General features: G+C 62.6%; 47 protein-coding genes and 1 pseudogene (1 of these 48 running past the window's edge). 19 read left to right on the top strand and 29 right to left on the bottom strand.

What is annotated here, in order from left to right; genetic code table 11:
* Nucleotides 1-197: 197 nt before the first annotated feature.
* Nucleotides 198-1,409 (top strand): DUF2865 domain-containing protein, encoded by a 1,212-nt coding sequence (locus tag AC1RZR_RS20270; RefSeq protein WP_481825749.1) that lies wholly within the window; start codon nt 198-200, stop codon nt 1,407-1,409.
* Here the strand turns inward: AC1RZR_RS20270 and gltX are convergent.
* The 4 genes from gltX to AC1RZR_RS20250 all read right to left on the bottom strand — a co-directional run bounded on the left by gltX (nt 1,327) and on the right by AC1RZR_RS20250 (nt 7,683).
* Nucleotides 1,327-2,700 (bottom strand): glutamate--tRNA ligase, encoded by a 1,374-nt coding sequence (gene gltX, locus AC1RZR_RS20265; RefSeq protein ID WP_477277286.1) that lies wholly within the window; start codon nt 2,698-2,700, stop codon nt 1,327-1,329. The two genes, AC1RZR_RS20270 and gltX, sit on opposite strands and share 83 nt — an antisense overlap.
* 162 nt (nt 2,701-2,862) lie before the next feature.
* On the bottom strand, nt 2,863-4,668 hold the full coding sequence (locus AC1RZR_RS20260; RefSeq protein WP_481825748.1) for an ABC transporter ATP-binding protein: 1,806 nt from the start codon (nt 4,666-4,668) through the stop codon (nt 2,863-2,865).
* A gap of 505 nt (nt 4,669-5,173) precedes the next feature.
* A complete protein-coding gene (locus AC1RZR_RS20255) occupies nt 5,174-6,850 on the bottom strand; it encodes an NAD+ synthase (RefSeq protein WP_481825747.1) in 1,677 nt (558 codons plus the stop codon).
* Between the two features lie 116 nt (nt 6,851-6,966).
* A complete protein-coding gene (locus tag AC1RZR_RS20250; RefSeq protein WP_481825746.1) occupies nt 6,967-7,683 on the bottom strand; it encodes a DNA-3-methyladenine glycosylase I in 717 nt (238 codons plus the stop codon).
* A 95-nt stretch (nt 7,684-7,778) separates the two neighbouring features.
* Between AC1RZR_RS20250 and AC1RZR_RS20245 the strand changes: the two genes are divergently transcribed.
* Together AC1RZR_RS20245 and AC1RZR_RS20240 are read left to right on the top strand one after the other, a co-directional pair.
* On the top strand, nt 7,779-8,339 hold the full coding sequence (locus tag AC1RZR_RS20245; protein ID WP_481825745.1) for a DUF1003 domain-containing protein: 561 nt from the start codon (nt 7,779-7,781) through the stop codon (nt 8,337-8,339).
* Entirely contained in the window at nt 8,339-8,926 is a 588-nt protein-coding gene (locus AC1RZR_RS20240; RefSeq protein ID WP_481825744.1) for a DedA family protein, read from the top strand. Before AC1RZR_RS20245 ends, AC1RZR_RS20240 begins: the two co-directional genes overlap by 1 nt.
* Nucleotides 8,927-8,986: 60 nt before the next feature.
* Here the strand turns inward: AC1RZR_RS20240 and AC1RZR_RS20235 are convergent, their stop codons facing one another.
* From AC1RZR_RS20235 to AC1RZR_RS20225, 3 genes are all read right to left on the bottom strand, one after another.
* On the bottom strand, nt 8,987-9,574 hold the full coding sequence (locus AC1RZR_RS20235; RefSeq protein ID WP_481825743.1) for a hemerythrin domain-containing protein: 588 nt from the start codon (nt 9,572-9,574) through the stop codon (nt 8,987-8,989).
* Nucleotides 9,575-9,642: 68 nt separating this feature from the next.
* Complete coding sequence (locus AC1RZR_RS20230) at nt 9,643-10,002, bottom strand: diacylglycerol kinase (RefSeq protein ID WP_095085124.1); 360 nt, start codon at nt 10,000-10,002, stop codon at nt 9,643-9,645.
* 80 nt (nt 10,003-10,082) lie between these two features.
* Complete coding sequence (locus AC1RZR_RS20225) at nt 10,083-10,499, bottom strand: GFA family protein (RefSeq protein ID WP_481825742.1); 417 nt, start codon at nt 10,497-10,499, stop codon at nt 10,083-10,085.
* Between the two features lie 443 nt (nt 10,500-10,942).
* On the opposite strand from AC1RZR_RS20225, the gene AC1RZR_RS20220 reads away from it, so the two are divergent.
* Complete coding sequence (locus tag AC1RZR_RS20220; protein ID WP_481825741.1) at nt 10,943-12,013, top strand: GGDEF domain-containing protein; 1,071 nt, start codon at nt 10,943-10,945, stop codon at nt 12,011-12,013.
* A 188-nt stretch (nt 12,014-12,201) separates the two neighbouring features.
* Here the strand turns inward: AC1RZR_RS20220 and AC1RZR_RS20215 are convergent, their stop codons facing one another.
* From AC1RZR_RS20215 to AC1RZR_RS20205, 3 genes are all read right to left on the bottom strand, one after another.
* On the bottom strand, nt 12,202-13,575 hold the full coding sequence (locus AC1RZR_RS20215; protein ID WP_481825740.1) for a class II 3-deoxy-7-phosphoheptulonate synthase: 1,374 nt from the start codon (nt 13,573-13,575) through the stop codon (nt 12,202-12,204).
* 216 nt (nt 13,576-13,791) lie between these two features.
* Entirely contained in the window at nt 13,792-17,283 is a 3,492-nt protein-coding gene (gene mfd / locus AC1RZR_RS20210) for a transcription-repair coupling factor (RefSeq protein WP_481825739.1), read from the bottom strand.
* Between the two features lie 71 nt (nt 17,284-17,354).
* Nucleotides 17,355-17,642, bottom strand: coding sequence for a succinate dehydrogenase assembly factor 2 (locus tag AC1RZR_RS20205; RefSeq protein WP_477277307.1), 288 nt, complete (start codon nt 17,640-17,642; stop codon nt 17,355-17,357).
* Between the two features lie 92 nt (nt 17,643-17,734).
* Here AC1RZR_RS20205 and recG point away from each other — a divergent pair, with 92 nt between their 5' ends.
* The gene (gene recG, locus AC1RZR_RS20200) at nt 17,735-19,843 is read left to right on the top strand and encodes an ATP-dependent DNA helicase RecG (RefSeq protein ID WP_477277309.1); all 2,109 of its coding nucleotides are present in this window, start codon (nt 17,735-17,737) and stop codon (nt 19,841-19,843) included.
* On the opposite strand, the gene AC1RZR_RS20195 is transcribed toward recG, so the two are convergent.
* Together AC1RZR_RS20195 and glmS are read right to left on the bottom strand one after the other, a co-directional pair.
* Nucleotides 19,795-20,550: a DUF502 domain-containing protein gene (locus tag AC1RZR_RS20195; protein WP_477277311.1), complete on the bottom strand. Its 756-nt coding sequence runs from the start codon at nt 20,548-20,550 to the stop codon at nt 19,795-19,797. The genes recG and AC1RZR_RS20195 overlap by 49 nt on opposite strands.
* A gap of 171 nt (nt 20,551-20,721) precedes the next feature.
* On the bottom strand, nt 20,722-22,545 hold the full coding sequence (glmS, locus tag AC1RZR_RS20190; protein WP_481825738.1) for a glutamine--fructose-6-phosphate transaminase (isomerizing): 1,824 nt from the start codon (nt 22,543-22,545) through the stop codon (nt 20,722-20,724).
* Between the two features lie 209 nt (nt 22,546-22,754).
* Here glmS and AC1RZR_RS20185 point away from each other — a divergent pair.
* Nucleotides 22,755-23,068 (top strand): annotated as a pseudogene (locus AC1RZR_RS20185) (ADP-ribosylation/crystallin J1).
* Here the strand turns inward: AC1RZR_RS20185 and glmU are convergent.
* Entirely contained in the window at nt 23,065-24,441 is a 1,377-nt protein-coding gene (glmU, locus tag AC1RZR_RS20180) for a bifunctional UDP-N-acetylglucosamine diphosphorylase/glucosamine-1-phosphate N-acetyltransferase GlmU (protein WP_481825737.1), read from the bottom strand. The pseudogene AC1RZR_RS20185 and the gene glmU overlap by 4 nt on opposite strands.
* Before the next feature lie 153 nt (nt 24,442-24,594).
* Nucleotides 24,595-25,341 carry a cytochrome c biogenesis CcdA family protein gene (locus AC1RZR_RS20175; RefSeq protein ID WP_481825736.1) on the bottom strand — a complete coding sequence of 249 codons (747 nt, stop codon included), beginning with the start codon at nt 25,339-25,341 and terminating at the stop codon, nt 24,595-24,597.
* Between the two features lie 181 nt (nt 25,342-25,522).
* Here AC1RZR_RS20175 and AC1RZR_RS20170 point away from each other — a divergent pair, with 181 nt between their 5' ends.
* The 8 genes from AC1RZR_RS20170 (at nt 25,523) to rpmG (ending at nt 34,583) form a co-directional block, all read left to right on the top strand.
* Entirely contained in the window at nt 25,523-25,900 is a 378-nt protein-coding gene (locus AC1RZR_RS20170; protein WP_477277318.1) for a COG4315 family predicted lipoprotein, read from the top strand.
* Nucleotides 25,901-26,265: 365 nt separating this feature from the next.
* Entirely contained in the window at nt 26,266-28,902 is a 2,637-nt protein-coding gene (gene topA / locus AC1RZR_RS20165) for a type I DNA topoisomerase (protein WP_481825735.1), read from the top strand.
* A 6-nt stretch (nt 28,903-28,908) separates the two neighbouring features.
* Nucleotides 28,909-31,215: a ribonuclease R gene (gene rnr, locus AC1RZR_RS20160; RefSeq protein WP_481825734.1), complete on the top strand. Its 2,307-nt coding sequence runs from the start codon at nt 28,909-28,911 to the stop codon at nt 31,213-31,215.
* Nucleotides 31,215-31,661 (top strand): DUF983 domain-containing protein, encoded by a 447-nt coding sequence (locus tag AC1RZR_RS20155; protein WP_481825733.1) that lies wholly within the window; start codon nt 31,215-31,217, stop codon nt 31,659-31,661. The genes rnr and AC1RZR_RS20155 overlap by 1 nt, the downstream gene beginning before the upstream one ends.
* Nucleotides 31,662-31,746: 85 nt before the next feature.
* The gene (locus AC1RZR_RS20150; protein WP_481825732.1) at nt 31,747-32,487 is read left to right on the top strand and encodes an NUDIX hydrolase; all 741 of its coding nucleotides are present in this window, start codon (nt 31,747-31,749) and stop codon (nt 32,485-32,487) included.
* A gap of 23 nt (nt 32,488-32,510) precedes the next feature.
* Nucleotides 32,511-33,689 (top strand): MFS transporter, encoded by a 1,179-nt coding sequence (locus AC1RZR_RS20145; RefSeq protein ID WP_481825731.1) that lies wholly within the window; start codon nt 32,511-32,513, stop codon nt 33,687-33,689.
* Between the two features lie 113 nt (nt 33,690-33,802).
* On the top strand, nt 33,803-34,261 hold the full coding sequence (locus AC1RZR_RS20140; RefSeq protein WP_481825730.1) for a YqfO family protein: 459 nt from the start codon (nt 33,803-33,805) through the stop codon (nt 34,259-34,261).
* Between the two features lie 154 nt (nt 34,262-34,415).
* Nucleotides 34,416-34,583 (top strand): 50S ribosomal protein L33, encoded by a 168-nt coding sequence (gene rpmG, locus AC1RZR_RS20135; RefSeq protein ID WP_006201775.1) that lies wholly within the window; start codon nt 34,416-34,418, stop codon nt 34,581-34,583.
* 72 nt (nt 34,584-34,655) lie between these two features.
* Here rpmG and AC1RZR_RS20130 read toward each other — a convergent pair whose 3' ends face one another.
* The 9 genes from AC1RZR_RS20130 to AC1RZR_RS20090 form a co-directional block, all read right to left on the bottom strand.
* The gene (locus tag AC1RZR_RS20130; protein WP_481825729.1) at nt 34,656-35,723 is read right to left on the bottom strand and encodes an ABC transporter ATP-binding protein; all 1,068 of its coding nucleotides are present in this window, start codon (nt 35,721-35,723) and stop codon (nt 34,656-34,658) included.
* Between the two features lie 4 nt (nt 35,724-35,727).
* Nucleotides 35,728-36,576 (bottom strand): carbohydrate ABC transporter permease, encoded by an 849-nt coding sequence (locus AC1RZR_RS20125; RefSeq protein ID WP_477277334.1) that lies wholly within the window; start codon nt 36,574-36,576, stop codon nt 35,728-35,730.
* Entirely contained in the window at nt 36,576-37,499 is a 924-nt protein-coding gene (locus AC1RZR_RS20120) for a carbohydrate ABC transporter permease (protein WP_477277336.1), read from the bottom strand. Before AC1RZR_RS20120 ends, AC1RZR_RS20125 begins: the two co-directional genes overlap by 1 nt.
* 236 nt (nt 37,500-37,735) lie before the next feature.
* Nucleotides 37,736-39,013 carry an ABC transporter substrate-binding protein gene (locus tag AC1RZR_RS20115; protein ID WP_481825728.1) on the bottom strand — a complete coding sequence of 426 codons (1,278 nt, stop codon included), beginning with the start codon at nt 39,011-39,013 and terminating at the stop codon, nt 37,736-37,738.
* Between the two features lie 29 nt (nt 39,014-39,042).
* Nucleotides 39,043-40,230, bottom strand: a complete 1,188-nt coding sequence (locus AC1RZR_RS20110) for a PLP-dependent transferase (protein WP_477277340.1) — start codon at nt 40,228-40,230, stop codon at nt 39,043-39,045.
* Complete coding sequence (locus AC1RZR_RS20105) at nt 40,227-40,961, bottom strand: FadR/GntR family transcriptional regulator (protein ID WP_477277342.1); 735 nt, start codon at nt 40,959-40,961, stop codon at nt 40,227-40,229. Before AC1RZR_RS20105 ends, AC1RZR_RS20110 begins: the two co-directional genes overlap by 4 nt.
* Before the next feature lie 131 nt (nt 40,962-41,092).
* Nucleotides 41,093-42,574 carry an FAD-dependent monooxygenase gene (locus tag AC1RZR_RS20100; protein ID WP_477277343.1) on the bottom strand — a complete coding sequence of 494 codons (1,482 nt, stop codon included), beginning with the start codon at nt 42,572-42,574 and terminating at the stop codon, nt 41,093-41,095.
* Between the two features lie 554 nt (nt 42,575-43,128).
* Complete coding sequence (locus tag AC1RZR_RS20095; protein ID WP_477277345.1) at nt 43,129-44,502, bottom strand: PleD family two-component system response regulator; 1,374 nt, start codon at nt 44,500-44,502, stop codon at nt 43,129-43,131.
* A 33-nt stretch (nt 44,503-44,535) separates the two neighbouring features.
* The gene (locus tag AC1RZR_RS20090) at nt 44,536-44,892 is read right to left on the bottom strand and encodes a response regulator (protein WP_281035958.1); all 357 of its coding nucleotides are present in this window, start codon (nt 44,890-44,892) and stop codon (nt 44,536-44,538) included.
* A gap of 239 nt (nt 44,893-45,131) precedes the next feature.
* On the opposite strand from AC1RZR_RS20090, the gene AC1RZR_RS20085 reads away from it, so the two are divergent.
* Nucleotides 45,132-45,431 carry a DUF3572 domain-containing protein gene (locus AC1RZR_RS20085; RefSeq protein WP_481825727.1) on the top strand — a complete coding sequence of 100 codons (300 nt, stop codon included), beginning with the start codon at nt 45,132-45,134 and terminating at the stop codon, nt 45,429-45,431.
* Complete coding sequence (locus AC1RZR_RS20080; RefSeq protein ID WP_477277350.1) at nt 45,428-46,081, top strand: hypothetical protein; 654 nt, start codon at nt 45,428-45,430, stop codon at nt 46,079-46,081. Before AC1RZR_RS20085 ends, AC1RZR_RS20080 begins: the two co-directional genes overlap by 4 nt.
* Nucleotides 46,082-46,091: 10 nt before the next feature.
* On the opposite strand, the gene AC1RZR_RS20075 is transcribed toward AC1RZR_RS20080, so the two are convergent.
* Nucleotides 46,092-47,624: a hypothetical protein gene (locus AC1RZR_RS20075; protein WP_481825726.1), complete on the bottom strand. Its 1,533-nt coding sequence runs from the start codon at nt 47,622-47,624 to the stop codon at nt 46,092-46,094.
* A 184-nt stretch (nt 47,625-47,808) separates the two neighbouring features.
* Nucleotides 47,809-48,384 carry a GNAT family N-acetyltransferase gene (locus tag AC1RZR_RS20070; protein ID WP_481825725.1) on the bottom strand — a complete coding sequence of 192 codons (576 nt, stop codon included), beginning with the start codon at nt 48,382-48,384 and terminating at the stop codon, nt 47,809-47,811.
* A gap of 65 nt (nt 48,385-48,449) precedes the next feature.
* Here AC1RZR_RS20070 and AC1RZR_RS20065 point away from each other — a divergent pair, with 65 nt between their 5' ends.
* Nucleotides 48,450-49,778, top strand: coding sequence for a DNA polymerase IV (locus AC1RZR_RS20065; RefSeq protein ID WP_481825724.1), 1,329 nt, complete (start codon nt 48,450-48,452; stop codon nt 49,776-49,778).
* Nucleotides 49,779-49,914: 136 nt separating this feature from the next.
* Here AC1RZR_RS20065 and AC1RZR_RS20060 read toward each other — a convergent pair whose 3' ends face one another.
* Entirely contained in the window at nt 49,915-50,421 is a 507-nt protein-coding gene (locus AC1RZR_RS20060) for a hypothetical protein (RefSeq protein WP_481825723.1), read from the bottom strand.
* A gap of 201 nt (nt 50,422-50,622) precedes the next feature.
* On the opposite strand from AC1RZR_RS20060, the gene AC1RZR_RS20055 reads away from it, so the two are divergent.
* Both AC1RZR_RS20055 and AC1RZR_RS20050 read left to right on the top strand, forming a co-directional pair.
* Nucleotides 50,623-51,504, top strand: a complete 882-nt coding sequence (locus AC1RZR_RS20055) for a DMT family transporter (RefSeq protein WP_481825722.1) — start codon at nt 50,623-50,625, stop codon at nt 51,502-51,504.
* A gap of 140 nt (nt 51,505-51,644) precedes the next feature.
* A complete protein-coding gene (locus tag AC1RZR_RS20050) occupies nt 51,645-52,106 on the top strand; it encodes a hypothetical protein (protein WP_481825721.1) in 462 nt (153 codons plus the stop codon).
* A gap of 42 nt (nt 52,107-52,148) precedes the next feature.
* Here AC1RZR_RS20050 and AC1RZR_RS20045 read toward each other — a convergent pair whose 3' ends face one another.
* The 3 genes from AC1RZR_RS20045 to AC1RZR_RS20035 form a co-directional block, all read right to left on the bottom strand.
* Nucleotides 52,149-52,952 (bottom strand): potassium channel family protein, encoded by an 804-nt coding sequence (locus tag AC1RZR_RS20045; protein WP_481825720.1) that lies wholly within the window; start codon nt 52,950-52,952, stop codon nt 52,149-52,151.
* Nucleotides 52,953-53,019: 67 nt separating this feature from the next.
* Nucleotides 53,020-56,547: a DNA polymerase III subunit alpha gene (gene dnaE, locus AC1RZR_RS20040; protein ID WP_481825719.1), complete on the bottom strand. Its 3,528-nt coding sequence runs from the start codon at nt 56,545-56,547 to the stop codon at nt 53,020-53,022.
* Between the two features lie 113 nt (nt 56,548-56,660).
* Nucleotides 56,661-57,457, bottom strand: the final stretch of a protein-coding gene (locus AC1RZR_RS20035; protein WP_481825718.1) for an acetyl-CoA carboxylase biotin carboxylase subunit. The gene runs 1,216 nt beyond the window's last position; 797 of the gene's 2,013 nt are visible here — the last part of the coding sequence; its start codon lies beyond the right edge, outside the window; the stop codon is at nt 56,661-56,663.

Below are 57,457 nucleotides of genomic sequence, written 5' to 3'. Positions count from 1 at the left end.
TTGCTGGATTCCAGGCACTTTTTCCGAGCGAATACGCTTTTTTCATGCAGCGTCAGGATCCCGCTGCCGCGGGATCTGTCTGAACAGCCGCGCCGGCGCATCTTTGGACGAAGACCATCTTTGGTTGTAGATTGAGGGACGGTTAACCGCGAATCCGATAGCATCGCGCGGCAGGCAAGCAAGCGGGGTTTCGGGCAATGACGGGCGGAAGGTCGAAGCTGACGCACCTGGCTGGCCTGCTTGGCGCGCTCGTGCTTTCAGCCGTCGCCGTTACCGAGCCACAAGCCGCTTCGCGGGTCTGCCGGCAATTGGAAGCCGATCTTGCGGCTGCGTCCAATGGTGGCGGCGGTGGCCCGGCATTGATCCGGAAATACGACGCAGCGATCGAAAGACAGCGTGGGCAAATCTCGAAGGCCCGTAGCCAGTCCAGCAGTGCCGGTTGCGGCTTTTCACTGTTCGGCCGCAACGTCAGGGAATGCGCTGGGCTCAACGCCACCATCGATCGCATGAATGCCAACCTCGATGCCTTGCAAAGGAAACGCGAGCGGCTGGCCGACGGCGGATCACGACGCGACCGTGGCCGCATCCTGGCGGCGCTCGACGCCAAGGGCTGCCGTGACAATGCGGTTGCTCCACGCCGCGCGCCTCTGCAGGAAGCGAACCGCGAAGAAGGCAACACGAACCTGTTCGACCAACTTTTCGGCGGCAACAGCCGGCAGCCAGATACGGTCGACACGCTGGACCAGCCCGATGATTCCGGCGAGGAGCGCAACGTCAGCCGGGTGCTCAACCAGCCCGGCGTGCCGGATTTTCCGAGCGTCGGCGGTGAGTTCCACACCACATGCGTGCGCACCTGCGACGGCTACTTCTTCCCGATGTCGAACTCGGCTTCCACGAGCGATTTCGAACGCGATCAGAAGAATTGCGAATCGAGCTGCCCCGGCACCGAGATGCAGGTTTTCTACTCACGCGGCATGGACGACGATTCGGCTGCCATGACATCGTCGGTCACCGGCAGGCCCTACAGTGAATTGCCGACCGCCTATCTCTACAAGCAGTCCAACATGTCGCGGCCGCCGGCTTGCGGCTGCAACGCAGCGCAGAATTTCCAGGTCATTGCCGGCAACCCGCCAAATCCCGAGCAGTCGCAGCCCGAAACGGATGCGGCACCGCTCATTCCGGTGCCGGTTTCGAAGCCCGATCCGGGTACCGATCCGGAAACCCTGGCCAATATGGAAGGCGGCCTCAACCGCGAGGTGATCAAACGGCTTTCCGTCAAGCCGGTGACGTCGCCGGTCTCCGCCTTGCCGCCGGAGCAGCGCAGGGTCAGGGTCGTCGGGCCATCGTTCCTTCCCGACCCATCAGCGGCAATAGATCTGCAAGCTCCGGCCCCGAAGGCAGTCCGGTAAGGGCGAGCCTGAGCGGCATGAACAACGCCTTGCCCTTGCGGCCCGTCGCTTCCCTGACCTTACCAGTCCAGTCCTTCCAGATCGTCCCGCTCCAGGGTTCATCCGGCAGCAGGTCGAAGGCCTGACCAAGGAAATCGCGATCGCCATCGGAAAATTCCGCCTTCTCTTGCGGACCTTCGCGCAGGATACGCCACCAGTTCACCGCATCGGCCAGCCTGTCGAGATTGCCACGCACCGCCAGCCAGAACGGTTCGGCCTGCTCACCCGAGACACCAAGCACGATCAGCCGGTCCTGCGCCTCGGTGAAGGGCATATGGTGCAGCAGCGTCCGGTTAAGCACGAACAGTTCGTCTGGATCGAACTTGGCCGCGGATTTCGAGGTCGCCGCCGGATCGAAGCGTTCGGCGAGTTCGCCCATTGTCGGCACCGCCGCTACATTCTCCGAGGTACCGACCAGCACGGCAAGCGAAGCGACCGCCATCGGCTCGATGCCGTCCTCGCGCAGGCTTTCGATGGAGAGCGCGCCGGTGCGCTTCGACAGCCCCTCGCCCGATGCCGTGGTCAACAGATTGTGGTGGCCGAACACTGGCGGCTCGGCAGCCAGCGCCTGGAACAGGGCGATCTGCACACCGGTGTTGGTGACATGGTCGTCGCCGCGGATGACATGGCTGACGCCCATCTCGATGTCGTCGACCACCGAAGGCAGCGTATAGAGATAGGTGCCGTCCTCGCGCACCAGAACCGGGTCGGAAAGCGAGGCAAGATCGACGGTTTCCTCGCCGCGCACCAGATCGTTCCAGTGGATCTCGGTGCGTTCGGGCTGCAGCGGATCACTGGAGAAATTGGGTAACAGGAAGCGCCAGTGCGGCCGGCGGCCATCGGCCTGGTATTCGGCGATCTGCTCCGGCGAAAGCGCCAGCGCCTCGCGGCCATAGACCGGCGGCAGGCCGCGCGTGCGGCGCACCTTGCGCCTGAGATCGAGTTCCTCCGGCGTTTCGTAACAGGCGTAGACAACGCCGGCCGCCTTCAGCCTCTCGACCGCCGCGTCATAAATCTCGAAGCGCCTCGACTGGTACTCGGTGGCGTCCGGAAAGATGCCGAGCCAATGCAGGTCGTAGAGGATGGCGTCGGAGAATTCCTGCTTCGAGCGGGCAATGTCGGTGTCGTCGAAACGCTGGATGAAGCGGCCCTTGTTGTTCATGGCGAACAGCCAGTTGAACAAAGCGGTGCGCGCATTGCCGATATGTATGCGGCCGGTTGGCGACGGGGCGAAACGAACGGTAACTGTCATGAACGGGCGTACCGGATGCTTTTGTGATTGACAAGACGCGCCCCCGCGCTGTGCGGCAGACATAGAACAGGACGCCCGCAATGAAAAGACCGGGGCGGCGCCCCTTCATTCGGGGCATGCCGGGCCGCGCCCAAATGGACGCGGCCCGGCAATGGAGTTCGGTCAGATCACCAGGCCCTTGGTCAGTTCCAGTGCCTGGCGTTCGAACAGGCGGCGGTAGATGCCGCCCTTCAGCCGGATCAGATCGTCATGCGAGCCTTCCTCGACGATGTTGCCGCGATCGAAGACCAGCAGCCGGTCAAGCGCCCGTACCGTCGAAAGCCGGTGTGCGATGACCAGCGTTGTGCGGCCGACCATCAGCCGTTCCATCGCCTGCTGGATCAGCACCTCCGATTCCGAATCGAGGCTCGACGTCGCCTCGTCGAGGATCAGGATGCGCGCATCGGCAAGGAAAGCGCGCGCGATCGCCACCCGCTGACGTTCGCCGCCCGACAGCTTTACACCGCGCTCGCCGACCAGCGTGCCGTAACCCTTCGGCAGGTTGGCTATGAAGTCGTGCGCGCTTGCCAGCCGCGCCGCGTGCTCGATCTCATCTTGCGTCGCTGTTGGCCGGGCATAGGCAATGTTCTCGGCCAGCGACCGGTGGAACAGGATCGGCTCCTGCTGGACGATCGCGATCTGCCCACGCAGCGACGCTTGCGCCACCTTCGAGATGTCCTGGCCGTCGACCAGGATTTTTCCCGCATTCACGTCATAAAGTCGCTGGATCAGCTTGACGAAGGTCGTCTTGCCCGAACCCGAATGGCCGACGAGCCCAACCCGTTCACCCGGCGAGATATCGACCGAAAAGTCACGGTAGAGCGGCGATCGGTGGTTGCCGTAGTGGAAAGTGACGTTGTCGAAGCGGATAGCCCCCTGCGTGATCCGGATCGGCTTCGCGCCAGGACAGTCCTCTATGCCAAGTGGTTCGGACTGGAAATCGACCAGTTCCTCCATGTCGTTGATCGAGCGCTGCAGGTTGCGGATATGGGTGCCGATATCCCTGAGATAACCCTGCAGCACGAAAAACGAGGTCAGCACGAAGGCGACGTCGCCGGCGCTTGCTTGCCCCCAAGACCACAGCATCAGCGCCAGGCCGATCACAGCAGCTCTCATGACCAGCAGCAGCGCCCCTTGCGTGGTGCCGTTGATGGTGCCGCGCACCCAGGTGCGCCGCGTGCGCGCACGCCATTTGGCCACGATCCTGGCGAGGCGGCGCTCCTCGCGCTCCTCGGCGCCAAAGCCTTTGACCACGGCATTGCAGCTCACCGCGTCGGCCAGCGAGCCACCCAGGCGCGTGTCCCAGGTGTTGGCGAGCCGTGCCGCCGGCGCGACATAGCCAAGCGACAGCATTGCCGTCACCGTGATGAAAAGGACCGAACCGACGGCAACGACCGCGCCCATGAGCGGCCAGAACCAGCCAAGCAGCAGGGTCGAGCCGACCAGCATGACGACGGACGGCAGCAGCGCGATGAGGATCGTGTCGTTGAGCAGGTCGAGCGCCCACATGCCGCGCGTCACCTTGCGCACCGTCGAGCCGGCAAAGCTGTTGGCATGCCAGTCGGTGGAAAAACGCTGGACGCGATGGAAGGCGTCGGCGGCGATATCAGCCATCATCTTCAGCGTCAGCTCGACGATCGCCATGAAGGCAAGATTGCGCAGCACGACGCCGGTCAGCGCCAGGGCCATCAGTATCGAAAACGCCGTCATTGCGGCATTCCAGGCAATCGCGTCGGCGCCGGCGCTGCTGGCGACGGCATCGACCAGCCGGCCGGAATAGAGCGGCGTCAAAACGTCGGCCAGCGTCGACAGCAGGAAGCCGCCCATGATGAGGGAAAGCCGCCACGGCTGGCGCCGCCAATGGGTGAGCGTGAAGCCAAGAACGCTGCGAAAGGCGCTCGCGCGCAAATCGATTCGAAAACGAGCCATGATGTCATTCGGGCGCAAACGAGCCCGATCCCAGTAAGGTCGAAAATTGAAGAAGCCGCGTAAGGGGCCAATGATTGCCCAGAATGCGGAGGTGGCATATTTGGCGTCTCGCCCGTAATCGGGCGGCGACCGGCATCGGCATAAGCCTGTGCTCAACCCGGCGTCAGTGCGAGGACAAACCCCTCGCAGGACACAAGATGAGACCTAGGCTTCGCGGCCTCGCATTACCATTTGAAATACTGCCATTCGGACCTCCCGCAAATGAATCGCGGAACGGTTGTTATAGAGACGCCTCGGCGCATCGCCAAGGCGAGCTCTCGCCAAATGTCTATCTGGTCAAGGAACTGAGGTTATTTTGCAACAACGGGCTCCACGAGCCGCGCCACGAGAGAGGCCGTCTGGTCGGCAATCACGATCGTCACGTCGGTGCGGACTTGAACTTGACGTTCCCTTGAAATGGCTGACAAACCTCCACGCCCCAAGGTTCATAAATAAAATCAGCCCGTTAACCGCGATCCCTGAAACGGTTGGTGATGGGATAGCGACGGTCGCGACCGAAGTTCTTTTTGGTGATCTTCACCCCGGGTGCAGCCTGCCGGCGCTTGTATTCGGCTATGTAGAGCAGGTGCTCGATGCGTGTCACCGTCGCCCGGTCGTGACCACGAGCGACGATGTCGTCGACCCCCATCTCGTTCTCGACCAGGCATTCGAGGATGTCGTCCAGGACCGGATAGGGCGGCAGCGAATCCTGGTCGGTCTGGTTCTCACGCAACTCCGCCGACGGCGCCTTGTCGATGATGTTCTTCGGGATCACCTCGCCCGAGGGCCCGAGCGCGCCCGATGGCACATGGCTGTTGCGCCAACGCGACAGCGCGTAGACTTGCATCTTGTAGAGGTCTTTGATCGGATTGAAGCCGCCGTTCATGTCACCGTAGAGCGTGGCGTAGCCGACCGACATCTCGCTCTTATTGCCCGTCGTGACGACCATCGAGCCAAATTTGTTCGAGATCGCCATCAGGATGGTGCCGCGCGCTCGGCTCTGCAAATTCTCTTCGGTAATGCCTTCCTTGGTGCCCTCGAAAAGCTGCGTCAGCGTGTGCAGAAAACCTTCGACAGGCTCGAAGATCGGCACGATGTCATAGCGGCAGCCGAGCGCACGGGCGCAGTCCTCAGCATCCTTCAGCGAGTCCTTCGAGGTGTAGCGGTAGGGCATCATCACCGCGCGCAGGCGTTCCTCGCCAAGCGCATCGACGGCAAGCGCCGCGCAGATCGCCGAGTCGATGCCACCGGAAAGGCCAAGCACGACGTTCTTGAAACCGTTCTTGTTGACGTAGTCGCGCAAGCCAAGCATGCAGGCGCGGTAGTCGGCCTCCTCCCTGTCCGGGATCTTCGACATCGGCCCTTCCGAGCAGATCCAGCCGCCATCCGTTCGCTTCCAGGTGGTGACGTCGACCGCGTCCTCGAACTGGCTCATCTGGAAGGCCAGCGTCTTGTCGTAACCTATGGCAAACGACGCGCCGTCGAAGATCAGCTCGTCCTGGCCGCCGAGTTGGTTGGCATAGATCATCGGCAGTCCGCATTCGATGACCTGGCGGATGACGACCTGGTGGCGGACATCGATCTTGGCGCGATAATAGGGCGAGCCGTTCGGCACCAGCAGGATTTCCGCTCCGCTTTCCGCCAGCGTCTCGCAGACGCCGACATCGCCCCATATGTCCTCGCAGATCGGAATCCCAATCCGCACGCCGCGGAAATTAACCGGCCCCTGGATCTCTGGTCCGGCCTGGAAGACGCGCTTCTCGTCGAACTCGCCGTAATTCGGCAAATCGAGCTTGTAGCGCTCGGCGATGATCTTGCCGCCATCGGCGAAGATGATCGAATTATGCGTGCCGCTCTTGCGCTTCAGCGGCGTGCCGATGATGACGCCCGGGCCGCCATCGGCGGTGTCGGCGGCAAAATCCTGCGCAGCCTTTTCGCAGGCCTTCAGGAACGCCGGCTTCAGGACCAGATCTTCCGGCGGATAGCCGGCGAGGAAAAGCTCGGTGTAGAGCACGAGATCGGCGGCCTGGCGGGTGGCATCCGCCCTCGCCTCGCGCGCCTTGGCGAGGTTGCCGGCAATGTCGCCGACAGTCGGATTGAGCTGGGCGACGGCGATGCGCAGGATATCGAGTTTCTTGGTCATGCCTGCGGGTTTAGCGCGGCAAAATTCGCCGGGCAATGGCGTTCGTTTGGACCAATCCAGACCGAATGACATACCTCATTCGTGAAGATGTCAGATCGTGGCTGGGCGACCGACGATCAGTCGTCGCCCATATATTCGCGCAACGCTTCCGGCGAGTTGTTCTCGCCAATCGACATCGCCAGGATGCGCGAGATATGCCGGCGCGGCAGGCCGGTCTCCGCCGCCCATTGATTGATCTGCTTCTGGATCTTGTCGAGATCCTTCTTCGAGGTCGGGCTTTCGGCGATGTCGAGGCCGGCCTCGCGCAGTGCGGCCGCCATATCACCCGAAATGACGAAAGCATCCCAGCCCAGCCAGCGCAGGAAATACTGGCCGGTGTTGCCGCCGAGCCGGCTGCCGTGCTTGCCGAGATAGGCCATCAGGCCGACTTGGTCGTCCGCCGGCCAGCCCGCAAGAAATTTGCCGAAGCTGCTGTGTTCCTTCGACACGCGGTCGACGAAGGCAGCATTGTCGCGCACCGATTTGATCTTCTGCGGATTGCGCACTATGCGCTTGTCGGCCGTCAGATCGTGCCAGAAATCGTCGGGTTGGAACAGCAGCCGCTTCGGCTCGAAGTGGAGGAAAGCTTCCTCGAAGCCTGGCCATTTCTGTTCGATGACGCGCCAGACGAAACCGGCGGCAAAGACGCGCTCGGCCATGACAGACAGAATACGATCGTCGGCGATGTCAGCCACGGCGGCATTGTCTGGCGCCGGCCCCAAAAGCGACGAAAGCTCCGCCTCGCCGCCCTTGCGTTTGGCGGCTCGGGCGCGGATTTTCGCGAAGTCTGGCATTTTGCTTTCATCTCCGTGCCGCGCTTTTGACGGAACGGCATCTTCCTATATGGAGACGAGGCTGCCAAGCCGAGGCTTTTGGTATGGAGACATCCATGAACAAGACAGTGCCGGAACTGGCCAACCGCTGGCTAAGGCGAACGCCGGAAAATCTGACCGAACTCGAAAGGCGGGTGCTGCAAAGCGCTGTCGATCGCAAGCCGGTATCGCAGAACATCAATGAGAGACTTGCCGGCCTTCAGGGCGCGGGCGATCGTATCGCCGATGCCATTGCGCGCGTCGGCGGTTCGTGGACGTTCATCCTGTCCTTCATCGCTTTCCTGATCCTCTGGATCGGCGCCAACTGGTGGCTGCTGGGGCAAGAGTCGTTCGATCCCTACCCCTTCATCTTCCTCAACCTCGTGCTGTCGATGATCGCCGCCCTGCAGGCGCCGGTGATCATGATGTCTCAGAATCGCCAGGCCGCGCGCGACCGCATCGACGCTACGCACGACTACGAGGTCAACCTCAAGGCCGAGATCGAGATCATGGCCTTGCATGAAAAACTGGACGAACTGCGCCACAGCCAGATAATTGGCATGCGCGATGAGATCGCGCAGTTGGCCGAACAGCTGAAGCGGATCGATGAACGGCTCGCTTCGCAGACCGCGCCCTGATGACGAATGCGATCCATCACTTCATCGAACAATACGGCCTGCTTGCCGTCTTTCTCGGCTGTGTCGCCGAGGGCGAAAGTGCCGCCATCCTCGGTGGCTTCTTCGCGCACCAGCAAGTCTTCGTGCCGTGGCACGCCTTCCTCGCGGCCGCGCTTGGCGCCTTCGTCGGTGACACCTTCTTCTTCATTCTTGGACGAAGCTTTGCCGACCATCCCTATGTCGTCAGGTTGCGCGCGCGGCCCGGTTTTCGCCGCGCCTATCGCCTGCTCAACACCCATCCCAACATTTTTGTGCTGTCCAACCGCTACGTCTACGGCATGCGCCTCGTCGGCGGCATCGCGGCCGGCCTCTCGCGCATCACGGTGCAGCGTTTCGTCATCCTCAACGCCATTTCATCGGTGATCTGGGCGGTGCTGTTCGGCACCATCGGTTACGTCTTCGGGTTGGGCGCCGAACACATCATCGGACAGGCACTGGCTCACCATGAGCGGTTGCTGATCGCGCTTGCCATTGGCTTGACGGTGGCAATCCTTGCCTGGTTCGTCGCCCGGCATGTCGCGAAAAAAGAACGGGCCAGGGAAAGCTGAGGTCTTTAGTTTCATGCATGTCGTTGCCCCAAACCGCTACGCACTTTTGGGCAACATGCATCAGTCGATGCCGAGCGCCCGATCACCCCGATCGAGGATCAGCGGGATGATCAAATCTTCCTCGTCGGCAAGATGCCGGGTCAGCATGGCGATCAGCCGGCTGTTTTCGTCGGCATAGGCGTCGGCGGCGAAGCGCTGTCTGTCCTTGCTCTCCTGGAGCGTCTTGATGAAGGCGTTGGCAGCCTCGGCATTGCGCTCCAGTCCTTCATGAATGGTGTGATGGTCGGCATCGAGAATCTCGAACCCGCGCTTCAGCCGGGGCTCGGCTTCGGCGAAGACCGGGAAATATTGGTAATCCTCGACATTGTGGTGGCCATCGAGATTGCCGAGAAAATGGTTGAGACGCGGCGCGAACCAGCGCGCGAAGTCGGGCGCCGTCAGCCTGCCCTCGCGGTAGTTGCCAATGCCGTTGGTCAGCATGCCGCCGAGTTCTCGAAACATGTCGTGCCGCTGCAGCCACATATTGGCAACGCCATGGATGTTGGCGTGGCCCTGCCAGTTTTCACGCGGGTATTTCTCGGCCAGCCAGCGCAGATCGTCTGGCAGGCCGGCTCGCTCAAGCAGGGGAAAATCGGCGGCATCCGACATGAAATTCTCCTCAGCCCATGATCCCATCGGGATCAGGTCGTGGTGACCGTCATGTAGGTGCTCGGATTCTAGATCGGTAGTCCAGTGATCCGCTCGATGATGGCGATACCCCAGACGCCGGCGACGATGATCACCGAAATCAGCACCGCCAGCGAACCGCAGTCCTTGGCCAGCTGGATATCGACATTGAACTCACGGCTGAAGGCATCGCAGGCCGCCTCGATGCCGGTATTCAGCACTTCGACCATGATCAGCAGCAGCACCGCGCCGATCAGCAAGGCATAGCCGCGCCACGAGATCGAAACGAACCAGCCGAGCGGCAAGGCGAGCGCGAGCAGCATCAGTTCCTGCTGGAAAGCCTTCTCGCTGACGGCCAGCTTGCGAAAAGCCCGCACCGAATTGAAAAAAGCGTCGATCAGCCGCTGCATGCCAAACCCCTTTCGAATCACCGGGACGGGATAATGCAATGGCTGGCCAGATCAATGAAATAAGGTGACTTGTCCAAGATTCATTCAGCGACAGGTATGGACGGTGTCGACTTTTCAAACTGCGGCAGCCCGTCGTCGATCGAATAATAGTCGCCCTTGTCAGCGACGAAGATATGGCATTCGCCCTCAAGGCCCGTCGGACTGTCGAACGATCCGGCCATGACCGAAATGTAGTCCTGGTCTCGTGGCTTCCAGAACAGCACCGACCCGCATGCCTTGCAAAAACCGCGCCTCGCGAAGGAAGACGCTTCGTACCAGGTAATGCTTTCCCCGCCCTCGATCGCGATGTCGGCGTTTGCGACATTGGTCGCGGCGTAGAAATGTCCGCTCTGCTTCCTGCATTGCGAGCAATGACAATAGACGACGCCGCGCAGCGCTCCTCGTGTTCTGAAGCGGACCGCTCCGCACAGACATGATCCCAGGTGACTGTCACTCACTTCGGTCCTCCTTGAAGAAACTCTGCCTGGCATCGAGCATCTTTGTCAGGATTCCAGCTTTGCAACGGCCGCACGCAAGCAAATGCGACATTTGCTGGTGTGGCGAAACCGAAATTCAGTTTCATTGTTAGCAGCATGATGCGCGAGTTCCGCATTCAAAGCCACCAAACCGGCGTCATCTCGGTTGAACTGGCGTTCATCCCGGATTGTTGGTGCGTAGATTGATGCTTCTACAGCCTCAGAGAGAGAAAAAACTGTGGGACCTCAGGGAATTAAGGAAACTTTAGCGCTCCCGCATTTATGGTCATGGCGAGCGAACGTCGCAGGTGGGGACGCGTCTGTTCGCAAGTTGTTCTGGATCATCGGGTTGCCTTCCCCCGGCCGGCGACAAATGGAACCTGCAAGTTCTGCTGCGGGGATCCGAGGGGAAGAGTGATCACGACATGCAGCCCGCAGCCGTCCCGACCGAACGAAGCGCCGATATAGCTGCCACTGTTGTCGCCACAATGCGCCAGTTGGGCGTGCTCGGCCTGCCGCGCAACTACGAGATTTTCTATGAGGCACTGAGCGGCACCAATCGCGAACTCAGCCTCGCGGTCGTTTCGCTGAGCAACCGGCCGACACAGGATGAACTGGACCAGATCGGCCGCGCCTTCTTTGCCCATAACCACGGTCCCGGCATCGTCGAGCATGCCAGAGACGTCATTGCCAGGGAGCTCGAAGAGGTCGCCTCGCTGTTGAGGAGTGAGCGCAGCCACATCGAAAAATACGGCAGGATCCTCGATGAGACATCGAATGGCCTCAGCAACCGCAGCCTGCTCTCGCAGGATCTTTTGCAGAAGATCGCCAACGCCATGGCGACTGCCACCAATTCGACGATCGATCACGGCCGGCAGGTGGCCTCGACGCTGAGCGACAAGACGGCCGAGCTCGAGAGCGTCAAGTCGAAGCTCGAGGAATACAAGCGGCTGGCCGACACCGATCCGTTGACCCATATCTGGAATCGCCGCGCTTTCGACAAGGAAATCACCCGGATCTACAACAGCAACAAGGGCATCCTGTTCAACGCCCTGATCCTTGCTGACATCGATCGCTTCAAGGACATCAACGATCGCTACGGTCACCCGGTCGGCGACAAGATCATCCAGATTATTGCCGACATTTTCCAGACCAGCATTCGCGGCGACATGTTTGTCGCCCGCACCGGCGGCGAAGAGTTCGCACTGATCATCGAGGGCGCCAGCGAGGACGCAACCTACGAGATTGCCGAGCGTATTCGCGCCCTGATCGAGCAGACGCCGTTCACCAGCAGCCAGACCGGCGCGAACTACGGCACAGTCACCGTCTCGATGGGCATCTGCATGGCATCCGAGGCGGAAGGCCCCGAGGACCTCTACACCAAGGCCGACCGGGCGCTCTATCGCTCCAAGGTCAGCGGGCGCAACCGGGTGACCAAGCATTCGACGATGGCCGGCCGCGCCGGCAAGAGCTGGCTGCTCTACAAGAAGGACTGAGCGTCCCCTCGTCCATCGCCGCCACGGATTGTTTTGCACCCACGGAAAAGCGCATTGAGCTTTCGAGGACGGCGTTTGCCGATCCCCGTCTCGTTGGCCTGCGCCGGGAACGCAGTCACTCAACTGGCTGAAAAAAAGCGCCGGATCTCTCTAGCGCTTTTTCTGTCGACGTCAGGCCGAAATCAAGCTCAGCCGTTAACGGCCTGCTTGTGCTGCACCGGGTGGCTCTTCTTCAACAGGTCCGAGACCAGGAAGGCCAGTTCGATCGCCTGGTCGGCGTTGAGGCGTGGGTCGCAATGGGTGTGGTAGCGGTCCTGCAACTCCTCGGCGGTGATGGCGCGCGCGCCACCGGTGCATTCTGTCACGTTCTTGCCGGTCATCTCGACATGGATGCCGCCCGGATGCGTGCCTTCGGCACGGTGCACCTCGAAGAAGGTCTGCACTTCCTTCAGGATGCGGTCGAACGGCCGAGTCTTGTAGCCGGCGGCTTCGATCGTGTTGCCGTGCATCGGGTCGGACGACCACACCACGCTGCTGCCTTCCTTCTGCACCGCGCGCACCAGCTTCGGCAGATGGTCGGCGACCTTGTCGGAGCCGAAGCGTGCGATCAGCGTCAGCCGGCCCGGCTCGTTTTCGGGGTTGAGCAGGTCGATCAGTTCCAGCAACCCATCCGGCGTCAGCGACGGGCCGCATTTCAGGCCAAGCGGGTTCTTGATGCCGCGGCAATATTCGACATGCGCATGGTCGGGTTGGCGGGTGCGATCGCCGATCCAGATCATATGACCTGACGTGGCGTACCAGTCGCCGGAGGTCGAATCGACGCGGGTCAACGCCTCCTCGTAGCCGAGCAGCAGCGCCTCGTGGCTGGTGTAGAAATCGGTCTCGCGCAGCGCGTAATTGGTTTCCGAGGTGATGCCGACGGCCTTCATGAAGTCCATAGTCTCGGTGATGCGGTTGGCGAGCTCACCGTACTTCTCGCCTTGCGGGCTGTCGGACACGAAGCCGAGCATCCAGCTATGCACATTCTCCAGGCTGGCATAGCCGCCCTGTGCGAAGGCGCGCAGTAGGTTGAGCGTTGCCGCCGACTGGCGGTACGCCATTTCCTGGCGGGCAGGATCCGGAATGCGCGACTTGGCATCGAACTCGATGCCGTTGATGATGTCGCCGCGATAGCTGGGCAGCGTCACATCGCCCTTGGTCTCGTTATCGGACGAGCGCGGCTTGGCGAACTGGCCGGCAACACGGCCGACCTTCACCACCGGCTGCGCGCCGGCGAAGGTCAGCACCACCGACATCTGAAGGAAGACGCGGAAGAAGTCGCGGATGTTGTCCGCGCCATGTTCGGCAAAACTTTCGGCGCAATCGCCGCCCTGCAGAAGGAATGCGTCACCGGCAGCGACCGCTGCAAGCTGCTTCTTCAGCTTGCGCGCCTCACCTGCAAAAACCAGCGGCGGAAAGGTTGCGAGCTGGGCTTCCGTGTTCTTCAGCGCGGCAAGGTCCGGATATGCAGGAACCTGCTTGATCGGCTTTGCTCTCCACGAATTCGGCGACCATTTTGTCATCGCTGCACCCAACGCTCTTTCCGAGCAATCCCAGGAAAAGTGTGAAACGGTTTTCCGTCCGGAATCGCGTCAATAAATCAGGCGCGCGCCATCGCCCGCCAATCCGCCCCAAATGGGGATCGCGGCTCCATACACCAAGCCGATTTCCTATTCTAGACCGGATTTGGCCGCGTGGCGAATGGCGGAGCCCGGCCAGCCGGTGTCCCTATCCCCGCCCTAAGCCGCCACCAGCCGCGCCAACTGCGTCATGACGACCGCCGAACCCGCCAGCCGCTTCTCGGCCGTCGGCCAGTCGCGCACGAACACGACGCTGTGGTCGGGTCTGATCTTGGCCAGCGAACCCTGCTCGCCGATGAATTGGACCAGGCCGACCGGGTTGGAGAATTCGCGTTTGCGGAAATGGATGACGACGCCCTTCGGACCGGCGTCGAGCTTTTCCACATTGGCCCTGCGGCAGAGCGCTTTGATGAAGACGATCTTCAAGAGATGCTTCACCTCGTCCGGTAGCGGGCCGAAGCGGTCGATCAGTTCGGCTCCGAAAGCGTCGATTTCCTCGGTGTTTTCGAGGTCGCCGAGGCGGCGATAGAGCGCCAGCCTGAGCTGCAGGTCCGGAACATAGCTTTCCGGGATCATCACCGCCGTGCCGACGGCGATCTGCGGCGACCAGCCGCCATCCTGCACTTCGCCGGAATCCTTCACCTCGGCGACGGCCTCTTCCAGCATTTGCTGGTAAAGCTCGAAACCGACCTCCTTGATGTGGCCGGACTGCTCTTCACCCAGAAGATTGCCGGCGCCTCTGATATCGAGGTCGTGGCTGGCCAGCTGGAAGCCGGCGCCCAGCGTGTCGAGCGACTGCAGCACCTTCAGCCGGCGCTCGGCTGTGTCGGTCAGCTTGCGGTTGGCCGGAAGCGTGAACAGCGCGTAGGCGCGCACCTTCGAGCGGCCGACGCGGCCGCGCAGCTGGTAGAGTTGCGACAGGCCGAACATGTCGGCGCGATGGATGATCAGCGTGTTGGCGGTCGGGATGTCGAGGCCGGATTCGACGATGGTTGTCGACAGAAGCACATCGTACTGGCCGTCGTAGAACGCATTCATGATGTCATCGAGTTCGCCCGGCGGCATCTGGCCATGGGCCACGGCTACTTTCAGCTCCGGCACGGATTCTCTCAGGAAATCCTGGATTTCCGCCAGATCGCTGATACGCGGAACGACGTAGAAGGAGTGACCGCCGCGATAGCGTTCCCTGAGCAGCGTTTCACGAATCACCAGCGGATCGAAGGGCGAGATAAAGGTGCGCACCGCCATGCGGTCGACCGGCGGCGTGGCAATCAGCGACAGCTCGCGCACCCCGGTCAGCGCCAGTTGCAGCGTGCGCGGGATCGGCGTCGCCGACAGCGTCAGCACGTGCACATCGGTCTTCAGATCCTTCAGCCGTTCCTTGTGCTTGACGCCAAAGTGCTGTTCCTCGTCGATGATCAAAAGACCAAGGCTCTTGAACGAGATCGAGGCACCAAGCAGCGCATGGGTGCCGACGACGATATCGACATGCCCCTCGGCGATGCCTTTCTTGGTCTCGGCCAGTTCCTTGGCACCGACCAGCCGCGACGCCTGGGCAACCCGGATCGGCAGGCCGGAAAAGCGTTGCGAAAAGGTCTTAAAATGCTGGCGCGACAACAATGTTGTCGGCACCACCACCGCCACCTGAAAGCCTTCCATAGCCGCGATGAAGGCCGCCCGCAGCGCCACTTCGGTCTTGCCGAAGCCGACATCGCCGCAGATCAGCCGGTCCATCGGCTTGCCGGCGGCAAGGTCGTCCCGAACCGAGTCGATCGCCGTCTGCTGGTCGTCGGTCTCCTCATAGGGGAAGCGGGCCGCGAACTCGCCATAGAGACCTTCCGCCGGCACCAGCGCCGGTGCGGCGCGCATCTGCCGTTCGGCGGCGATGCGGATCAATTGCCCGGCCATGTCGAGCAGGCGTTTCTTCAGCCGCGCCTTGCGCGACTGCCAGGCGCCGCCGCCAAGCTTGTCCAGCGTCGCCTCTGCCGAATCCGAGCCGTAGCGCGACAGGAGCTCGATGTTCTCGACCGGCAGGAACAGTCGGTCATCGCCGGCATAGTGGATTTCGAGGCAGTCATGCGGTGCGCCAACCGCTTCGATGGTGCGCAGGCCAATGAATCGGCCGATGCCGTGGTCGGCGTGGACGACAATGTCGCCGGCTGACAGTGCGGAAGCTTCGGCAATGAAGTCGGAAGCCCGTTTCTTGCGCTTCGAACGCCGGATCAGCCGGTCACCGAGAATGTCCTGTTCGGCGACGACGACCAGTCCTTCGGTCTCGAAACCGGATTCCAGCGGCAGCACGGCAAGAGCCGCCTGCCCCGGCTCGAGCTGTTCGGCTTCCGCCAGCGTGGCAACCTGCTTGAGATTGCCGAGGTGGTGCTCGCTGAGGATCTGGCCAAGCCGGTCGAGCGAGCCTTCGGTCCAACCGGCAATGACGACCCGACGGCGCGCAGCGCGCTCGTCGGCGATGTGTTTGACGACGATATCGAAGACATTGATGCTGGGGTCGGCGCGTTCCCCAGCGAAGCTGCGGCCATGGCGCGAACCGGCGTGGTAGACCTTTTTCGCCCCAGCGTCAGGCGCATCGAAGGGCGTAAAGTCGATCGCCTCGCGCGGTCCGAGCGAGGCAATCAGGTTTTCCGGCGAGAGATAGAGCAGGTCCGGCGGCACCGGCTTGTAGGGCACGGCATCCTTCAGCGCGCTGTCGGCCTGCTTTTTGCGAGCCTCGTAGTGATCGAGGATCAGCGTGTGGCGTTCGGCGAGCGCCTCATGCGCCAGATGATCAAACACAACAGGCGTGTCAGGCAAATAGTCGAACACGGTTTCCAGCCGCTCGTAGAAGAACGGCAGCCAGTGCTCCATGCCGGCGAACCGCCTGCCCTCGCTGACCGCAGCATAGAGCCCGTCGTCGCGCTGCGGTGCGCCAAAGGCTTCGATATAGGAGCGGCGGAAGCGGCTGATGGTTTCCGGCGTCAGCGCCACCTCGCTCATCGCCTGCAGCGCCATCGACTTGCGCTGGCCGGTGGTGCGCTGGGTGCCTGCGTCAAAGACCCGGATCGATTCAAGCGTGTCGCCAAAGAAGTCGAGCCTGAGCGCTTCGGTCCAGCCGGGGGCGAAGAGGTCGAGGATGCCGCCGCGCACGGCGAACTCACCGATGCCGCGCACGGTCGGCACGCGCTCGAAACCGGACGTTTCCAGCCGCGATATGAGCACATTCATGTCGATCTGGTTGCCGGGCCTGGCATGAAAGGTCTGTGCCTCGACCAGTTCCGCCGGCGGAATACGCTGCAGCAGCGCATTGGCGGTGGTGAGGATGACGGCGCGGTGTGGCTTCTTCGCCAGCGCGATCATGGCGGTCAGCGCATCGAGGCGCTTGGCGGCGGCATCCGAGCCGGGCGAGACGCGGTCATAGGGCAAGCAATCCCAGGCCGGCAGTTCCAAGACGGGAAGGCCGGGGGCCGCAAAGGACAATGCTTCGATGATCGCCGGCAGGCGCTGGCCGTCACGCGCCACGAACAGCACCGGCTTGTCGGGTGCGATCTCGAGTGCCGCCTGCACCAGCGCAAAGGCTTCGTAGCCGTCGGCGACGCCGTCGACGATGAACTGGCCGGCGCGGCCTTTCGGCAGGCCGATTTTGGGAATGAGGCTCATGAAATCACTGTCTTGTCTGTCGCATTTCCGGATGGAAAACCGCTTCGCACTTTTCCTGGAATTGCATGTGTTCAGAATGTCATGGAGTGGCGAAAAGCCAGGATCTTTTGCAGGACGGCACAATCGACATCCCGGGGAACCGGACGTTCGCCGGTGACCATGGGCAGGAATTCGGTGTCGGGAATGTCGAGGAGCCGCTCATATTGGTCGATTTCCTCGCCGGTCAAGGCGCCGATCTGGGCGTCGGCGAAGGTGCCGAGGATCAGGTCCATCTCGCGCATGCCGCGATGCCAGGAACGAAACAAAAGCTTGCGGCGGTGGGCGTCGAGCCCCTCGCTTGATCGTGTCGTTCCGGTCATTGTGCCGCGTCCTTACTTGCTGCGGCGCATATAGCGTGGATAGAAGGGGCTGTCAGCCTTGCGCTGCAGCCGTCGCGACATAAGCTGACATCATGCGTCCTTCCATCCTCGATCCGCTGTTTGTCCCGATCACCTCGCTGGCCGGCGTCGGACCGAAGGTCGGCACCCTGATCGAGAAAGTGGTTGCGGCCGATCTCGGTGATCGCGCAGCACGCGCCGGCGACCTTCTGTTCGTGCTGCCGCATACCGTCATCGACCGCCGCAACCGGCCGGGCATCGCGCTCGCACCCGAGGGCGCGATCGTCACACTCGAGGTGCGCATCGACCGCCACCAGCCGCCGCCGCGCGGCAACAGGTCGGTGCCCTACCGGGTCTACGCCCATGACGACACCGGCGAGATCGCACTGACCTTCTTCCATGCCCATGCTTCCTATCTCGAAAAGGCAATGCCCGAAGGCGAAGATGTCGTGGTCTCGGGCCGCATGGAATGGTTCAACGGCCGCCCGACCATGGTCCACCCCGACCACATCGCGCTGGCCAGCGAAGCGGAAAACCTGCCGCTCGTCGAACCGGTCTATCCGCTCACCGCCGGGCTCTCGGGCAAGGTGCTGCGCCGGGCGATCGGCCAGGCACTGGCGCGCTTGCCCGTATTGGCCGAATGGCAGGACGGCGCCTTCATGCGCCGGCACAGTTTTGCCCCCTTTGGCGATGCGCTCGCCCGCATCCACAATCCGGCCGACCCGATCGATGTCGCCATCGATGGCGCCGCGTGGCGACGCCTTGCCTATGACGAATTGCTGGCGGGCCAGGTCTCGCTGGCGCTGGTGCGGGCAAAAATCCGCCGCCTGTCCGGCCGTCCTCTGGTCGGCGACGGCAGCATCGTCGAGAAACTGCGCGCCGCACTCCCCTATTCGCTGACCGCCAGCCAGGAATTCGCGCTCGCCGAAATCAATGCCGATCTCGCCGATCCCGAGCGCATGCTCCGGCTCCTGCAAGGCGATGTCGGCTCCGGCAAGACGGTCGTCGCGCTGCTGGCCATGGCGCGTGCGGTCGAGGCCGGCGGCCAGGCAGCACTGATGGCGCCGACCGAAATCCTGGCGCGCCAGCATTTGGCGACGATCGCGCCGCTTGCCGCCAAAGTCGGGCTGCGTATCGCTATCCTCACGGGGCGCGAGAAAGGTCGCGAGCGCACCGAGACGCTGGCCGGCCTGGCGAGCGGCGAGATCGACATCGTCGTCGGCACCCACGCGCTGTTCCAGGAGACGGTCACATTCCACGATCTGGTCTTCGCCGTCATCGACGAGCAGCATCGCTTCGGCGTCCATCAGCGGCTTGCCATCACCGCCAAGGGCGATGCGCCTGACATGCTGGTGATGACGGCCACGCCGATCCCGCGCACGCTGGTATTGACCGCCTTCGGCGACATGGATGTGTCGAAGCTGACGGAAAAACCGGCCGGCCGGCAACCGATCCGCACCGTAACGCTGCCGCTCGAGCGACTCGATGAACTGGTCGGCCGCATGGTCGACGCGGTTGCCGGCGGCCAGAAGATCTACTGGATCTGTCCGCTGGTCGAGGAATCCGAAGAGATCAAGCTGATGTCGGCCGAGGACCGTTTTGCCTCTCTCAAACCGTTGTTCGGGGACCGCATCGGTCTCGTCCACGGCCGCATGAAGGGCGCCGACAAGGACGAGGCGATGCGCGCCTTCAAGCAGGGCGAGACACGCATCCTGATCGCCACCACGGTGATCGAGGTCGGCGTCGACGTGCCAGATGCCACCGTCATGGTCATCGAGCATGCCGAGCGCTTTGGCCTCGCCCAGTTGCACCAGTTGCGCGGCCGCGTCGGGCGCGGTGACATCAAGTCCTCCTGCGTGCTGCTCTACAAGGACCCGCTCGGCGAGACCGCAAAGCGCCGGCTGTCGGTGATGCGCGAGACCGAGGACGGTTTCCTGATCGCCGAAGAGGACCTGAAGCTGCGCGGCGAAGGCGAACTGCTGGGCACCCGCCAGTCCGGCACGCCTGGTTTCCAGGTGGCGCGTATCGAGGCGCATGCCGACCTTTTGGAGGCTGCCCGCGATGATGCCAGGCTGATCCTGTCACGCGACCCTGAGCTGCAATCCGAGCGGGGCGAGGCGTTGCGCCTGTTGCTTTATTTGTTCGGCCGCGACGAAGCCGTCCGGCTCCTGCGCGCCGGCTGAGCCAGGGCGGCAACCGACGGGTTGGCAAGCTCTCCATTAATCGGCTCGCCGTTCACGACGACCATTTGCTTGACCTCGGGCGCCACCAGTCCGGCCGAGACGATCAGCTTGGCGCCATCTTCGATCGTCATGTCGAGCAGCACGATGTCGGACTTCGGCACATACATCAGGAATCCGGTGGTCGGATTGGGCGTGCAGGGCATGAACACGGCGATCAGCGGATCGCCTTCCTGATCGAGCTTCTGGTTGATCTCGGTTTCCTTCTCGCTGGCGACGAAAACCAGAGACCACACGCCCTTGCGCGGATATTCGACCAGCCCGACCTGACGAAACATGTCGCCCTTGTTCGACAGCACGGTCTCGAAAATCTGCTTCAGCGAGCCATAGATGCCGCGCACCAGCGGCATGCGGCCAAGCAGCCGCTCGCCAAAGTTGACGATGGCGCGGCCGACAATGTTGGCCGTCAGAAAACCGATCAACGTGATCAGGATCAGCGCGACGATCAGCCCGAACCCCGGGACCGGAAACGGCAGGTAGCTGTCCGGACTGTAGCGGGCTGGAATATAGGGCTTTACCCACGAATCGACCCAGCCGATGAACGACCAGGCAATGTAAGCAGTGATCGCCAGCGGAGCGCAGACGACGAAGCCCGTGAGGAAATAGTTCCTCAGCCGGGTCATGCCGGAGGTCTTGGGAGCGTCGGACATGGTTCACCGGGCCGCGGGTTGCAGCGCAACATTAGAGCATGATCCCGAAAAGTGGGAACCGGTTTTCAGAAAAAGATCATGCTCAAAAAGAAAAACAGCCGCTGTGATGCAAATGCCATCACTCGGTCTGAACCGGAAGGCGCTTTGGAACTGCGAAGTTTTTGGAGGCGCCTATTCCACCGTCACCGATTTCGCCAGATTGCGCGGCTGGTCGACATCGGTGCCCATGAACACGGCGGTGAAATAGGCAAGCATCTGGATCGGCAGCGCATAGATGATCGGCGAAATGATTTCCGGCACGTCCGGCAGCACGATCGTCTCCATCGTCTTGACGCTCGTAAGTGCCGCACCCTTGCTGTCGGTGATCAGGATGATCTTGCCGCCGCGCGCCGCCACTTCCTGCATGTTCGACACAGTCTTTTCGAAAATGCGGTCATGCGGCGCGATGACGATGACAGGCATGTTCTCGTCGATCAGGGCGATCGGGCCGTGCTTCAGTTCGCCCGCGGCATAGCCCTCGGCGTGGATATAGGAGATTTCCTTGAGTTTCAGCGCGCCTTCCATGGCCAGCGGGAAATTGGTGTCGCGGCCGAGATAAAGCACGTTCTTGTAGTGGGCGAGGTCGCGCGCGATCTTTTCGATCTGATGGTCGAGCTTCAGCACCTGGTTGGCATAGCGCGGCGCTTCCGACAGCTCGCGCACAAATGTCTTTTCCTGCTCGCGTGAAATCGTGCCGCGCGCCACGCCGGCGCGCACGGCAAGCGATGCCAGCACCGAAAGCTGGCATGTGAAGGCCTTGGTCGAGGCGACACCGATCTCCGGGCCGGCGAGCGTCGGCAGCACCACGTCGGATTCGCGCGCCATAGTCGATTCGCGCACATTGACGACCGCGCCGATCTTCATCCCCGCTTTGCGGCAGTAGCGCAACGACGCCAGTGTGTCGGCGGTCTCGCCCGATTGCGAGATGAAGAAGGCAGCATCGTTCTTCGACAGCGGCATTTCGCGGTAGCGGAACTCCGAGGCGACATCGATGTCGACCGGCAGACGGGCGTAGCGCTCGAACCAGTACTTGCCGATCAGGCCGGCGAGATAGGCGGTGCCGCAGGCCGAAATCGCCAGCCGGTCGATCTTGGCGAAATCGAAAGGCAGGTCGAGCGGCTTGGACACGCCGCCGACAAAGTCGAGATAGTTCGCCAGCGTGTGCGAGATCACCTCGGGCTGTTCATGGATTTCCTTCTCCATGAAATGGCGCCGGTTGCCCTTGTCGACCATGAAGCTGGTCGACAGCGACTGCTGACGCTTGCGATCGACTTGTCTGCCGTCAATGTCGAAGATCGTAACGCCTGCGCGGCGCACCACCGCCCAGTCGCCATCTTCGAGATAGGTGATCGAATTGGTGAACGGCGCGAGCGCGATGGCATCGGAGCCCAAGAACATCTCGCCATCGCCATGGCCAACAGCCAGCGGCGGGCCGTTGCGGGCGCCGACGATCAGGTCCTCGTCACCCCTGAACATGATGGCCAGCGCGAAGGCGCCTTCCAATCGCTTCAGCGCCTGGTGCGCGGCCTCGACCGGCTGCAACCCCTTTGCCAGTTCTCGCGCCACCAGATGGGCGACGACCTCGGTGTCGGTCTGCGATGAAAAAGAATAGCCATCGCGGATCAGCTCGTCGCGCAGTTCGGCGAAATTCTCGATGATGCCGTTGTGGACGATGGCGACGCCGTCGGAAAAATGCGGATGCGCATTGGTCTCGTTGGGCACACCATGCGTTGCCCAGCGCGTGTGGCCGATGCCGATCGTGCCGTCGAGCGGATCGTCCTTGAGCCGGCGCTCAAGGTTGATCAGCTTGCCTTCGGCTCGGCGGCGGGCAAGCTGCCCATGTTCGATGGTGGCGACGCCAGCCGAGTCATAGCCGCGATATTCGAGCCGCTTCAGCGCGTCGACGATGAGCGGCGCAACCTGCGAGTGGCCGACAATTCCAACGATACCGCACATGCAGACAGCCCCCAATTCCCCATGGAAAACCAGCACTATTTAGGGATGGCCGGTCCGCCGCGAAAGTCACGTTGCATTTCGTCCCTTGTAACGGAACGCTTCTGCACGCATGCACCATGACAGACCGCTCTTGCAATCCGGTTACTGCAATCATTCGGTTTTTGAGCCATTCGGTTTCCGTTCGGGAAATGTTTGGCTAAGCTCCGACCATGAACGAAACCATATCAACCATTACACTCTGGCGCCCGGTCGGGCCCGAAGAACTGAAGCTCATCTAGGCTCCGGGATACGCGGGCATTTCCGGCGCGCCTGCCCGAACAGCCGATTTTCCATCCGGTCCGCCGTGCAGATCGCGCGCGACTGGACCGTGCGGGCGACCCGCTACAGGGTCGAGCACGCAGGCAGCAAGGCACATCTGGAATACTGGATACCCGCCGAAGACCTCGATGATTTCAACAAGGCCATCGTCGGCAAGATCGAGGTGACCGCCCCATCGACAAGGACATGGCCGGCTAACCGCTAATGGTCGGCGCCTGCAGCCTTCTTCTTCGCGGCCGCGGCCGAAGCAAAACGCTCGCGCAGTTCCTTGGCCTTGCCCGGGATCGTCTTCTGGCGGGCGCGGCCGAAGGCCAGCGCGTCGTCCGGCACGCTTTCGGTGATGACGCTGCCGGAGGCGATATAGCCGCGCTTGCCGATGCTGACAGGCGCCACCAGCGAGGAATTCGAGCCGACAAAGGCGCCCTCGCCGATGTCGGTGAAGAATTTCGAGTAGCCGTCGTAATTGCAGGTGATCGCGCCGGCGCCGATATTGGCGCCCGCGCCAACGCGGGCATCGCCGATATAGGTCAGGTGGTTGACCTTGGCGCCCTCCTCGATGGTCGCCTGCTTGACTTCGCAGAAATTGCCGACCTTGGCCTTGTTCTTCAGGTCAGCACCCGGCCGCAGCCGAGCGAATGGCCCGACCTCGCAATTCGAGGCGATCGTGGCGCCTTCGAAATGGCTGAAGGCATGGATCTTGGCACCGGTGGCGATTTTCACGCCTGGGCCGAACCAGACATTGGGTTCGACGATCGTGTCGGCGCCAATCTCGGTATCGTGCGAGAAATACACGGTTTCCGGCGCAATCAGCGTCACGCCCGACAGCATCGCGTCATGGCGGCGGCGCGCCTGCCAGATGCCCTCGGCCTGCGCCAGTTCGGCGCGGTTGTTGATACCGAGCGCGCTCTCGAAGCTGGCTTCGGTGGCAACGACATCGAGACCCTGCGCGCTGGCAATCTCGACGATGTCGGTAAGATAATACTCGCCCTTGGCATTGTTGTTGCCGACAGCGTCGAGCAGCGCCAGCGCCCGGCTGCCGGCCACTGCCATCATGCCGGCATTGCAGAAGCCGATCTTCCTTTCGTCCGCACTGCAGTCCTTCTCCTCGCGGACTGCGATCAGCTTGCCGCCCTTTTCGATGAGCCTGCCATAACCGGTCGGATTGGGTGGGCGGAAACCGATGACCACGACGGCCGCACCTTCGGCCAGTTTCAGCCGCGCCACTGTGAGCGCGTCGGCGTCGATCAAAGGCGTGTCGCCAAACATCACCAGGACATCGTTGTAACCCTTTGATATCGCATCGCGTGCTGCGAGCACGGCATGCGCGGTGCCGAGGCGCATTTCCTGCACGAAGGTCTCGGCCTTCGGCGCGAATTTTGCCGCGGCCTTGCGCATCTCGTCGGCGCCATGGCCGATCACCAGCGCCTGGCTGCTGGCACCCGCGGCCTCCGCCGCCTTCACCACATGAGCGACCATCGGCAGACCGGCTATCTGGTGCAGCACCTTCGGGATCGCGCTCTTCATGCGCGTGCCTTCGCCGGCGGCGAGAATGACGGACAGGCAGGATCTCTGGCTCATGGACGGACAACCATATGAAAAGGGTTGGGAATCAAAACAGGATAGCAGTGGCGCCATGCTGCACCAATGCGGTTAAATTCCGGTCAGATCGTAAAGCAGCTAGCTCTTAATCAGCGGCCCACGGCGCGCGCATTTCGCATTTGGGCAAAGAGATTACCCCAGCCGCCCCAGCCCCGGAAAATTCTCCAGCAGCCAGTAGGATGCGGACTGTACGCCACCGGTGAGGAAAAACACGCCTGCGACGACCAGCAGTGCACCGATGGCCTGTTCGACACGACCGAGATGGACGCGGAATTTCGAGAGAAAGCGCATGAAGGCGCCGGAAAACAGCGCCGCGATCAGGAACGGAATGCCCAGCCCAAGCGAATATGCGGCGAGCAGCAGCGCGCCCTCGCCCACGGTTTCGCGGCCGCCAGCAAGCGTCAGGATCGGCCCCAGCACCGGGCCGATGCACGGCGTCCAGCCGAAGGCGAAGGCCAGGCCCATGACGTAGGCAGCAACGGCGCTGGCGGGTTTTCCCTGCGGCTGAAAGCGCGCCTCGCGCGACAGCAATGGGATGCGTATGATGCCCAGGAAATTCAGGCCCATAAGAATGATGAATGCTCCGGCGATGAAGGCCAGTTCTTCCTGCCAGCTTCTCAGGAACTGGCAAATCGTTGAAGCGCCGGCACCCAGCCCGACAAAAACGGTCGTGAAGCCAAGCACGAAGGCAAGCGACGAATAGAGCAGCGCGCCGCGTGCCCCGGCCTTTGCCGTCACACCAGTCTCGCCACGGAAATCGTCGACCGATACGCCGGCCATGTAACAGAGGTAAGGCGGCACCAGCGGCAGCACACAAGGCGACAGGAACGAGATCGCTCCCGCCCCGATCGCGCTGACATAGCCGATATCCAATGCCATTCCTGATGCTCCGACGTATTGGCGCTGATATAGCGACGCGCAGGCCTGTCTGCCAATCACCATTGCGTGGCAAGTCGTCGCCCTGGCCAAGAAAATTGCGGGAAGAACCGGCCGCTCAGATGCGTTGACACAGAGAGGCCGCGATTTTCCGCGCGCTTCTCGATCACTCAGGGAGATTTCCATGAAAACGATCACAGTCGGGTTGGCCGCGCTTTTGCTGAGCACCGCCGCATCCTTCGCCGCCGATGCGTGGAAGGAAGCCGAGGTCAATGGCACCAAGATCTACACCGACGCCAACGGGATGACGCTATATACTTATGACAAGGATGAGAAGGGCAAGACCAACTGCTACGACAAATGTGCCACCAACTGGCCGCCGCTGAAAGCCGAGGCCGGCGCCAAGGCGGACGACGAGTGGAGCATCGTCGACCGTACCGACGGCACCAAGATGTGGGCCTATGACGGCAAGCCGGTCTACACCTTCATCAAGGACAAGAAGGCCGGCGATGTGACCGGCGACGGTGTCGGCGAGGTCTGGCACATCGTCAAGGCCGACTAAGTTTCTCGATCCGAGTCCTGCCGCTGGCGGGACTTGGCTGGCCGCCGGATATCCTTCCAAGCGCCCGGCAGCCAGCATCAATCAGCCTGTCACGACGTCGACCCCCGCGATATCCCAGCTTTTCGTCAACTCGGTGGAAAAATGAATCGGGTCGTTTCCACTGGCTCGGGACCGCCATCTCCCGAAGCCAAAATTCTGTGATTTTCTCCATACACTCTAAGAGTGTATTGCTGCGGACAGCCCTGCAATTTGGGCGCTTCCCCTTGACCGGATGCAAAAGCGCGGCCATGTGAGCGGCAACTAGAACGAGATTTCGTCGCGCGCAGCGGAATTCTTCTGCCGCATCACAGCTGATATGAGACCTCATGGACGTCGTCGTCGTCGAATCGCCGGCCAAGGCGAAGACAATCAACAAATACCTCGGCAAGAACTACAAAGTTCTGGCCTCGTTCGGCCATGTCCGCGATTTGCCGGCCAAGGATGGATCGGTGCGGCCGGACGAGGATTTCGCCATGTCCTGGGCGGTCGACACCGCCTCGGGCAAGCGGCTTGCCGACATCGCCAAGGCAGTCAAGGATGCCGACGGCCTGATCCTCGCCACCGATCCGGATCGTGAAGGCGAAGCGATTTCCTGGCACGTGCTGGAAGTGCTGAAGCAGAAGCGCGCGCTGAAGGACAAGCCGGTCAGCCGCGTCGTCTTCAACGCCATCACCAAGTCGTCGGTGTTGGAGGCGATGGCCAATCCGCGCCAGATCGATGCGCCGCTGGTCGATGCTTATCTCGCCCGCCGGGCGCTCGACTATCTCGTCGGCTTCACGCTGTCGCCGGTTCTGTGGCGCAAGCTGCCAGGCGCCCGTTCGGCCGGCCGCGTCCAGTCTGTCGCATTGCGTCTGGTCTGCGATCGAGAGTCCGAGATCGAGCGCTTCATCCGCGAGGAATACTGGCAGATCGCCGCCCTCCTCGGCACGCCGCGCAACGAGAATTTCGAAGCGAAGCTGACCGCCTTCGACCGCAAGAGGCTGCAAAAGCTCGACATTTCCAACAAGGCGCAGGCCGACGACATCAAGTCGATGCTCGAAGGCGCGACCTTCAAGGCGGTGTCGGTGGAAGCCAAGCCCACCAAGCGCAATCCCGGTCCGCCCTTCACCACCTCGACGCTGCAGCAAGCCGCCTCATCGGGCCTTGGCTTCTCGGCCAGCCGCACCATGCAGGTCGCGCAGCGCCTTTATGAAGGCATGGAGATCGGCGGCGAAACCACAGGCCTGATCACCTATATGCGAACCGACGGCGTGCAGATGGCGCCCGAGGCGATTTCGGCCGCCCGGGACGCCATCGCCAAGGAATTCGGCCCCAAGTACCTGCCGGAAAAGCCGCGCCAATATACCGCCAAGGCCAAGAACGCGCAGGAAGCACACGAAGCGATCCGTCCGACGGACTTCATGCGCACCCCCGCATCGGTCAGGCAATATCTCGATTCCGACCAGATGAGGCTCTATGAACTGATCTGGAAGCGCGCCATCGCCAGCCAGATGCAGCCGGCCGAGATCGAACGCACAACAGCCGAGATCGAGGCGGTCAATGGCGCCCGCACCGCCGAGCTTCGCGCCATCGGTTCGGTCGTTCGCTTCGACGGCTTCATCGCCGCCTACACCGACCAGAAGGACGACGATTCGGAAGACGAGGAAAATCGTCGTCTGCCCGAGATCCGCGCCGGCGAGCAGCTTGCCCGCCAGGCGATCAACGCCACCCAGCACACCACCGAGCCGCCGCCGCGTTACTCCGAAGCCTCGCTGATCAAGAAGCTGGAAGAGCTCGGCATCGGCCGGCCGTCGACCTACACGGCGATCCTGAAGACGCTCGAGGACCGCGATTACGTCACCATCGACAAGCGCCGGCTGGTGCCGCAGGCCAAGGGTCGATTGCTGTCGGCCTTCCTCGAAAGCTTCTTCAAGCGCTATGTCGAATACGACTTCACCGCGTCTCTCGAGGAAAAGCTCGACGAGATCTCGGACGGCAAGCTCGCCTGGAAGGACGTGTTGCGCGATTTCTGGAAGGACTTTTCCGGCGCCGTCGCCGACATCAAGGAGTTGCGCGTCACCGACGTGCTCGATGCGCTCAACGAGGAACTGGCACCGCTGGTGTTCCCCGCGCGAGAAGACGGCTCCAACCCCCGCATCTGCCCGAAATGCGGCACCGGCAATCTGTCGCTGAAGCTCGGCAAGTTCGGCGCCTTTGTCGGCTGCTCGAACTATCCCGAATGCTCCTTCACCCGCCAGCTCGGCGACGCCGCCAATCCCAATGGCGAGAACGGCAATGGCGAGGACGGCACCAAGGTCATTGGCAAGGATCCCTATACGTCTGAGGAAATCACGCTGCGCAGCGGCCGCTTCGGCCCCTATCTGCAGCGTGGCGATGGCAAGGAAGCCAAGCGTTCCAGCCTGCCCAAGGGCTGGACGGCCGAAACCGTCGACCACGAGAAGGCGCTCGCCCTGCTGTCGCTGCCGCGTGATGTCGGCCAGCATCCCGAATCCGGCAAGATGATCTCCGCCGGGCTCGGGCGCTACGGCCCGTTCGTGCTGCATGACGGCACCTACGCCAATCTCGACAGCATCGAGGACGTGTTCTCGATTGGGCTCAACCGCGCCGTGTCGGTGATCGCCGAGAAGCAGTTGAAGGGCAAGGGCGGCCGCAATGGCGGCACACCGGCAGCTCTCAAGGAGCTTGGTGATCATCCAGACGGCGGCGGCAAGATTGTCGTGCGTGACGGCAAATACGGGCCTTACGTGAATTTCGGCAAGGTCAATGCCACCCTGCCCAAGGGCAAGGATCCGCAATCGGTGACGGTCGAGGACGCGCTGGCGCTGATTGCCGAGAAGGAAGCCAAGGGCGGCGGCGGCAAGAAGCCGTTCCGCAAGGCGGCAGCGGCCAACGCCCCGGCAACCAAGAAAACAACAGCCAAGAAAACGGCGGCCAAGAAGCCGGCCGCGAAGAAAAAAGGGTAGGACAGCGTGGCGCGCAGGATCACCGGTAGAAGCCACGGCGATCCGCGCACCGCCGACACGAGGGCCAAGGTCAAGGACGACTATAGGCCGTCCCGTGACGAAATCCTGCGCTACATCGCCGAAAATCCCGATCGCGCCGGCAAACGCGACATCGCCAAGGCGTTCGCGCTGCGCGGCGACGACCGCATCTGGCTGAAGGATATCTTGCGCGACCTGCAGGACGAAGGCGTCCTGACCAAGGAGCGCAAGCAACTGGCCCGCGTCGGCGCCCTGCCCCACGTCGCCGTGCTCGACATTTTTGGCCGCGACGGCGACGGCATTTTGCTGGCGCATCCGGCGGAAGCCGTCAGTACGGGAGAGCCGCCGGTTGTCTCCATTCGGATCTCGCGCAGCGGCAATGGCCCGGCACCTGGCATCGGCGACCGCGTGCTGGCCAAAACCTTCCCGACCAACGAAGCGACGGGCCCCGCCTACACCGGGCGGGTGATGAAGATCTTCGAGAAGCGCAGCGATGCGGTTCTCGGCGTCTTTCGCATCCTGCAGGACGGCACCTTCCGTATCGAGCCGGTGGAACGGCGCCAGCCCGAATTGATCGTCGACAAGGAGTTCCAGAACGGCGCCAGGAATGGCGACCTGGTCGAGGTCGAGCCCGCGCGCGCCTCCCGCTATGGGCTGCCAAGAGCCAAGGTGCTCAACGTGCTGGGTTCGCTGACCAGCGAAAAGGCGGTCTCGATGATCGCCATCCATGCCCACGACATTCCGCATATCTTTCCGGCCGATGTCATCGCCGAATCCGAAGCGGTCAAGCCGGCGACGATGGATCACCGCGAGGACTGGCGCGACCTTCCGCTGGTCACCATCGATCCGGCCGACGCCAAGGACCATGACGACGCTGTCTTCGCCACACCAGACCTTGACGAGAATAACCCGGGCGGCGTGGTCGCCACGGTGGCCATCGCCGATGTCGCCGCCTATGTCCGCTATGGCACGGCACTCGACCGCGAAGCGCTGAAACGCGGCAATTCGGTTTACTTCCCGGATCGCGTCGTGCCGATGCTGCCCGAGCGCATCTCCAACGATCTCTGCTCGCTGCGCGAAGGCCAGGACCGGCCGGCGCTGGCCGTGCGCATGGTTTTTTCGGCCGATGGCCGCAAACTCCGGCACTCCTTCCACCGCGTCATGATGAAGTCGGCGGCGAAACTTGCCTACCAACAGGCGCAGGCCGCGATCGACGGCGTGCCGGACGACAAGACCGGTCCGATCCTCGACACCGTGCTGAAGCCGCTGTGGGACGCCTATGCGATCCTGAAGCGTGGCCGCGACGGCCGCCAGCCGCTCGAACTCGACCTGCCGGAGCGCAAGATCCTGCTCAAACCGGATGGCACCGTCGATCGCGTGATCGTGCCGGACCGGCTCGATGCTCACAAGCTGATCGAAGAATTCATGATCCAGGCCAATGTCGCAGCCGCCGAGACGCTGGAGGCGAAGAAGCAGGCTCTGGTCTACCGCGTCCATGACGCGCCTTCGCTGGCCAAGCAGGAATCGCTGCGCGAGTTCCTGCAGACGCTTGGCCTGTCGTTGGCGCGCGGCGCGCAGATGCGGCCAAGCCAGTTCAACGGCATCTTGGAGCGCGTGCGCGGCGCCGACAATGAAGGCCTGGTCAACGAAGTGGTGCTGCGCTCCCAGAGCCAGGCCGAATATTCGCCCAAGAACATCAGCCATTTCGGCCTCAACCTGAAGCGCTACGCGCATTTCACCTCGCCGATCCGCCGTTACGCCGACCTGATCGTGCATCGCGGACTTATTGCCGCACTCGGCCTTGGCCCAGGCGGGCTGACGCAGGACGAGGAAGCGCGGCTCGAAGACGTCTCAGTGCTGATCTCAGGCACGGAACGGCGCGCAATGGCGGCCGAGCGCGACACCGTCGACCGGCTGATCGCCGCCTATCTCGCCGAGCGCGTCGACGACCGCTTCGACGCCCGCATCTCCGGCGTCACCAAATCGGGACTATTTGTCCAATTGCCGCAGTATGGCGCGGATGGTTTCATCCCGGTGTCAACATTGAATGGCGATTACTATATATACGACGAAGCGGCCCGCTCCCTGTTCGGAGAACGCTCGGGCAAAGGCTACCAGCTCGCGGACCGAGTCGAGGTCCGGCTCGTCGAGGTGGCACCAATGGCCGGCGCGATGCGGTTCGAGATGTTGACCGACCCCAAGCCTTTACCGGGCTCCAAGCGGTCGTTTCACAAGGCCAAGGGCCGCGCCCGCGCGTCGCAATCGCGACCGGGTTCGCGCGGCAGGAGACGATGATGACAACAGCCATTGAAGAACAGGTTTTCGGCGGAGAACATCACTCGGGCCGGGCCGCCCGTCCGCTGTGGACGGCGATGAAGCGCGGCATGCTCGGCCGTTGCCCGCATTGCGGCGAAGGCAAGCTGTTTCGCGCCTTCACCAAGACCGTCGATAAATGCAGCGTTTGCGGCGAGGAACTGCACCACCATCGCGCCGATGACCTTCCGGCCTATCTCGTCATCGTCATTGTGGGCCACATCGTGCTCGGCGCCTTCATGGCCATCGAGGCGACATCGAGTCTGTCCACCTGGCAGCACATCGCCATCTGGGTACCGCTGACCATCATCTTGGCGGTGGCGCTGCTGCAGCCGGTAAAGGGTGCCGTCATCGGACTGCAATGGGCGTTCTATATGCACGGATTCGGTGGCGAGCAGGATGTGATCGAGCCCCATCCCGGGGTCTAGGTCAAAGTTGGCTACACTCGCTGGTGCAACATACCGACGTGAAAGGCTACTTTCGCTTGCCAGAAGTTTCCGCTAGGTCCTGCGCATGGACGGTATGGCCAAGGCGGAAGTCGACAGGATCGAGCGGAGCATGATCGCTCATAGCGACCGGCCTATCCGCCCACGCGACGCGGCGACCCTGATCCTGCTCGACCGCGAGGGCGATGCGGTGCAGGTCTTGATGGGCCGCCGTCACGCCAGCCATGCCTTTATGCCAGGCAAATTCGTCTTTCCCGGTGGCCGTACCGACCCTGCCGACAGCCGCATCCCGGTCGCTGCCGCATTGCATCCGGAGCAGGAAGCAAAGTTGATCGCGGGGCCAGGCCGCACAAGCGCCGCACGGGCCCGTGCCATCGCCTTGTCGGCCATCCGCGAGACCTATGAGGAAGCCGGGCTGCTGATCGGCCGCAAAGGTGCTTTCGCCACTTCCAGGCCCGATTGGCAGGGCTTTGCCGAGCACGAGGTGCAACCCTCTCTCGAAATGCTGCGTTTCGTCGCGCGCGCCATCACGCCGCCCAATCGGGTGCGCCGCTTCGACACGCGTTTTTTCAGCGCCTGGCGCGACGATGTCGCCGTCGAACTGCCGGGGGGCGGTCCGACCAACGAACTCGAAGAGCTGGTCTGGCTGCCGCTGGCCAAGGCCAGGGAAGCTGACATACCCGACATCACCCGAATGATCCTGGACGAACTGGAAAAGCGCCTCGCCCATGATCCGCTGTTGCGTCCGGGCGGTCCCGTGCCCTTCTACCGGCTTGTCCGCAACCACTTCACCCGCGAAATTCTGTAGAACATCGAGTATTCAGACATCCCATGACGGTCGATACCCAACCACAGGGCGACGAACGCGTACACTGGCTGCCGATGGTGGCGGCCATCTCGTCGATCAGCGTCGTCGGCATTGCCATCGGCCTCGGCATGCCGCTGCTTAGCGTCATTCTCGAAACGCGCGGCCATTCGGCTTCAATGATAGGCCTCAACACCGCTGTCGCCGGCCTGGCCTCGATCGCCGGTGCCCCGCTGGCCACGCCGCTCGCGGTGCGCTTCGGCGTTGCCTGGACCATGGTCGCCATGATCGCCGCCGGCGCCCTGGCCTTCATCGGCTTTCACTTCGCGCCGGATTTCTGGATGTGGTTTCCGCTGCGCATCGTGCTGCATATAGCGCTGACGGTGCTGTTCATTCTGTCTGAATTCTGGATCAGCACCTCGGCGCCGCCGCACCGGCGAGGCCTTGTCCTCGGCATTTACGCCACCGTTTTGTCGCTCGGTTTTGCCGCCGGACCCTGGCTGTTCGCCCATCTCGGCAGTTCCGGCTTCAGGCCGTTCGGCGTCATCATCGGTTTGGTGACACTGGCCGCCATACCGGTTCTGGCGGCGCGCAACGAGAGCCCGTCGATCTCCTCCGACGGCGAAACCAGCAATTTCCTGCGCTACATCTGGCTGGTGCCGTCGGCGACCGCCGCCGTGCTGGTGTTCGGCGCTGTCGAAACCGGCGGCTTTGCGCTGTTCCCGATCTACGGCAACCGCATCGGCTATTCCGAGGCCGACGCAGCCCTTCTCCTGACCATGATCGGCCTCGGCAACGTACTGCTGCAGATCCCGATCGGCATGATCAGCGACCGCGTCAGCGACCGCCGCTATCTGCTGATTGCCTGCGCCACCGTCGGCCTTGCCGGCACGGTCTTCATGCCCTTGTTTGCGCAGAATTGGCACCTGATGGCGGCACTTCTGTTCGTCTGGGGCGGCGTCGTCGCTGCCATGTACACGATCGGCCTTGCCCATCTCGGCTCGCAGCTTTCCGGCCACGAACTGGCATCCGCCAACGCCGCCTTCGTGCTCTGCTACGGCGTCGGCATGGTGCTCGGCCCGCAAGCGATCGGCATCGGCATGGATGTGTTCGGTCCGTCCGGTTTCGGCTGGTCGCTCGGCCTGTTCTTCGCCGCCTACATCGCCCTGGTCAGCGTCCGGGTGATCCGCAAGATCCTCCTGTAGCGCGGCACCACGCGCGTCCTGTATTTCAGCGTGGTGCGATGACAGGCTGCTGACAGAACCATGTCAGCAGCCCCTAAGGTTGCCTCAAAACACCTGAAGTTGAGGATACTTTGATGATCGACAGCGGCTTTGAAACCACCTCGTTGCGAATGACACTGCTCCTGCTCGTGACCTTCCAGGCGCCGGCCGCCGACGTCGACCGCATCATGGACGCGGTGGTGGCGATAGCGCCGCTGGCGATGGGCAAATATGACCGCAACGCCTATCAGTCGGCGCATGGCATCGAACGCTACAGGCCGCTTGACGGTGCGGCCGCCGGCGCCGAAACCGAACTGCGGCGACGCCCCGGCACGGTGGAGGTTTCGTTCGAACTGCCCGACGACCAGGCGCTGGCCGCACGCGTCGTCGAGGCGATTTTCCAGGCGCACTCCTACCAGGAGCCGGTGATCCGCATTCAGCCGATCCTGGCCAGCCGTTCCAAGGGGCTGGACGACCGCGCCAATCCGAATCGCTGGTGGAACTCGACCGGAGACTGGAAGAAGGTTGCGGTATCCGCGGCGGAAATCGCATGATTTGAAGCAATAGGCCGGCTCCGCTGGGCCAACGAGGGACTGCCGGGCTTGACTTTCCAGGCACGTTCTTTATGTGTCGCGCCAAGTTTCCCGCGTCCGGGTGTTTTCCCGTGCTCCAGCGGCCAAAACCCCACGAACATAACGGACTGAGATCATGGCCAAAGCCGCAAACATCAAGATCAAGCTTCTGTCGACCGCCGACACCGGTTTCTTCTACGTGACCAGCAAGAACAGCCGTACCAAGACCGACAAGCTGTCGTTCCGCAAGTACGACCCGGTCGCCAAGAAGCACGTCGAATTCAAGGAAACCAAGATCAAGTAATCTGGTTTCTCCGAAAATGCCAAATCGCCGCCCATTGGGCGGCGTTTTTGTTTCATGGTTGGCCGCAGGCCCTTATCCGATGCGATCACCGCTTTTCGGATCGAACAGATGCAGCGACGCCGGAGCGGCCGACAATCGCACCATGTCGCCGGGCTTCACGCCGGCACGGCCCATGGCAAAGACGCAGAGCTGCTGGCCGGCCAGCTTGACGTAGAACTGCGTCGAAAGCCCGAGCGGCTCCACCACCCCAACCTCGCCCTGCAGTGCGCCGTCATCCGCCAGCCTGATGTGCTCGGGCCGCAGGCCGATGGTGATGACGTCACCGTCCTTCAGCGGCATTCCGTCCGGCAGGCGCAGCGCCTGACCATCGGCCAGCACAGCCACCAACGTATCGCCCTTTCGAACCGCCGCCGGCAGGAAATTCATGCCCGGTGAGCCGATGAAGCCGGCGACGAACATGTTGGTCGGATGGTCATAGAGATCCAGCGGCGCGCCGACCTGCTGGATCAGCCCGTCATGCATGACGACGATGCGGTCGGCCATGGTCATCGCCTCGATCTGGTCGTGGGTGACGTAGACCGAGGTGGTCTTCAGCTGCTGGTGCAACGCCTTGATCTCGGCGCGCATATGGACGCGCAGCTTGGCGTCGAGGTTCGACAGCGGTTCATCGAACAGAAACACCTTGGGATCCCGCACGATGGCGCGGCCCATGGCGACGCGCTGGCGTTGGCCGCCGGACAGTTGGCGCGGCAGGCGTTGCAGGAAAGTTTCGAGCCCGAGCCGCTTGGCGGCACCGTCCACCCGGGTGTCGATCGCCGACTTAGCAGCCTTCTTCAGCATCAGGCTGAAACCCATGTTCTTCGACACATCCATATGCGGATAGAGCGCGTAGGACTGGAACACCATGGCGATGTCGCGATCCTTCGGCGCGACATCGTTGACCAGCCGCTCGCCGATGCGGATCTCGCCGCCGGAAGCCTCCTCCAGGCCGGCGATCATGCGCAAAAGCGTGGACTTGCCGCAGCCTGACGGGCCGACCAGGACGACGAACTCGCCGTCGGCGATCTCAAGGTCGACCGCGTGCAGGACGCGGACTGAGCCATAATCCTTGCGGACCTTTTCGAGCGTAACAGAGGCCATCGATCTATCCTTTGACGGCGCCAGCGGTCAGGCCGGTGACGAGATAGCGTTGCAGGAAGGCGAAGAAGATGCAGACCGGGATCAGCGCCAGGATCGACGCCGCCATCATCTGCCCCCAGTCGACGGCGAATTTGCCGATGAAGGTGAGCAGGCCGACCGCGAAGGTCTTCTGGTCGTCACTGGATATCAGCATCAGCGCGAAAAGGAGCTCGCTCCAGGCGGCGGTGAAGACGAAGCCCAGCGTCGCTCCCATGCCGGGCAGCGTCAGCGGCACAATCACCTTGCGCATTGCCTGCGCGCGCGTACAGCCGTCGATCATCGCAGCCTCTTCCAGGTCCTTCGGGATGCCGTCGAAGAAGGACTGCATCAGAAAGGTGGCGAAGGCGGTGTTGAAGGCGGTGTAGATGATGATCAGCCCGGTCAGGCTGTTGATCAGGCCGATCTGCCCCATGACGCGGTAGATCGGCGGAATGACCATCACCAGCGGAAAGGTCTGGGTCAGCAGCAACATCAGCGCCAGCGCCGCCTTGCCGCGAAAGGTGAAGCGCGACATGGCATAGCCGGCGAGCGTGGCAATCACCGTCACCAGTCCCGCCGTCGAGACCGAGACGATGACGCTGTTGAGGAAATAGCGCGGGAAATCGGTGGCTTCGAGCACGGTGACGAAGTTCTGCAACGTCATGTGCGACGGCCAGAAGGTGATGCCTTCGGAATAGAGAAGCCGCTCCGGCGTGACCGAGATCTTCAGCGTCCAGTAGATCGGGAACAGGGCGAATATCACATAGGCGGCGATAGCGGCGTAGAGGCCGATGCCGCCGAAAAACCGCTGCGAGGCTGAGCGTCCTGCGATCATCAGACGTGCCTCACCAGGGAGCGGCGGATGCCGATCAGCGCGATCGCATAGGCAATGAGCAGGACGAGCAGCAGCACGGCCACCGCCGAGGCATAGCCCTTGTCCAGCGATTTGAAGGCGCTGACATAGATGTAGACCGGCACCGTGTTGGTCGAGCCGGCAGGCCCGCCCTCGGTCATGACGAAGATCAGGTCGGCGAAGGTGGCGATCCAGATGGTGCGCAACATCACGGTGATGGCAATGGTCGGCGCCAGGAACGGCAGCGTCACTTTAGTGAAGCGCTGCCATGGCGAAGCGCCGTCGATCGCCGCCGCCTCATGCAATTCCGACGGGATCGACTTCAGCGCCGCCAGCAGTGTGATGGCGAAGAACGGAATGCCGAACCAGATATTGGCGACGATCGGCCCCCACATGGCGGTTGAAGGATCGGACAGAACATTTGTCGGTTCGGCCTTCAGCCCCAGCGCGAAAAGCCAGTGCGGCAGCGGACCGATGATCGGATTGAACAGCCAGGCCCAGGTCAGACCCGACAGGAAGGAGGGCACCGCCCAGGGCAGGAACACCAGGGCCTGCACCACCTTGCGGCCCGGAAATGGCTTGTCGAGCAGCAGGGCCAGGCCGAGACCGAGGAAGAACTGGAAGAACAGGCTGGCGACAGTCCACCACAGCGTGTTGACCAACGCCTGCCCCAGCACCTGATCCGACAGCATCGCCTGATATTGTCCGAGCCCGACATATTCCGACTTGAAGGCCGAGAACTTGCGGAAGGAGTAGCTGATGCCGATCACCAGCGGCACCAGAAGCACGACGACCAGAAGGAGGATGGCCGGGCTGAGATAGAGCCAGGGTTCGATAGCGCCATGTGATAGCCACCTGCGGCGCGGCTTGCTGGCGGATCGTATTTCGGACACGGCATAGGTCATTGGCTGTGGATTGGCTCCAGGAAGCGTTGGGGCTGGTGAAAAGCGCCGTTCTCCCGTTCACGGGAGTTGAGGAGCGGTCCGCGCAGCGGACGAAAAGCCAATTGCTTGGCTTTTCGAGCGACGAAAGCTGGCAGGCGGATGAGAGGCAGCGCTAACTTGGCGGAAGCCTGTGCCGCCCCTCATCCGGCCCTATCGGGGCATCCTTCTCCTGGCAAAACGGGGAGAAGGATGAAGAGCTATTTCTTGTTCTTCGCCAACCAGTCCTGCTGTTCCTTGGTCAGGAAGGCAGCCCATTGGTCGGCGACGTCCTTGGCCGTCTTCTGACCAAGCAGCACTTCCTGGAAGTTCTTAATCGCCACCTGGTCGACGAAATTGCCGAGATTCTCCAGATGCGTCGGCGGCGTCACCATTTCATATTTGGAGGTGTCGCTCAGCTCCGTGAACCAGCCCTTGAACTGCTCGGTCTTGAAGTGAGTGTCCTGGTCGGCGCCGTTGTGGATCGGGACGACGCCGACTTCCTTGGCCCATTCCAGATTGTCCTTGGGCGAGAGCAGCGTTGCCATCAGCTTCCAGGCGTCGTCCTTGTGCTGCGAGTTGGCGAACATCGCCCAGCCGGCATAGCCGAGGGTCGGATAGGACTTGCCGCTCGGGCCGACCGGCAAGGGCGCCACGGCGAAGTCGTCGGCGCTCATCTTGTCGGCGATACCGAGCAGCGCGTCCGGATCCTGGTTGAGCATGGCGCAGGTGCCGGAGTAGAAGCCGGTGACCGTCTCGTTGAAGCCCCAGCTCACCGCATCCTTCGGCGCCAGGCCGCCCTTGTACATGTCGGCCAGCATCTGTAGGCCCTTCACCGAGCCTTCGTCATTGATGGTCGAGGTGCCGTCCTCGTTGAAATAGCCGCCCTTGCCGGCGGCGATGTTCATGAACATGTGCATGCCGTTGAAGGCGCCCGGACCGCCGCGCAGGCAGTAGCCATATTTGCCGGGCAGTGCCGAGATCTTCTTGGAATCGGCGACGAAATCGTCGAGCGTCGCCGGCGGGCCGTCGAGGCCAGCCTCCTTGAACAGCTTCTTGTTCCAGAACAGCGCGTTCACATAATAGCCGTAGGGGATCATGAACTGGGTGTTGTTGACCGTCGAGCCGAACTGCTTGGCGCGCTCGCCGAGCGTCTTGGCGTCGTCCCATTTGGCCATGTAGGGGCCGAGATCCTCGAGTTGGGCGTTGTTGGCATAGAGGCCCATCCAGCGTTCCGGCATCTCGACAATGTCGGGCGTATCGCCGGCCTGCACCATGGTCAGGAATTTTTCGAAAGCCTGGCCCCAGGGCAGCGAGATCAGCTCGACCTTGATGCCGGGATTGGCGGTTTCGAACTCGGCGATTTGTTTCTTCAGGAATTCGGTGCGCGGCGGGCTGGTGATGACTTCGACCATCTTGAGGGTCGAATTGGCCACAGCACTTCCGGCGGAAATCGCCAGCCCCGCAACGGTGGCAAGCATGACGGTCAGTTTTTTCATGTTCAAGACTCCCATTTTGAACCCGCTTGTTATTTTCTGGCTTTTTCGAAGGCTTGGGCGACGTCCGCCCAGAGATCTTCGACACTCTCCAATCCGACATTGAAGCGGATGGTTCGGGGGCTGACGCCGAAGCGCGCCATCGAATTCAGTCCCGGCGTCTGCTCCAGCGACGCCTTGGCAGGCACGACCAGGCTTTCATGCCCGCCCCAGCTGACGCCGATGCGGAAATATTTGAGCGCATCGACGAAGACGGGGATGTCGATGTCGTCCGTCACCTCGAACGAGAACAGCCCGGCGTAACCGGCCAACGTCGCCTTGCCGGGATGGTTCGAATAGGCGGGATGGTTGACGCGCTCGACATTGGCATGCGCCTTCAACCGTTCGGCGATGGTCATGCCGCTCTTCATGTGGTGCGGCAGGCGCAGCGGCAGCGTGCGCAGGCCGCGCAGCAGCAGCCAGGCCTCGAACGGCGACAGCTTGCCGCCGAGATAGGAGTACGTCTGCTCGTTGATATGCTTGATGTGAGCGGCCGAACCCGCCACGACGCCGGCGACGGTGTCGCTGTGGCCGCCGAGATATTTCGAGGCCGAGTGCAGCACCAAGTCGACGCCGTGCGCGATCGGCTTCTGGAACACCGGCGTCGCCCAGGAATTGTCGATGCTGGTGACGATGCCCTGCTCTTTGGCCAACCGCGTCAGATGTGCGATGTCCTGCAACTCGAACATCATCGAGGTGGGGCTTTCCAGGTATAGCAACTTGGCGCCGGGAAGTGCCGCCGCCACCGCGTCCGGATCGGAGCCATCGACGTAGTCGACCTTGATGTTGAGCCGCGGCAACAGTCGTTCGAACAGCCGGTAGGCATCGCCGTAGCAGTTCCGCACCGCCACGATGCGCTCGCCGGCGCCAACGAACGCAAGCACGGTGGCGCTGATCGCCGCCATGCCGCTGGAAAAGCCGCGCGCGGCCTCAGCGCCCTCGAGCGCGGCCACCCGCGCCTCGAACTCCATCACCGTCGGATTGTCGCCGCGCGAATAGATCGGCTGCTTTCGTTTACCGGCAAAAGTGTCGGCCATTTCGGCATAGCTGGCGAAAGTGAACAGCGAGGTCTGGTAGATCGGCGGCACCACCGCACCGCCCGGGAATGGCTCGTCATGCGCCAAGAGCGTTGCCGCCTCGGCGAGATAGTCGTGATCGAAACCGGATGGATGCTCGTTCATGTCTGGCTCGAAAGTTTGAGTTTGGCCGCACCGCGCTTCAGATCGTCCTCGACGGTGGCGATCAGCTTGAGCGCTTCGGCGCGGGCGCCCTGCGGGTCCCGGGCGGCGATGCATTCGTAGATGGTGCGGTGGTAGGGAAAGCTGGCATGGCCGAAGTCGCGCACGCCGAGTGGATGCTCCCAGAAGCGGTGGAACAGCTCGTGCATGGCGGCGATGATCTGCTCGAACAGCGGATTGCCCGAGACCCGGTATATCGCCTGGTGGAACTCCCAGTCCTCTTCCGACGACATGCCGTCGCGCGTGCGAAACGCCTGCTCCATGATGTCGAGCTTGCGCGCGATCTCGGCGATGTCGGTCTGGCTGGCGCGTTCGGCGCAGAGTGCGGCGGCCTCCGCCTCCAGCGCGCGGCGGATTTCCAGTGTCTGCATCAGGCTGGTGAAATCATTGCCGCCCGCCAGCGTCAGCGGCATATGCAGCATGTCGTGCGAAACGGCCGCCTTGAGATAGGTGCCGCTGCCTTGCCGGCGCTCGACGAGACCGAGCCCTTCCCAACGAGTCAGCGCCTCGCGCACGGTGTTGCGGCTGACCTTCAGCCGCTCGGCCAGAATACGCTCGGTTGGCAGCCGCTCGCCAGGCTGCAAGGCTTCGGCGCGAACAAACCCCACCAACGCCTTCAGCACGGCGTCATCGCGCGCCGTCGTCTGAATGGGTGGCAGGCTGTTCTGGTCCACAAATCCTCCAAGTGGTCCAATGGTCCAACCAATTTCTGCACATGCGGAACATCCTGTCAATCGGTTGTCAGCAGACTTTTCCACCGTGAGTTACGACGCGATGCAATTTCAACAGGTTACGTGAGCCGGCCTCATTGTGCCCGCGGCCCCGCGGCGGGCCGTCCGAACCAGGCGGTCAGCGCCTCGGCAAGTCCCGGATGCGTTCCATCCCCTACCCAGGCTACATATCCGTCGGGCCGGACCAACACGGCGGCCGGTGCCTCGACCACACCGAGGGCCGGAAGCTCCCACGCACCGGAATACACGGCGTCGACCTGCCGGACCCGATCCGCCCACGGCGCGATGTCGAAATCACCGGCGTTTCTAAGGTTGAGGAAAACCGGCCGGGCGTCGTGCAGCAAGGTGAAGACGCGCAGCGGACCATCGGCCGTCACAAGGTCGAGGTCGGGCATTCGCCGTCCGAGCAGTGGATGCCCCTCGCCGAAGTCGTAATGGACACCCAGCCCGGACATTTCAGCGGCCATTCGTTTGCGCGGTTCGTCCATGCCGAGTAGCTCGGAAAGGATATCGCCCATGGCCTTGCTGCGGTCGTCCATACGCCGAAGCGCAACCTGCGCCATCGTGTTCTGCAAGACACGGGCAGCGACCGGGTAGCGCTCGGCGTGGTACGTATCCAGCAGGCTTTCCGGCGATGTCCGCTTGACCACCTGGGCCAGCTTCCACCCCAGGTTCACTGCATCCTGCACGCCGATGTTGAGGCCCTGCCCGCCCATCGGCGGGTGGATGTGCGCCGCATCGCCCGCCAGCAGCACGCGCCTGTCGCGGTAAGTCGCAGCTTGCCGCGTCATGTCGGTGAAGCGCGAGAGCCAGGTCGGACTGTGGACCCCGTAGTCGGTGCCGTAGACGGCAACCAACGCCTCGCTGAGGTCGCGCAGCGTGGGTTCGCCGCTGGTCATCAATCGCGGCTCGGTCAAAACGACGCCTACCCGTCCGCCCTCCTCGATTTTACCTAAGGCATGAATGCCGAAGGCGTTGCTGCGAAAGCCCCATGCCGGCTCCTCCGACATCTCGACCTCGGCGATCATCCAGCTCATCGTCGGATCCCATCCGGCGAATTCGATACCAGCCACCTTGCGAATGGTGCTGCGGCCTCCGTCGCAGCCGACCAGATATTTCGCCTGCAAACGGTGGTCGTTGGACAGGTCGATATCGACCCGGCTGTTGTTCTGGGTAAACCCCGCAACCTCGTGTCCACGATAGATCGGCACCTTCAACTCGCTGACCCATTCGGCCAGGATGCGCTCGATGTGGTTCTGCCGCAGCGCCAACAGATAGTTGTGCCGGGTTGGGAAGTCGCTGATATCCAAACGGATCATGTGGAAGCCCAAGGCCGGGCCCAACTGGCCCTGCTCGAGGAACCGATCGGCAATCCCGCGCTGGTCGAGCATCTCGATGGTTCGGGCATGCAGGCCGCCGGCGCGCAGGCCGGCAAGCCTCTGGTCGGGCCGTCGTTCGACAATGGCGACGTCGACCCCTGCCAACGCCAGTTCGCCCGCCAGCATCAATCCCGTCGGACCGCCCCCGGCGATCACCACCGCATGATCTGAAATCATTATCGCAACTCTCGTTTTGCGTACCCTGGCCTGGGTCGCGGTTCTACGGGAGGAGCCGGGTCTTGCCGCAAGCCCCTTGTGCGCCATATGTATGAAATGGAGGGGTACCATTCCCCTCCATTGTCGGCTGCCACAAACAGGCCTGTCACGCAGTAACAGGCGATGCGGTATGCCTATCGCCGTCGCAGTCCCAAAAACGATATCCGGATTTTAAGCGCAAAAACGCAGAAGTCTTCCGTGCCTTGGCACGGAGCTCTGATGTCCTTTTGGAAAGGTGGGGGCCGGTCGGCGGTTGGCAGCGGTACGAGGAGGCCACTATGTGCCAGCGCCGGCCGGCCGACCCCACGGACCCAGGAGATGCGGCGGACCTGAGCATCATGGGGTATTCTGGAGATCGAACCGGTTGTCTACCCTCGTGCCGGCTTCGTCTTGACCAGCACACTTGCGCAAGAGCTTATGAAAATCAACCATTTCTTAACCAAGGCTCGGGAATCGCTTGGATTAAGGTAAACGGGTAACCCTATCGGGTTGACTGGATAATCTTGTCTGGACGGTCACGCCGCCTTGGCGACGACGCGGTTGCGGCCGCCGCTCTTGGCCTCGTAGAGCGCGAGGTCGGCGCGTTTCATAAGCGCCCCCACCGTGTCCACCCCCTTCAGCACCGACGACACGCCGACGCTGACGGTGACCTCGATCGTCTTGCCATCCGGGCCGATGGCAAAAGGCGACTGGGCGATTTCGGCGCGGATGCGTTCGGCCACCTTCTCGGCCACCGTGCCGTCGGTGTCCGGCATCACCACGACGAACTCCTCGCCGCCAAAGCGGCAGGCAAGGTCGATGCCGCGGACATTCTTGCGCAGCCGTCGCGCAAATTCCCGCAACACCTCGTCGCCACCGTCATGGCCGTGAGCGTCGTTGATCGACTTGAAGCGGTCGAGGTCGGTGATCATCACCGACAGCGGCCGCCGCCGCGCCACGGCACGATCAAACAGCGTCTGCAGATGGCTGTCGAGATAGCGGCGGTTGTGCAGCCCGGTCAGCCCGTCGGTCACCGCCATTTCGATGGTCTGGGTAACGCTGGCGCGTAGCTGGTCGTTGTAGCGCTTGCGGCGCACCTGGGTGCGCAACCGTGCCGTCAGTTCCTGCTGGTCGATCGGCCGCATCAGATAGTCGTTGATGCCCAGCTCGAGGCCACGGATGATGCGCTCTTCCTCGCCCGCCTCCGCCAGCAGGATAATCGGGACGAAACGGGTGCGGTCGAGAGAGCGCAACTGCGAACAGAGCCGGAGTGGATCGAAATTGGCAAAGGCCGTCGAGATCATCACGCATTCGTAGGACGTCTCGGCGGCCTGGAAGAAGCCGGCATGCGGATCGCTGGTGACGTCGAGGTCTGCGCGGTCGCGCAGCATCTTCTGGATGCGCTCGACCGAGGATGTGCGCTCATCGATCAACAGCACTTTCGGCGTCGTGTCGTCGGAGGCGAAATTGCGGCTCAGAAGCTCTTCGATGCCGATGTTGCGCGTCGTCGAGGCGCGCAGCCGCAACTCGTCGGTCAGCGACTTCAGCCGGACCAGGCTCTTGACGCGCGTCATCAGCTGCAGGTCGTTGACCGGCTTGGTCAGAAAATCATCGGCACCGGCCTCGAGCCCGCGCACGCGGTCGGAAACCTGGTCCAGCGCGGTGATCATCACCACCGGAATGTGCGATGTCGCCGGGTCGCTCTTCAGCCGCCGGCAGACCTCGAAGCCGTCCATGTCGGGCATCATCACGTCGAGCAGCACGACATCGACCTTGCCGTTCTCGCAGGTCTCGATGGCATCCGGCCCGTTGGTGGCGGTCAGCACCTCGAAATATTCGGCCAGCAGCCGAACCTCCAGCAGCCGCACATTGGCAGGGATATCGTCGACGACGAGGATCCGTGCAGTCATGTCACAAAGCTCCGGCTCGGCTTAAAGGGCACATCACGCATCACCCAAATAGGATTTGATGGTTTCTATGAAACGCGGCACCGAGATCGGCTTGGATATATAAGCCTCGCAGCCACCCTGGCGGATGCGTTCCTCGTCGCCTTTCATCGCGAATGCGGTGACCGCGATGACCGGGATGACGTGCAGTTCGTCATCCTCCTTCAGCCATTTGGTCACCTCCAGCCCCGAAACTTCAGGCAGCTGGATATCCATCAGGATGAGATCAGGCCGGTGCAGGCGCGCCAGATCAAGCGCTTCCAAACCGTTGCGGGTGCGCACGGTCTCGTAACCGCTTGCTTCGATGAGGTCCCGAAAGAGCTTCATGTTGAGCTCATTGTCCTCGACGATCATGACCTTCTTCGGCATCGATATCCCGTCCCGACCGCCTTCCGCTCGAAGGCGACCGTAATGCGTCCAGCTCAAGACGCACCAAACCCTGCTTCACTTTACGGCAATATGATTGACGAAACGGAAATCCACAGTGCGAAAAGCCTGTCTGGATTCCACCTCGGGCGCCGCTCTAATGGCTTGCCGCAAGCATCTCTTGCCATTACTGCGGGAGAGACTCATTCCACACACCGAAGGTAGTGATGGCAAACGCAGCGTCAATGCGCGAAGAAGCGGAAAACATTGCCGTCAGGGCTCTGGGCTTCGTCGCCTCCGATCCGGAGCTGTTGCCGCGCTTTCTGGCGATCACCGGCATCGAGGCGCATTCGATCCGCAAGGCTGCCAGCGAACCGGGATTCCTGGCCGGCGTCCTGCAGTTCATTCTCGCCCACGAGCCGACGCTGATGCGCTTTGCCGAGGAAACCGGCACGCCGCCGGCCGCTGTCGGCAAGGCCTTGCGGGCACTGCCGCTGGGCGACGACAACCATGAGCATTCCATATGAGCGATGACCCCGAAACCGCGCGCCAGATCGAGGAACTGGCAGCCGACGACCGTCCGCTGCTGGTGCTCGACGTCGACGACGTCGTGCTCGAATTCATCCGCCCCTTCCCGCATTTCCTCAAGGCGCGCGGTTTCGGCCTGACGTTGGCCTCGTTCCGCCTGACCGGCAACATCGCCGAGACGGCGAGCGGTCGCCTGATCGAACAGCCCGAAGTCACGGCACTTCTGGGCGATTTCTTTGACGCCCAAGCCGACTGGCAGAGCATCACCGACGGCGCCGCGGACGCCCTGGCGGGACTGGGCGATCGCGCCGAGATTATTCTGCTGACGGCCATGCCGCACAGGCACCGCGCCGTGCGGCGCGCTCATCTTGATGCTCTCGGGCTGAGCTACCCGCTTCTGACCACTGAAATGGCCAAGGGACCGGCGGTGGCCAGGCTTCGCGGCAAGACCGGCAGGCCGGTGGTCTTCGTCGACGACCAGCCTCACAATCTGGCGTCAGTGAGGGAATCGGTCGCCGACGCCAGTCTGTTCCATCTGATGGCCGACAATTCGCTGCGCGCCTTCCTGACGCCGGTGCCGGACGACATCGTCGTCGTCGAGGATTGGCATGAAGCCGCGCCACTGATCGCGGGCGCGCTCGGATTGTAGAAGCCAGCCCTCAAGGGTTCAGTTTCGCTCCCGCCCCGCCGCTATCGGCCCCACTGTCATCGTCCCCGCCCTCATCATCGACGCTATCGTCCACGGCCGGATCGGCCGGCTTGACCATGACGCCGTTGACCATCACCGAACCGTCGGCCTTGGCGTTGACGACCCATTCGATGCGTCCATCGGGCAGCGTCTTGCCAAAGCCCTTTACCATGAGAGCGACAGGTACGTACTGCGCCACCTCCGGTTCCGACTTCGCCGCCGCCTGCAGGCCGTCGACAAGCTTGTCGAAGCCGGTGACATCGACCGTCATGCTTGCCTCCGGCTTTTCGCCGGGGAAAGTCATCTCACCTTCCAGAGCGATCTCCGTGTCCTTGTTCTTCACGGTGCTGTGGCCGACGACGACCTTCGGCGTCTTGGCCATGAAGTCGGCTTTGAGCTTGTCGCCGAAATCAGCCGACAGCGGCGGATCCTGATTGAGATCAAAGGCTTCGATCGCCTTCTTCGCCATACTGTCGAGATCGATGTTGGCGCCGCCGAAGTTCAGGTCGATGTCGGTGGGCAGCAGCGCCACACTCCAGCTCGGCAGAAGCTGCTGCGGCACGGTCAGCCCCGATGCCTTGATGCCATAGGTGATCTTGCCGTTCTGGGCGACGCCGTCGGACCCGAACGCAGTGCTGAGCTGCGTCGCGCCGAAATTGCCGACCGGGCTTTCCACCGCGAAATCCTTGAAGCCGTAGGTTCCCTCGACATGTTCCCAAACCGGCAAGGCGGCAAGCAGAAGCGATTTGAGCTGCGCCTGGTTTGCCTTCAGCGTCGCCTCGTCTTCATTGGCCACGGCAAATGCGAGGAGATCGAGCAGCGGCTTGGTCCGCATCCCCTTGCCGCTGGCCTCGACCGACAGTTCCGGCGATTTGACGTTGACCGGGAATTTCAACCCGCTCTCGGGATCGTCGAAATTGATCGTTTCGACGAAGTTCGACACCTTTTGCGAGGTTGTGAAATCGACGCCGCCAGTCGCGGACTTGGTCGCGGCGATCGTCGCAGTGGCGCCCCCTGCGCTTGCTTCCACGTGCTGCTTGGCATCCTTCGATGCCATCGTCATGCCGGCCATCGAACTGGTGCCGCTCGTGAAGGCCGCCAGATTGGGGTCGTAGACGCCTGAACCCTTGCCGTCCTTGATCGAAAACTGCGTGCTTTGCAGACCTTCGGGCCCGTTGAACTCGAAGGAGGCGCTTTGCGAAAAATCCATCGAGACATCCCAGGATCCATCGCTGCGCGGCTTGACGATCAGGACATAGGGCGCAACGTCGAATTTGAGCAGCTTCTGCTCGGGCAGTGACCCGACAAGCGCTTTGAAATCAAACACGATCTTGTAGGCATCACCCTCGGCCGAGACCTTCAGGATGCCTTTGTCGAGCGCCTGTTTGCCGACATAGCGGGACAGGTCTTCCGACAATTGCTTCGCACCCGGGCCATCGACGGTCTGGCCGAAAGCAGGCGCGCTCAATGCAAGAAGGAAAGCGAATGGCAGGGCACGGTTCACGTGAATTCTCCGTTTGACCTAATGCTGTCGCCCAAAACTGGACCCCCGGTTTGGGAGAACGACATCCAAAAAACAAAAACCTAAAGCGCATGCGCTTTAGAAGGAACGCTTCATTCGTCTGGTATGAAATTACCGCTGCAACCGCAAGGTGAGATCAACAATGATGCCAAGGCGGAAAAGTTCGTCACAGCACAAGCCGCATCAACGGCCGGCCTGCCTTGCGTTCCACAAGCCGCTCGAAACCGGCCTTCTCGAACACCCGCGACGAGCCGACGAACAACCCGATCGAACGCGAATCGCGGGACAGGTCGATCGGACAGGCTTCAACCATCCGGGCGCCATTCTTGCGGGCGAAATCGATACCGCCTTCGACCAGGCGATGCGTGATGCCCCTGCCGCGCGCCTTGGTGCGGATGAAGAAACAGGAGATCGCCCAGACTGCCGGATCCTTGGCGTCGGCGGCATCGACGGGTGCCGACCCCCTGCCCTGATTGTTCCATTCGGGCACGTCGGCGCGCGGTCCGATCTGCATCCAGCCGACCGCCTTGCCGTCCTCGAATGCCAGCAGGCCGGGCGGCGGGCCAGCTTCGATGCGTGCCTTGATGTGGTCCTTGTTGCGTTCGCGGCTGCTCTCGCGGCGCATCGCCGGCGCCAGCCGGAAATGCGTGCACCAGCAGCCGTAGCAAGCGCCCTGCTTGCCGAAGAGATCCTCGAAATCGGCCCAGAGTTCGGGTGCCAGCGGCGCTATGGTCGTGCTCATGCGTTCTCCCCAGGCCAGCCTTGTCGCTGGCCTTGCACTGTCGTACCATTGCTTCTGTTCTCTTTATGTTCGCAGCGATGGCGGCCCCTGTCAACAATCCCGATCACGGTTTCTGCCGCGACTGCCTGACGTTTCAGCGCAGCCAGACGCGCCGCTGCGAACGCTGCGGCAGCCCCCGGCTGGCGCGCCATCCCGAGCTCTACCGGCTGCATCTCGCCCATATCGACTGCGACGCCTTCTATGCGTCGATCGAAAAGCGCGACAATCCGGCGCTCAAGGACAAGCCGCTGATCATCGGCGGCGGCAAGCGCGGCGTCGTCTCCACCGCTTGCTACATCGCCCGCATCCAGGGCGTGCGCTCGGCAATGCCGATGTTCAAGGCGCTCGAAGCCTGTCCGGAGGCGGTCGTCATCAGCCCCAACATGGAGAAATATGTTCGCGTCGGCCGCGAGGTGCGCGCCATGATGCAGGCGCTGACGCCGCTTGTCGAACCGCTGTCGATCGACGAGGCGTTTCTCGATCTCGCCGGCACCGAACGGCTGCACGGCCTGCCGCCGGCGGTGGTGCTGGCGCGCTTCGCGCTGGCGGTCGAGAAGGAGATCGGCATCACCGTTTCGGCTGGCCTGTCCTACTGCAAGTTCCTTGCCAAGATAGCGTCCGATTTCCGCAAGCCGCGCGGCTACTCGGTCATCGGCGAGGCCGAGGCGGTCGGCTTTCTGGCGGCGCAGCCGGTGACCATGATCTGGGGCGTCGGCAAGGCGTTCAACGCCACGCTGGAACGCGACGGCATCCGCACCATCGGGCAGCTGCAGCAGATGGATCGTGGCGACCTGATGCGCCGTTACGGCACGATGGGCGACCGGCTCTACCACCTTTCGCGCGGCGAGGACGTCCGCCGCGTCGATCCCGACCAGGATGCCAAGAGCGTATCGGCCGAAACCACCTTCGACACCGACATCGCTTCACTCGACGAGCTCGTCGCGGTGTTGAGGGGGCTTTCGGAGAAGGTCTCGGCACGGCTGAAGAAATCCGGCATCGCCGGGCGCACCGTGGTGCTCAAGCTGAAGACCCAGGATTTCAAGCTGCGCACGCGCAACCGGCAGCTCGGCGACCCGACCCGGCTCGCCGATCGCATCTTTCAGACCGGAGTGGAGCTTCTGCGCAAGGAAACCGACGGCACGAAATATCGGCTGCTCGGCATCGGCGTCAGCGACCTCTCGGACGACGACAAGGCCGACCCGCCCGATCTGGTGGACGTTCAGTCGCGCAAACGCGCCATGGCCGAAAGCGCCATCGATGCCCTGCGCGACAAGTTCGGCCGCAAGGCTGTGGAAACCGGCTATACATTCGGCAAGGGCCGTGACGCCCATCCGCCGGAACGGCTTGAGGACTGAGTCATATCAGTCCGAGCCAAGAGTGGTGGGTTTCGAGAACCGGGGGCGGCGCGTACTTTCCGGCGCGTGAGCACCGGAAGCGCAGAAACCAGCCATTTTGAGGCCCACATCATCTGAATATCGACAAACGCCCTGGTCAGGTACGCTGCAGATCGATCCTGCTCGTCACCACGCTCTTGCCGGTTTTCGGGTCGGTGTCGGTGACCGTAAGCCGGATGCCGTTCTCGCCCTTCTTCTCGACCGTCATCCGCGCCTTTCGATCACCGTTGACCTCCTTGGCCCAGCCAATGCCGAGATTGATCGCGTTGCCCGAGCGGCTGCCATTCAGCTGTGCCGGCCCGGTGCGAGACCCGACATAGATGCCATTGTACTTCGCACCCGTGACCTTCAAGTTGGCACTGATGGCCCGCGTTACCAGCACGAGACCGCGGCAGTTGCCATCCAGCGAGAGTGAGGTTGAGGTCGCATTCGACTTGAAGTTGCAGGATACACTAACGTTCGGCACATCGGTGGTTACCTGGACAGTGCCCTTGCCAGCGAAATTGCCATTGAACGACTGCAGAAACTTGGCCTCGTCGGCATGTGCCGTGCCAGCCGCGGCCAACAGACAGCCAGCAAGCCCGAATTGCGCGAATGATCTCATCGAAGCTCTCCTTGTCGATTTGGAAAAGGCAGGACGGCCTGCAAGGCAAGGCACGGCAGCGTCTCCAGGCTCAACGCCTGTTACCGCATCGGGTTCCGATCGCAACATGACTGTCTTGCAACATCCAGGTATCGCGACTGGCCCAGAAGAATGCAGCGGCTAGCAATTGCGGCAAGGGCCCCGGCCTGCGAGATAGCGGGCATGGTCCCTACCCCGTCCATCCCCAAGGCCGCGTTCTGGATGGCACTGTCGATCGCCTCGTTCCTGGCGATGTCGGTCGCCGGCCGCGCCACGACGGCCGAGCTTAACGTCTTCCAGGTGCTGGAACTGCGCTCGGTGATCGGCTTTTTCATTCTTCTGCCGCTGGTGATGATGAGCGGCGGCTTTGCAGCCATGCGAACGCAGCGCCCCATTGCCCACATGGCCCGCAACGTTGTCCATTATACCGGCCAGGCGGCCTGGCTTTACGCGCTGACACTGATCCCGTTGGCGGTGCTGATCTCGATCGAATTCACCACACCGATCTGGACGGCGATCCTGGCGGTGACTTTTCTCGGGGAAAGACTTTCCCGGCCAAGGTTTGCGGCGATCGTGCTGGGACTGATCGGCGTGGTGATCATCGTGCGCCCCGGCGTCGGCTCGGTCGATCCGGGACACCTCGTCGTGCTCGGTGCCGCCGTCTGTTTCGGCATATCGCTGGTGCTGGTCAAGTCGCTGACGCGCACGGACAGCGTCGTGCGCATCATCTTCTGGATGCTGATCATTCAGTCGGCGCTCGGCCTCGTCCCGGCGCTCTATGAGTGGCGCAACCCGCCGCTGGAGCTGTGGCCCTGGATCCTGCTGATCGCCTTCACCGGCATGTCGTCGCATTTCTGCATGGCCCGTGCGCTTGGCTATGCCGACGCCACCGTCATTTCGCCGATGGATTTCCTGCGCGTGCCGCTGTCGGCGCTGATCGGCTGGCTGCTCTACCAGGAGCAGATCGACGCCTTCACCGCCGGTGGCGCGCTGCTGATCCTATTGGGCAATCTGCTCAATCTGCAGCGAAAAGCGCCACAACCGGCGAAGATCGCCGCGTCTTAGAGCATGATCCGGTTCGGAGGAGATTGAGTCGACGAGAATTTCGTGCCCTGATCCGACGTTGCCGCCTTGCAGCTGGGGTGGCGGGATGAGACGCTCCTGGAAACCGAGAGCAAGCGTGAGATGGTGCAACGATGCCTCTTATGATCGTCGCTGTTTTGTTGATGTCGGCGCTGGTAGCCACCGGCAAAGCGGAGGCCGAAGCGGGAACGCACCTTCTCGAGTCGGACAATCCTGCGGCTTCCCGCTATAACCCGACAATTGTGGCGGACTATTCGGCGTCCATGTCGCATTATCGAACAAGTCTGGGCGCGCATTCCGGAACCGGTGGCCTTGTTGTTGGCGATTTCGTTTCCTCGTTGCGCATTCCCTGGACTTGGCGTTCCGATGACGGAAGTACCGTTCGGCGCCTTGGCAACAGCCTGTTCTTGCTCACCGAGGGCGATTGCCTGAGCCGAATGTGCCGCGAGATCCCTTGCAAACAGACGGAGTGGCCCGTGTTCGACTGCCGCGATGGTCACAAGCGCAAGATGGCGGCTCCCGGCCTGACGGGCATCAGCTTCGGCGGCGTCAACTACAGCCAGATAGGTGGCCCGCAGTTTTAAGCGGATAACCGGTGTACTCCGGCGGGATGGGTCTCAAGCCGGTCAATTGCCGTCGTCGGGTATGTTGAGGAGGTGGCCGCAGGCCTTACAATGGACGGCGTCGGGCTCGTGCCGTTGCAGCCCGCATTGCGGACAGGGAAAGAATACCTTGCTGGGACGGAACAGCGCCTGCGCCAACCTGACGAACAGCGAAATGCCGATGATCATGGTGGCGATCGCGGTCAGCTTGCCTGCGATCCCGGGCAGGACGATGTCACCAAAGCCGGTCGTAGTCACGGTAGCGACGGTGAAATAGAGCGCGTCGATATAGTTCTCGAGCCCCGACCCGGTGCGGAAGAAGAAGGTGTAGACGAAGCCGGTGATGACGAACAGGAAGGTCAACAGGTTGATGACCGCCTGGCTTGCCTCGCGCCATTTCTTGACGCCGCGCATCTCGAAATGCCGCCATAACGATCCGCTGCGCGACAGTGACCAAAGTCGCAGGATACGCAGGAAGCCGAGGCTCGCCAGCGCGGTCGGCATCAGTAGCGTCAAGAGGATGAAGGCATCGATCCACGATGTCGGCTGTTTCATCAGCCGCAGCATGTCGTTGGAGGCCAGCAGCCGGGCAATCATGTCGGTGGCGACCAGCGCCGCCACCGCATAGTCGAGCCAGAGGAATGACGGCTTGTCCTGAAGAACCGGCGTCGCGATGAAGAACGCAATGATCGCGAGGTCGATGACAACAGATACCAGTTGGAACCGGAAAGCCGCCGGGGTGCGTCCGTGATAGAGCTTGCGCAGCTTGTCGCGTAACCGCGCCATTGCTGAATTGTCTGGCAACCCGTCCTTGTCCGCCGCTTTCATGACGATTGCGGTGGCGTTCGCGGCAAGAGCCGCGCGGCGGACTGCCGCCGGCCCGCAAGGGCGGGGTTCACACCAGCTCCACTTCGACCACGCCCGGCACGGCACGCATCGCCGAGGCGATCTGCGGTGAGATCCGGTAGCGATTGGGCAGCTCGATCTCGATTTCCCCCTCGCCATCTTCCTTGATCAGCACGAAGCTGACCTGGCCTTCGCCCCTGACCGCAAGCTGGCTGGCCAGCGTGCCGATCGGCGCCGCGTTGCGCACGAAAATACGCAGTGCTTTCTGGATGCGGCTTGCCTCGTCCTCCAGCGATTGCACCGTCTGGATGCGCAGATTGACGCCTTCCGGCCTGTCCTCGGCCGCGACGGTGATGACGACGGAACGACCGGGCTCGAGCAGGTCGCGATACTGCGCCAGTCCTTCGGAAAACAGCACGGCTTCATACTGGCCGGATGTATCGGAAAAGGCCACGACGCCCATCTTGTTGCCGGTGCGCGTCTTGCGCTCCTGCTTGGTGGTGACCGTGCCGGCGAGCCGGCCGGCGGCGGCACCGCGTTTGACGGCCGCCGAAAACTCGGCCCAGTTCTGCACCCGCATCTTCTGCAGGGCCGCCTTGTATTCGTCGAGCGGATGGGCGGAGAGATAGAAGCCGACCACCTGGAATTCACGGTGCAACCGGTCGGCGGCGAGCCACGGGTCCGTCGCCGGCAGATTGAGCGCCTGCGACTGCGCTCCGAGCGAGGCGCCGAAGATATCGTGCTGGCCGGAGACCGCATTCTGCTGCGCCAGCGACGCCAGCCCCATCATCCGCTCCACCCCAGCCATCATCGAAGCGCGGTCATGGCCGAAACAGTCGAGCGCGCCGGCCATGATCAGGCTTTCGAAGACACGCTTGCCGACAATCTTGGGATCGACCCGCTCGCAGAAATCGGCGAGGTTCTTGAACGGCTTTTCGCCACGCTGGGCAACGATGTGCTCGACTGCTGCGTCGCCGACGCCTTTTAGGGCGGCCAGCGAATAGTAGATGCGGTTCTCGCCGACCTCGAAGGGACGAAAGCTCGATATCACCGACGGCGCCAGAACCTCGATGCCAAGGCGCAGCGCATCCTGGCGGAAATCGGCAAGCTTGTCGGTGTTGCCCATGTCGAGGGTCATCGAAGCCGCCAGGAACTCGACCGGATAATGCGCCTTGAGATAGGCGGTCTGGTAAGAGACCACCGCATAAGCGGCGGCGTGCGACTTGTTGAAGCCATAGTCGGCGAACTTGGCCAGCAGATCGAAAATGAAGTCGGCTTGCGGCTTGGCGACGCCGCGTTCGACCGCGCCCGAGACGAAGCGCTCGCGCTGCTTGTCCATCTCGGCGCGGATCTTCTTGCCCATGGCGCGGCGCAAAAGATCTGCTTCGCCGAGCGAATAGCCGGCAAGCTCCTGCGCGATCTGCATCACCTGTTCCTGGTAGACGATGACACCCTGCGTCTCTTTCACCAGATGGTCGATCTTGGGATGGATCGACGCCATCTCCTCCTCGCCATGCTTTCTGGCGTTGTAGGTCGGGATGTTCTCCATCGGCCCCGGCCGGTAGAGCGCCACCAGGGCGATGATGTCCTCGATACAGTCGGGCCGCATGCCGATCAGCGCCTTGCGCATGCCGGCACTTTCCACCTGGAACACGCCGACCACTTCGCCGCGCGACAGCATGGCGTAAGTCGCGGGATCGTCGAGCGGGATCGTCGCCAGGTCGATCTCGATGCCGCGGCGCCGGATCAGTTTGACCGCCGTCTCCAGCACCGTCAGCGTCTTCAGGCCGAGGAAGTCGAACTTCACCAGCCCGGCCTGCTCGACATATTTCATGTTGAACTGGGTGACCGGCATATCCGAGCGCGGATCGCGGTACATCGGCACCAGCTCCGACAGCGGCCGGTCGCCGATGACGATGCCGGCGGCGTGTGTCGAAGCGTGGCGGTAGAGGCCCTCCAGTTTCTGCGCCATGTCGAGCAGCGTCTGGACGATCGGCTCCTTCTCGGCCTCTTCGGCAAAGCGCGGCTCGTTGGCGATGGCGTCGGCGAGCTTGACCGGATTGGCCGGGTTCTGCGGCACCATCTTGGAAAGCTTGTCGACCTGGCCGTAGGGCATCTGCAGCACGCGGCCGACGTCGCGCAGCACGGCGCGGGCCTGCAGCGTCCCGAAGGTGATGATCTGGCCGACCTGGTCGCGACCGTATTTCTGCTGGACGTAGCGGATCACCTCCTCGCGGCGATCCTGGCAGAAGTCGATGTCGAAGTCGGGCATCGATACGCGATCGGGATTGAGGAAGCGCTCGAACAGCAGGGAGAAGCGCAACGGGTCGATGTCGGTGATGGTCGTCGAATAGGCGACCAGGGAGCCTGCGCCCGAACCGCGGCCCGGCCCGACCGGAATGCCTTGCGCCTTGGCCCATTTGATGAAGTCGGCAACGATCAGGAAGTAGCCGGGAAACTTCATCTTGGTGATGATGCCGAGCTCGAAATTCAACCGCTCGCGATATTGCTCGACCGTGTAGCCGGCGGTCGGGCCGTGCGCGGCCAGCCGCGCGTCGAGCCCCTCATGCGCCTGGCGTGTCAGTTCGTCGGCTTCCGCCTGCACGGCGGCGTCATTGTCGGCGACGTCGCCGCCGGTGAAGCGCGGCAGTATCGGATTGCGGTTCTTCGGATAGTAGGAACAGCGCAGCGCGATCTCGACCGTGTTGTCGATTGCTTCCGGCAGGTCGGCGAACAGCCTGGCCATATCGGCCTGGCTGCGCAGGAAATTGTCCGGCGACAGCCGCCGGCGGTTGTCGGCGGCAACGACCGAGCCCTCGGCGATCGCGATCAGCGCGTCATGCGCGTCATAATCGTCGCGCGCCGAGAAGAACGCCTCATTGGTGGCGACCAGCGGCAATTCATGGGCATAGGCGAGATCGATCGAGGATTTCTCGATCATTCGATCATAACCGGAAACCCGGTCCAACTCGACATAGAGCCGGTCGCCGAACATCGTCTTGAGGGTCAAAAGCCGTGCCTCGGCTAGATCGCGGCGATCTTCCTTGAGCGCAATGCCGATCGGTCCGCGCGGCCCGCCACTGAGGCAGATCAGCCCGTCACAAAAACCTTCCATCATTTCGGTGGTCAGGTGCACCGCCTCGCCGGGCGGTGTTTCGAGGTAGACGCGGCTGACCAGCCTGACCAGATTGGAATAGCCGGCTTCGGTCGCCGCGATCAGGACGACCGGCCGCATATCCGGACCTTGCCGGCGGCGGTCGCGCTGGCCATCGCTGTTCTCGCCGGAAAAGGCGAGCGCGATCTGGCAGCCGATGATCGGCTGGATGCCGTCCTTCACCGCCTTCTGCGCGAATTCCAGCGCGCCGAACAGATTGTTGGTGTCGGTGACGGCAATCGCCGGGGCTTCATCCTTGACCGCATGAGCCACCACCTTGCCGATCTGCAAGGCGCCCTCCAGCAGCGAATAGGCCGAATGCACGCGCAGATGGACGAAAGGCCGTGTCGGCGCCTCCGGCCGCGCGGCCGCGATCGCGGCTTCGCGCTTCAGGGGATCGCGTGGAAGTTTTTCGTCGGCCATGATGCTGCGCGAAGGTCCTGAGTCGATGGAGATGTATTGTCCGGGACCCGGCGATGCCAGTCCAGCACAAACGACCGCCGACCACAGGCTTGCCCTGCCCTGCCTGGCTCGCCTTACGCAAATTCCATGATCACCGCATCCACCGCCAGGCTATCGCCCGGCTTGGCGTTGAGTTTCGACACGACGAGATCGCGTTCGGCGCGCAGCACGTTTTCCATCTTCATCGCCTCGACCACGGCCAGCGTCTCGCCGGCCTTGACCTCCTGGCCTTCGGACACGGCGATCGACACGACCAGGCCGGGCATCGGACACAGCAGCAGTTTCGACGTGTCCGGCGCCACTTTCTCCGGCATCAGCCTCTCAAGTTCGGCGATACGCGGCAGCATGGCGTGCGCGGTCACCGACATGCCCTTCCAGGCGATGCGAAAGCCATTGGCAACCGGCCTGACCTGAGCGGCGACCTTGCGCTGACCGACCGAGCCGCGCCAGATCAGGTCGCCCGGCCGCCAGTCGGATGAAACGGTCAGCGCCTTGCCGCCCTCGATCGATAGATCGATTTCCATCGGAATGGAAATCATGCCTTCGAGAATGGACGCCGACAGATAGTCTTCGCCGATTTTCACCACCCAGTCGCGCTTCAGCGCTCCTGAATGCGGCGCCAGCCGTCCGCCCAGCCGGTCGAGCCGGTCGCGGCGCAGCAGTTCCACCGCAGTCGCAATCGATGCCAGCACGGCTTTCTCATCGTTGCTCGGTACGATTGGCGCAAAGCCGTCGGGGTATTCCTCCGCGATGAAACCGGTCGATATCACCCCTTCGCGCCAGCGCGGATGCTGCATCAGGGCGGCGAGGAACGGGATGTTGTGTTCGATGCCGTCGACGACGAAACTGTCGAGCGCTTCCGACATGGCGT

It is taken from the genome of Mesorhizobium bavaricum (genome assembly GCF_056781655.1).
This window is presented reverse-complemented; position numbering and strand designations above follow the sequence as displayed.

Bases quoted from the DNA above. Each gene is read 5' to 3' on its own strand.
- AC1RZR_RS20065 (WP_481825724.1), top strand. From the start codon at position 48,450: ATGTTCGCAGCGATGGCGGCCCCTGTCAACAATCCCGATCACGGTTTC.
- AC1RZR_RS20150 (WP_481825732.1), top strand. From the start codon at position 31,747: ATGGACGGTATGGCCAAGGCGGAAGTCGACAGGATCGAGCGGAGCATG.
- AC1RZR_RS20250 (WP_481825746.1), bottom strand. From the start codon at position 7,683: ATGCCAGACTTCGCGAAAATCCGCGCCCGAGCCGCCAAACGCAAGGGC.
- AC1RZR_RS20070 (WP_481825725.1), bottom strand. From the start codon at position 48,384: ATGAGCACGACCATAGCGCCGCTGGCACCCGAACTCTGGGCCGATTTC.
- AC1RZR_RS20100 (WP_477277343.1), bottom strand. From the start codon at position 42,574: ATGATTTCAGATCATGCGGTGGTGATCGCCGGGGGCGGTCCGACGGGA.
- AC1RZR_RS20130 (WP_481825729.1), bottom strand. From the start codon at position 35,723: ATGGCCTCTGTTACGCTCGAAAAGGTCCGCAAGGATTATGGCTCAGTC.
- recG (WP_477277309.1), top strand. From the start codon at position 17,735: ATGCGTCCTTCCATCCTCGATCCGCTGTTTGTCCCGATCACCTCGCTG.
- AC1RZR_RS20080 (WP_477277350.1), top strand. From the start codon at position 45,428: ATGAGCGATGACCCCGAAACCGCGCGCCAGATCGAGGAACTGGCAGCC.
- AC1RZR_RS20195 (WP_477277311.1), bottom strand. From the start codon at position 20,550: ATGTCCGACGCTCCCAAGACCTCCGGCATGACCCGGCTGAGGAACTAT.
- AC1RZR_RS20215 (WP_481825740.1), bottom strand. From the start codon at position 13,575: ATGACAAAATGGTCGCCGAATTCGTGGAGAGCAAAGCCGATCAAGCAG.
- AC1RZR_RS20240 (WP_481825744.1), top strand. From the start codon at position 8,339: ATGACGAATGCGATCCATCACTTCATCGAACAATACGGCCTGCTTGCC.
- AC1RZR_RS20085 (WP_481825727.1), top strand. From the start codon at position 45,132: ATGGCAAACGCAGCGTCAATGCGCGAAGAAGCGGAAAACATTGCCGTC.
- AC1RZR_RS20205 (WP_477277307.1), bottom strand. From the start codon at position 17,642: ATGACCGGAACGACACGATCAAGCGAGGGGCTCGACGCCCACCGCCGC.
- glmU (WP_481825737.1), bottom strand. From the start codon at position 24,441: ATGAGCCAGAGATCCTGCCTGTCCGTCATTCTCGCCGCCGGCGAAGGC.
- AC1RZR_RS20090 (WP_281035958.1), bottom strand. From the start codon at position 44,892: ATGATCGTCGAGGACAATGAGCTCAACATGAAGCTCTTTCGGGACCTC.
- AC1RZR_RS20060 (WP_481825723.1), bottom strand. From the start codon at position 50,421: ATGAGATCATTCGCGCAATTCGGGCTTGCTGGCTGTCTGTTGGCCGCG.
- AC1RZR_RS20050 (WP_481825721.1), top strand. From the start codon at position 51,645: ATGATCGTCGCTGTTTTGTTGATGTCGGCGCTGGTAGCCACCGGCAAA.
- rpmG (WP_006201775.1), top strand. From the start codon at position 34,416: ATGGCCAAAGCCGCAAACATCAAGATCAAGCTTCTGTCGACCGCCGAC.
- AC1RZR_RS20220 (WP_481825741.1), top strand. From the start codon at position 10,943: ATGCAGCCCGCAGCCGTCCCGACCGAACGAAGCGCCGATATAGCTGCC.
- AC1RZR_RS20230 (WP_095085124.1), bottom strand. From the start codon at position 10,002: ATGCAGCGGCTGATCGACGCTTTTTTCAATTCGGTGCGGGCTTTTCGC.
- AC1RZR_RS20255 (WP_481825747.1), bottom strand. From the start codon at position 6,850: ATGACCAAGAAACTCGATATCCTGCGCATCGCCGTCGCCCAGCTCAAT.
- AC1RZR_RS20045 (WP_481825720.1), bottom strand. From the start codon at position 52,952: ATGAAAGCGGCGGACAAGGACGGGTTGCCAGACAATTCAGCAATGGCG.
- AC1RZR_RS20125 (WP_477277334.1), bottom strand. From the start codon at position 36,576: ATGATCGCAGGACGCTCAGCCTCGCAGCGGTTTTTCGGCGGCATCGGC.
- AC1RZR_RS20155 (WP_481825733.1), top strand. From the start codon at position 31,215: ATGACAACAGCCATTGAAGAACAGGTTTTCGGCGGAGAACATCACTCG.
- AC1RZR_RS20145 (WP_481825731.1), top strand. From the start codon at position 32,511: ATGACGGTCGATACCCAACCACAGGGCGACGAACGCGTACACTGGCTG.
- AC1RZR_RS20120 (WP_477277336.1), bottom strand. From the start codon at position 37,499: ATGACCTATGCCGTGTCCGAAATACGATCCGCCAGCAAGCCGCGCCGC.
- AC1RZR_RS20235 (WP_481825743.1), bottom strand. From the start codon at position 9,574: ATGTCGGATGCCGCCGATTTTCCCCTGCTTGAGCGAGCCGGCCTGCCA.
- AC1RZR_RS20115 (WP_481825728.1), bottom strand. From the start codon at position 39,013: ATGAAAAAACTGACCGTCATGCTTGCCACCGTTGCGGGGCTGGCGATT.
- AC1RZR_RS20260 (WP_481825748.1), bottom strand. From the start codon at position 4,668: ATGGCTCGTTTTCGAATCGATTTGCGCGCGAGCGCCTTTCGCAGCGTT.
- AC1RZR_RS20140 (WP_481825730.1), top strand. From the start codon at position 33,803: ATGATCGACAGCGGCTTTGAAACCACCTCGTTGCGAATGACACTGCTC.
- gltX (WP_477277286.1), bottom strand. From the start codon at position 2,700: ATGACAGTTACCGTTCGTTTCGCCCCGTCGCCAACCGGCCGCATACAT.
- glmS (WP_481825738.1), bottom strand. From the start codon at position 22,545: ATGTGCGGTATCGTTGGAATTGTCGGCCACTCGCAGGTTGCGCCGCTC.
- AC1RZR_RS20245 (WP_481825745.1), top strand. From the start codon at position 7,779: ATGAACAAGACAGTGCCGGAACTGGCCAACCGCTGGCTAAGGCGAACG.
- dnaE (WP_481825719.1), bottom strand. From the start codon at position 56,547: ATGGCCGACGAAAAACTTCCACGCGATCCCCTGAAGCGCGAAGCCGCG.
- mfd (WP_481825739.1), bottom strand. From the start codon at position 17,283: ATGAGCCTCATTCCCAAAATCGGCCTGCCGAAAGGCCGCGCCGGCCAG.
- AC1RZR_RS20110 (WP_477277340.1), bottom strand. From the start codon at position 40,230: ATGAACGAGCATCCATCCGGTTTCGATCACGACTATCTCGCCGAGGCG.
- topA (WP_481825735.1), top strand. From the start codon at position 26,266: ATGGACGTCGTCGTCGTCGAATCGCCGGCCAAGGCGAAGACAATCAAC.
- AC1RZR_RS20175 (WP_481825736.1), bottom strand. From the start codon at position 25,341: ATGGCATTGGATATCGGCTATGTCAGCGCGATCGGGGCGGGAGCGATC.
- AC1RZR_RS20095 (WP_477277345.1), bottom strand. From the start codon at position 44,502: ATGACTGCACGGATCCTCGTCGTCGACGATATCCCTGCCAATGTGCGG.
- AC1RZR_RS20055 (WP_481825722.1), top strand. From the start codon at position 50,623: ATGGTCCCTACCCCGTCCATCCCCAAGGCCGCGTTCTGGATGGCACTG.
- AC1RZR_RS20270 (WP_481825749.1), top strand. From the start codon at position 198: ATGACGGGCGGAAGGTCGAAGCTGACGCACCTGGCTGGCCTGCTTGGC.
- AC1RZR_RS20170 (WP_477277318.1), top strand. From the start codon at position 25,523: ATGAAAACGATCACAGTCGGGTTGGCCGCGCTTTTGCTGAGCACCGCC.